Origin of the sequence: Moritella dasanensis ArB 0140 (assembly GCF_000276805.1) — a bacterium.
GTDB lineage: Bacteria > Pseudomonadota > Gammaproteobacteria > Enterobacterales > Moritellaceae > Moritella > Moritella dasanensis.
Genome location: NZ_AKXQ01000030.1, coordinates 1 through 57671, shown reverse-complemented (window position 1 = coordinate 57671; position 57671 = coordinate 1). Strand labels below are relative to the sequence as shown.

The window sequence follows — 57671 nt, the reverse complement described above, 5'->3', positions numbered from 1 at the left end:
GGAGGGGCGCGCTCTATCCAACTGAGCTACGGACGCATGAATAATATCTTACGTCCAACAACGGATCTCGTCTAGGCAAATCCGGTTATTCGGCCTGAAAATGTCGTATCACCACAAAGCCTGTATCTTTTATAACCAAGTAAAATGCAACAAACACTGTTACAACTATTTAACCTAAGGCTAGGTAAGGATATAATGGCTAACAGTACTAGGGATTTATTATAACAAAAGTCACCCACTGACTAACAATACCATTAATTAGGGAGCTAAAAAGAGCATGCATAAATTACGAAATATTCTAATCACTTTATCAGCATCACTGCTATTTGCATTCACTGTAAACGCAGGCCACAATTCTGCTGAATCAGTTGCAGAACGTATTGCTCCTGTTGGCCAAGTATACCTACCAGGTGAACTTGCTCCTGTTGTTGCAAAAAGCACAACACCTGCAGAACCGCGCACAGGCGAGCAAGTTTATACTGCTACTTGCAACATGTGTCACGGCAGTGGCCTTGCAGGCGCACCAATTAAAGGTAATGCAGATCAGTGGGCACCACGTATTGCCCAAGGTAAAGCAACATTATATCGCCACGCAATCGAAGGCTTAAATGGTGTAATGCCTCCACGTGGTACTTGTGCTAATTGTTCTGATGATGAACTACATGCCGCTGTTGATTACATGATCCAAGGTCTATAACACCACAGCAGAGTATGTGATAACAAAAAATTATGACGCTAAGCCGTTATAAGACACAGACTTTCGATAGAGCCACTAATTTATTTAGTGGCTTTTTTTGACCCACAGTTATCCACTGCTAGACTTTATCACTATAAGACTTCGTTTTTTTAGTGATTAAAGACCATTAGGATGCCAATTGTGAACAAGGACCGTCTTTCAATACAACCGCGACCACGTAATACCAAGCTCATGAATTTAGCTTTATCTCATTCGTTACGTACCCAGCGGGCATTATTTCTAACGCAACTAAAATCAGCTTTACAGCTATTGCAACAAACTCAACAACGCTTTGTGCTCTTACTGATCAAAGTGGATAACATCGCTGACGTTGAGCGCAACTTTGGCAGTGAGCTCAGTAATAAATTAATTTCGACCATCCGCGAGCATTTACTATCATTAACCTCGTGCAATGATTGTTTAGTCAATTTACAAGGTGATGAGTTTGCCTTGTTAAAAACAGACATCACCGATGCGGATAGCGCTTTAGATCTAGCCAAAGAAATTCAATCGCAGTTTCGGTTTAGTTTTCAGGTTAACCATTATAAAATTCTCTGCAGTAGCAGCATCGGCATTAGCTTGCAGCAAGCGCCACATTCCGTCAGTCAAGTATTGAAAGATGCCGACATCGCCCTCAAGAACGCACAACAACAAGGTTTAGGTCACTATCACCTGTCCACAGCATTACCATCACCCGTTAAAAACACCCAAGCTATACAGCAACAAGATAAGCTCACTCACGCCATTATTAACAACGATATATTGCCTTACTACCAACCCATTATTCAGCTAAACAGCAATCGACTGATTGGCTTTGAAGTGATCGCCCATTGGCATGAGGAAGAACAGAATAGTGATAAAGGAGATAATAATTTTATCTCCTTAGCCGAGAACACCGATATTATCATCGCCCTTGATCTGCATATTATTAATCAGGCTTGTTTACAGCTAAAAAAATGGCATAACTCGCACGTTGATAATCAACAAATCATATTAACCATGAACTTATCTGCCAAACACCTGATTCTTGATGGCGCTGTTGAACATTTAATTTTTATTATTCAGCAGCAACAGATACCACCGCAGCGCTTAGTCTTTGAGTTTAGAGAACATGAATTTATGGCACACAATAAATTTGCCATCCGCGCACTGGAAAAGTTACGTCAAATTGGGGTTCAAGTGGGGTTGGATGATTTTGGTAACGGTTTTAGTTCGCTAAACGCGTTCTTTCAGTACCCCATTGATTTTGTCAAAATAGACAGCCATTTTACCAACCGTATGTTGATGTCGAAAAAAGACTTGTCGTTAATTCGGGTAATTAGAGATATTAGTCATGATATGGGTTTTAAAGTCATCGTAGAAGGCATTAACAACCCACAACAGCACGCCAAGTTAATCGAGTTAGGTTGTGAGTTTGGTCAAGGCAATTATATCGCTCAGCCGATGGATTATAGGCAAGTGAATCGCTTATTAGAACTCTAACAAGCGATTTGAAATCTAGCTATCGTACTTTAATAAATTATTTAAGTTACTTATTAACCTTATTTATTAAACAATGCTCTCAGATTAGCGACGCCACGTTTACCTTTTGCTTGTTTTTCGACTGGCGAATCAGGTACTTTACGTAAATCCCATTCCAGATCATCTTGCGGTAACTCTAACAAGAAACGGCTTGGTTCTGGTTTTACCACTTCACCATATTGACGACGCTCTTTGCATAACATCATGAACAAGACTTTTTTCGCACGGGTGATCCCCACATACGCTAAACGACGTTCTTCTTCGACATTCGGATCATCATCAATCGAGCTTTGATGTGGTAAGATCCCCTCTTCCATCCCTACCATGAACACGTACGGATATTCCAGACCTTTAGAAGCATGGTAAGTCATTAGCTGCACTTGATCAGAATCGTCTTCGTCTTCATTACGCTCCAGCATGTCGCGTAACGTTAATCGAGTAACCACTTGTGCCAGCGTCATCTCTTCATCGAGATCATCACCTTTGAGCATTTCAGTCACCCAACGATACAGCTCAGACACATTCTTCATGCGCATTTCAGCGGCTTTTGCACTGGCACTGGTTTCGTATAACCAATCTTCGTAATGAATATCACGGACCATATCACGCACAGCATCAATACTGTCACTGCGTTGCTCTTGGTCGGCTAATTCCACTAACCAACGTGTAAAGCCGCGTACAGCGATTAAACCACGGCCAGTGAGCGTCTGCTCAAGTCCCATTTCAAAACTCGCTGCAAACAAACTGATGTTACGTATGTTGGCGTAATTACCGAGTTTCTCTAACGTTGTCGGGCCTATCTCACGACGCGGTACATTGACCACACGTAGAAACGCATTATCATCATCCGGATTCACTAATAATCGCAGATAAGCCATCATATCTTTGATCTCGGCACGCGAGAAAAATGACGTACCACCACTGATCTTATACGGAATACGGTTGGTCATTAACGCTTTTTCAAATAACCGTGACTGATGGTTGCCACGGTATAAGATCGCGTAGTCTTTATATTCGCTGCGCGCCATAAACTTGTGCGCTAACATTTCCGATACTACTTTTTCAGCTTCATGCTCTTCATTTTTAGTAGTGAACACTTTAATCGGTTCACCATAACCAAGTTCGCTGAATAAGCGTTTATTAAATTCATGCGGGTTATTATCAATTAAGATATTGGCCGCTTTTAAAATACGCTGAGTTGAACGGTAATTTTGCTCTAGCTTCACCACTTTCAAGCCAGGAAAATCACTCTGCAATAACGTCAGGTTTTCAGGTCGGGCACCACGCCACGAATAAATCGACTGGTCATCATCCCCTACAACGGTAAACTTAGCACTGTGGCCAACCAGCAATTTCACCAATTCATATTGGCTGGTATTAGTGTCTTGATATTCATCCACCAATAAATAACGGATCTTATTTTGCCAGCGTTCACGCACCTCTTCATTTAAGCGTAATAACAAGGTTGGCATCATGATCAGATCATCAAAATCCAAGGCGTTATAGGCTTTCATATGACGGAGGTAATCTTCATAACACTGGGCAAATAATTTGTCTTGTGGCATCTGTGCACGGGTCAGCGCTTGTGGTGGTAATACCAACTCACTTTTCCAATTGGAGATAGCACTGCGCAATTGGTCGATCAACTCTTTGTCTTCTTCTAAAGTATCTTGAGTCAGCTCTTTTAATAACGCTAATTGGTCTTGATCGTCAAACAAGGTAAAGGCTTGCTTGATGCCTAAGCTTTTATATTCTTTACGAATAATATTCAGCCCTAAGGTATGGAATGTAGAAACCATCAAGCCTTTTGCTTCTTTTTTACCTAATGTCTGAGCGATACGCTCCTTCATCTCTCGCGCTGCTTTATTGGTAAACGTTACCGCGGCAATATTCTTGGCCTGGTAGCTGCAGTTTTGCACTAGATGGGCAATTTTGGTGGTAATAACACGCGTTTTACCACTCCCGGCACCAGCAAGTACCAAACACGGTCCAGAAATATATTTAACAGCTTCATCCTGACGAGGATTCATTTTCATAGCGATAACACCAGACTAAAACATGAGGGAAAGAGGTAGAGATTAGATTGTAGCAAAATTTACATACAAAAATGCCAGTTATAAATAACTGGCATTTTTTATACATCAAAAACGCAATCAAGAATTACTTGATTTTGCCTTCTTTGTAGATAACGTGCTTACGAACAACTGGATCAAATTTTTTGATTTCCATTTTTTCAGGCATGTTTTTTTTGTTCTTATCTGTAGTATAGAAGTGACCTGTACCAGCAGATGAATTCAAACGAATTTTATCGCGCATAATCTAGTTCCTTAAACCTTAACACCACGGGCACGCATTTCAGTTAAAACTGAATCAATACCTTTCTTATCGATAACGCGCATACCTTTAGCAGTAAGACGTAATTTAACAAAGCGATTTTCGCTCTCAACCCAAAAACGGTGTGTATGTAGGTTTGGCAAGAAACGGCGACGTGTGCGGTTTTTTGCGTGAGAAACGTTGTTACCAACAGCTGGTTTTTTACCAGTGACTTGGCATACTTTTGACATAGTGTGCTCCAATAACTTCAAATATAAGTGTCTACATAGTCGCATTTGAAGCTACTAGGTATACTTTTAAAGCTCGGTTTATACAGCAAACCCAAACACAAATCAATAATAGTGCAAAATATCACCATCTTTAATCACGTCAAAATAGCGCTAAAAACAAGCTGAGGCGATGGCTTTATGAGCACAAAAGCAAAAAAACAGTTTAAAACACAAAGATAAGGCCAAAAACAAGCAATAAAAATTAAATCATAATAATTGCAAAAAGTATTTCAATTCGCCTAAATGGTCAAATGCGTAAGCCGTTATTTCAGGTTATAATCCCCACTCCTTGATAGTGAGTTTACACCATGCTTAGCGATATAGAATTAATTAACCTCAGACAACTCTTCCCCGTATTATCTCAACAAGTGAACGATCACCCGTTAATTTATTTGGACAATGCCGCCACCAGTCAAAAGCCATTATGTGTGCTTGAGGCAATTAATACCTATTATCGTGATATCAACGCCAATGTCCATCGCGCATCGCATGCATTAAGCGCGCAAGCCACCTCTGCTTATGAAAATGCCCGTGATATCTGTGCGCATTTTATTAATGCTAATAGCAGTAAAGAAATTATCTGGACCCGCGGCACTACCGAAGCCATTAACTTAGTCGCAAACTGCTTAACCAGCAGTATTCAAGCAGGCGACGAGATCATCATTTCGACCTTAGAGCATCACGCTAATATCGTGCCTTGGCAGATGCTCGCACAGCGCACAGGCGCGATTATCAAAGTTATCCCGTTATTACCGTCTACAGACCTCGATATGCAGGCCTATAAACAGCTCCTGAGCGCTAAAACCAAGTTAGTGGCAGTCAGCCATGTATCCAATGCAATCGGCACGGTGAACCCGATAGAGGAGATCATCGCATTAGCCAAACAAGTCGGCGCTAAGGTATTAATCGATGGTGCTCAAGCTATTTCGCATTGGCATGTTGACGTCCAAGCGCTGGGGTGTGATTTTTATGTGTTCTCTGGCCATAAAATGTATGGTCCAACCGGTATCGGCGTGCTTTGGGGTAAAGAACAAGTCCTTAATCAACTACCGCCGTGGCAAGGCGGTGGCGAAATGATTAAAACCGTGAGTTTTGAACAGACTACGTATAATGAATTACCGTTTAAGTTTGAAGCGGGTACCCCGAATATTGCCGGAGCGATTAGCCTAGCCCGCGCCATGACATTTTTAAACAGTTATGACCGTCAGGCATTAGCAAGCCACGAGGCTGCATTACTGGCTTACACCACTGCTGAACTGGAAAAAATGCCCCGCATTAAAATCATCGGCTCACCACATCACCGTGCTGGCGGCGTTAGTTTTATTATTGGTGACGCACATAATGGCGATGTTGGTATGTTGCTCGATTTACAAGGTATTGCCGTGCGCACTGGCCATCACTGCGCCCAACCCTTGATGCATAGCCTAAAATTATCCGGCACTATTCGTGTTTCGCTAGCCATTTATAATACCAAAGCAGAAATCGATTTTTTCATTAAAGCATTGAATGAGCTACTCGATTTACTCTAAGCATTAGCCATCTCCGCACATGTACTGAATATGAACGACGCACTCAGATTGTATTCAGTATCAATGTTGTTTAATAGCATCATCAACATTGTCTAGAACATTAGATTAAAAATTAATTAGAACGCTGCCGCTACAACGATAACGATAACGATAACGATAACGACAATAGCTGCAGCAATAACAACAAACGAAAGCCACCGGTTTTCAGGAGATTTAAGATGCTAAAGAAAACAATTATCGCACTCGCAGCAACGATCGTTATGTTACCAACATTGGCAATGGCAAAAGGTAATGGCCATGATGATCACAACAAACAATCAATTCATTACACTGGCCCAGCAATGAACGTCACGACAGTAGCTGAAAACATAGAAAACATAGGCAGTTTCAGCGAAGCTAACGTGGTATTAGAAGGTCAGTTAATCCACCAAATCAGCGCAGACAAATACATGTTCGCCGACGCGACAGGCCAAGTTATTGTTGAACTTGACGATGATATCAAGCTACCAGTAGCCATTGATAACAACACCAAACTACGCATATTTGGTGAATTTGAAGGTGGTTCAACACCTGAAGTCGAAGTAGAAAGCATTAAACTTTTATAATATCGATGCTTTATAATATCAGGCTTTTATAACACCAAACGTTTATAAACGGTTACGTAGCGGCAGTGCTAATTGCGCTGCTAAACCACCAAGTGATGCGCGCTGTAACACCAGTTTACCTTGATACATCCGCGCCATTTCAGCCGCTATATTAAGCCCTAGGCCATGACCTGGGGTTTGTTCATCTAAGCGTTGACCGCGATCTAATACCAACTGGCAATCTGCGTCACTCATACCAGGGCCATCGTCCGCAATCGTCATTTGCAGTAAGCCATCAACCACAACCGCAGAGATAACAATACGCGCTGCCGCCCATTTATATGCATTCTCAATCAAGTTACCGGCCATTTCATCAAAGTCACGGCCATCAACAGCAACTGTTAATGCCTCGTCAAAGGTAAGTTCAACGGCAATATTACGGCTGGCATACAAACGTGAAAAAGCTGACACGGCACTGCTGCATTGTTGGTGCGGACTACATTTAGCGCCTAACAACTGCTTCGCCGCGATTTGCGAGGATGATAAATGGTATTCAATGTGTTGGCGCATTTTCTGTAGCTGTTGCTGTAACAAAGGTCGTTGTGGCGGTTGCGACAGAGCCAATTCATTTTGCATAATACTTAGTGGTGTTTTTAATGCGTGCGCCATATTACCGGCATTGGTACGCGCCTTTTCTAGTAACTGCTGATGATGGTCCAACAAGCGGTTAATATCTTTTACCAGCGGATCGATTTCTTGCGGATAATGGTGCTGAAAATGGGCTTTGTCGCCGTTTTCAATCTCGGCCAACTCTTTACGCAATGTCGTCAGAGGTCGTAGACCCCAGGTTAATTGCAGAAAAATCAAAAGCATAACAGCCAACGCCAAGAGACCCAGACCAATGAGCAAACTACGATTAACACCCTGTAATGCCAGCGCTAAGCTGCTACTTTCTTGTGCCACAGAAACCCAAAAAAACATTTCACTATCAGGTAGTTTTACTTTTTGCTGCAGCACCATTAGTGCTTTGCCAGTGGGGCCATCAGTCACAAAGTCATCAAGACCAAATTCATTATTCAAATGACTAAAGGTAAGTTGTTTTTCCCATAATGAACGCGAGCGTTTTAACACCTGATTATCGGTTTGGATTTGCCAATAAAGTCCCGAATAAGGTTGGTTAAATCGCGGTTCGGACAAGGAGTTAATCGGCATAACATCAAAGGGGATATAGCGATTGGCAGAGTCTAGCGTGGGTGGTTGCACTTCAAGGCGACTTAATAATTCATCTAACGACAAAGTTAATTTGGTCACCAATTCGCTACGCAAATAGTCTTGCATGTAACGCTGCACAGTAAACCCAGTGATCAGGATCAGCACCACGCAACAACCACCGGCTGCAAACAATAATCTATTTTTTAATGAAAAACGTTTCAATCCTGCGCGATCCTATAACCTAATCCACGTACCGTTTCGATCATTTTACTACCGAGTTTTTTGCGTAATCGGCCGACAAATACTTCAATAGTATTGGAGTCACGATCAAAATCTTGCGCGTAAATATGTTCAATTAAGGTAGCCCGAGAGACCACTTGACCAAGGTGGAGCATTAAATAACTCAGCACTTTAAACTCATGTGCAGTCAGCGTCACACTCAAACCAGCATTAGTGACTGTTGATGCCGAGATATCTAAACGGATATCGCCAACGGTCACAATCGATGACGCTTTGCCTGCTGCGCGGCGTACTAAAGCCTGTAAACGTGCAACTAACTCGCCCATTTGAAAAGGCTTTGCCAGGTAATCGTCAGCCCCAGCGTTCAAGCCTTCAATTTTTTCGTGTAATAACGACCGCGCAGTAAGAATAATAACGGGCATAGTCAGGTTTTCAGCGCGCCATTTTTTCAATACCGTTAAACCATCAATTTTTGGCAAGCCTAAATCGAGCACCACGGCATCATAAGTTTCGGTCGAGCCCATAAAATGCGCTTCTTCACCATCATAAGCACAGTCAACAATAAAGCCCTGCGCAGTTAATTGCTGCTGCATTTGTTGAGCTAATTGCGGTTCATCTTCAACGATTAATACTTTCATGCTTACCTATTCTGATTAAAAAAACGTTCAAGTTTATGGCCTTTAATGGCTAACAAACGGAACGTTTTAGCGTCAAAGTCTGCTTTGACCACATTACGATCGGCATCGAGAATTTTGATTTCGTATATCCAAATATCATCTTCGCTGTAATCGTCGTCTTTTTCGAGTTCGACTTTAATTACTCGACCGTTAAAGTCACGCTCAATAATGGCGAGTAAATCAATAAACGGACTGATCTCCTTCGACTTCACTGCAGCCGTGACTTCGTCAAGATCTTCTTCGTATTCGATATGCGGCATCGCCACACTTTGCCATGACATAAAGATTAGCATGACAGTTAATAAGATTCGTGTTTTCATAGGTTCTAGAGTACCGTTGTTTAAATGAATAGAACATTAACAGGGTCAAATTTTGCTAAAATATTATTACTTAATACTGATTTTGCTAAGCCCAGTCACGCTTGCTAATCCAGCTCATAATCAGCCAGAAAAATCCATCGCGCAAGTGATTGAACTGCTTGTTGAACAAGGTTTTCATGATATTTCTAAAGTTGAATTTGATTATGACGATAATCGCTATGAAATTAAAGCGCGTAACGCTAACAACGACAAAGTTGAAATAGAACTGACTACCACAGGTCAATTTATCTCAGTCGAAGAAGATTAATTTTACCCTACCAGAGCACTTCTGGTCGCTAATACAAGAATAATCAGGAATATTCATGACCGATTTCTCGTCAAGCCCATTTGGCAACTCCATCACCAGTACGGATGTGCTGACGTTATTAACCGCACAAGCTGGCTGGCAAAATAAATACCGCCAATTGATCCAACTTGGTAATAAGATCCCAGCATTAAGTGATGATTATAAAATAGCAGAAAATCAAATTAAAGGCTGCGAAAGCCAAGCTTGGTTAGCCTTACATTGCGATAATGACGAGCGATTATGGTTTGGTTTAGATTCTGACGCCCGTATAGTTAAAGGCTTAATGGCAGCATTATTAGCCGCAGTTAACGGTAAAACACGTGCCGAGATCGCGACGTTTGATGTCGATGATTACTTTGCGCAATTAGGTTTTATGCAACAACTGAGTCCATCACGTGGCAATGGTTTAAAAGCCGTTATTGCAGCAATTAAAGCGGCTTAAAGTTAACGATACTAATCTAACATACCGCTAAATGAATTGATTCTGCAAACCGCTCAAGACATCCGCGTTGTCTTAAATAAAGGCGCTTAAACAAGGGCATCCATGCCCTTGTATGTTTGCGCCACCAATATCATTTAACTAATTAGTTTAGTGCGTTTATTTCTGCAAGTTTTTAACGATCAACGCCGTCCCCATACCACCGCCAATACACAACGATGCTAAACCGTAATCGACACCACGCTTTTGCATTTCGTGTAATAACGTCACCGTAATACGACCGCCAGATGCACCTAATGGATGACCGAGGGCGATAGCGCCACCGTTAACATTCGTTTTATCTGCAAACCAATCCATATCCACATTGTGTTCTTGAGTCAGGTTAGTCATTACCCCTAACGCCTGCGCAGCAAAGGCTTCATTAAGTTCTAACAACTCCATTTGTTCCAATGACATGTCAGCACGTTTCAACGCTTGCTCAATCGCAGGTACCGGACCTAAGCCCATTACTTGCGGATCAACACCACCTTGACCATAAGCTATCAGTTCTGCCATCGGTTCTAAACCATATTTTTCTACCGCAGCAGCAGAGGCCAAGATGATCGCCGACGCGCCATCATTAATACCAGATGCGTTTGCCGCTGTCACAGAACCATCCGTTTTAAATGCTGGGCGCAATTTAGCTAAACCTTCCACGCTGGTATTATCTTTTGGATATTCATCAGTCGCAAAGCTTTGTGTTTGACGGCGCACCTTGATTTCAACGGGTACAATCTCGTCAACGAAACGTTCAGCGGCAATAGCTGCAACCGCTTTATGTTGGCTACCCACTGCAAACGTATCTTGTTGTTCACGGGTTAAACCAAACTGATCAACGATATTTTCCGCTGTCATGCCCATGTGGTAATTATTAAATACGTCAGTCAGTCCATCGTTGATCATGGCATCGACCATCGTCATGTTGCCCATTTTAGAACCAAAACGAGTTTTCGCGGGCATCAAATAAGGAATGTTAGACATGCTTTCCATACCTGCAGCAACGACGATATCGGCATCTCCGGCTTTAATGTGTGCAGCACCGTCCATGATGGTTTTCATGCCGCTACCACAAATCATATTCAGCGTATAAGCAGGGACACTAGCAGGAATACCCGCTTGCATAGCGGCTTGACGACCCGGCCCCATACCTTGACCAGCACTAATCACATTACCAACAATCACTTCATCAACGTGCTCTGGATTAACCTTTGCGGCTGCCAATGCGCCTTTGATTGCCGTTGCACCTAACGTAGCCGCATCAACACCGGCTAAGCTGCCACCAAAACTACCAAGGGCCGTACGCTTTGCTGCAACAATAAATACTTTATTCATACCTTGTTTCCTTACTTGATGTGATTAGTTTCATTTTCAAACATATGTTTGAATTGTATCACAAGTTATTAACATAACCGAATTTAGCGCAGTCAAACCTAAGCAATCTTGAAAGCAACGAGTTGTATTAACGATGCCATAAGGTAAAGGTTTAAGGTAAGTACAGTAAGTTAACGGTGATGAATAAGGATTTTAGATAGGTCAAAATTGAGGATGGCTTTGAATACAATAAAACCAGTGAATACAAGGAGTACCCACTGGTTTCAATCACGCGTCAGCGCTTAACCGTATTAGTTAAACGGATATGTTAACTAGCTTCTTCAGGTCGATAACGTGCTTCTCGTTCGGCTAATTTTTTCAATACCCGTGAAGCGGCGATTAAACCAAAACTGGCCGTCACAGCGGTTGAAGAACCGAAGCCACTTGAACAATCCATGCCTGTAGCGCCGTCAAGAAAGTTCTTGGTCGAACATACTTCGCCATCGGTTCCCGGGTAAATTAATTGCTCGGTCGAGAAGACACATTCAATACCAAAGCGACTCGTTGGGTTTTTACTGAAGTTATGTAAACGACGCAGATCAGAACGCACTTTAGCCGCTAATGGATCTTGATTTGTTCTTGATAAATCCAGTACTTGGATTTGGGTTGGATCAATTTGACCACCCGCAGCGCCAATGGTAATGCATTTTATTTTTTGGCGATTACAGTGTGCTAATAGTGCCGTTTTTGAACGTACGCTATCAATCGCATCAATTACGTAGTCGAAATCTTTGCTTATGTGTAGGCCAACATCATCGACAGTGATAAAGTCATCGATTGGATTCACGATACATTCTGGATTAATGGCACGAATACGTTCAGCCATTACATCAATTTTCTGCTTACCGATAGTGTCTTTTAAGGCATGAATTTGACGGTTGGTATTAGTCACACAAATATCATCCATGTCGATCAGGGTTATCTTGCCGATACCTGAACGCGCTAAAGTTTCAGCAGCCCAAGAACCCACACCACCAATACCAATCACACATACATGCGCTTGACTAAAAAATTGCAGTGCCTTAACGCCATATAAACGCGCAATACCACTAAAACGATTGTCATATTCAGCTGACATACCTTACCCTAAATCAAGCAAAAAACGCATTATACTGATTCAGTTCGATAACACAAAGTTTGCAGTCAATAACACTTTCATCAGAAACGTATTATTGAGGGCCAGACTAGACAGCTTTTTCAAATTTGTGCATTTAAGATGAGGTTTTAATTTAACGGATTTACGCTATGTTTAATCTACTGACTTCTGCACTGGCTTCACAAACACGTTTATGGGCTGGCACCAAAGCAGCAAAAACCACGATTAATGAGCAAGATCCGTTAATCATGTATGATAATGAATCCGACCCACTATGTCGCTTAGTACGTGAAGCAATTTCAGAATTGAATTTGGATGTGCTTATTATTCCTTGTCCAAAAGGCGGAGAGCGTCATAAGCAACAGCTACGAGAAATGTATAGCACAGATAAAATTCCGTTCCTGATCGATAAAAATACCCAAACTATCCTCAACTCTGCGTCTGAGATCATCACTTATTTATACAAGCATTATGGCAATTGCAGCGCGCCGATCCGATTACGCGCTAATCTGTTTAACTATGCGAGTTCAACAACAGCATCGTTAATTCGTTTTAATGCAGGTAAGACAAAAACACCCGCAATCGAACCAACTGACCCGCTGGTTTTATATAGCTTTGAAAGTAGCCCTTATTCTCGTCCAGTTCGTGAAACCTTGTGTGAATTAGAACTACCGTATTTGTTGGTGAACTTAGGCAAGCAAAGCTTTGGTGAACTGGGTCCTGCAACAAGACGTTTAAGCCCTGGTGAATATACACCGTTACCAGAAACCAAGCGTAGTGCGTTTTTTGCGGAACATGGCACAGTACAAGTACCCTTCTTGAAAGATCCTAATACCGATGTGGATATGTTTGAGTCTAAAGCGATAGTGAAGTATTTAATGGCGACTTACGCGCTTTAATTTCCCCCCGCTTCTGTATGGCAAGAGTACATACTACTTGGATGCATTCTTGCTGCTGATAAAACACAGAGAAACACCCGAGTTTAACTTATTCAGCCCTTAAAATAGAAATCACCAGACACAAAAAAGCCCGCTAAACATCGTCATGTTTAGCGGGCTTGATTAACTACACCTTGATGGTTACATCAGGTATTAGCCAACGATTTTTTTCATGTCTGACATGTAGCCACGAAGTTTCTTACCGATAACTTCTACAGGGTGATTACGGATTTCTTCATTCACATCAATTAAACGAGCATTATCAACACTGTTAGATTCAGCAGTGAATGCAGAACCCATCAATTCAGTTGGTAGCGCATTTACGTAGTCACGTAGTTGTGGACCCGCTTCATGAGCAAATAGGTAACAACCGTATTCAGCTGTATCAGAGATAACAACGTTCATTTCATATAAACGCTTACGTGCAATCGTGTTCGCGATTAACGGCGTTTCATGTAGTGACTCGTAGTATGCAGACTCGTCAACGATACCAGAAGCAACCATGCTTTCGAATGCTAGTTCAACACCCGTTTTAATCATAGCTACGAATAATGTACCGTTGTCGAAGAATTCTTGTTCGTCAATAACGATGTCTGATTCTGGGTAGTTCTCGAATGCAGTTTCGCCAGTCTCTTTACGCCATTTAAGCAGGTTAACGTCATCGTTTGACCAGTCAGCCATCATCGTTGATGAGAAGTGACCCGTGATGATGTCGTCCATGTGCTTTTCAAATAATGGGCGAAGAGTCGTTTTCATTTCTTCAGCCATTTCGAAGGCTTTAATTTTAGCAGGGTTAGATAGACGATCCATCATGTTAGTGATGCCGCCATACTTAAGTGCTTCAGTGATTGTTTCCCAACCGAACTGAATCAATTTACCTGCGTATGCTGGTGACTTACCGTCAGCAACCATTTTATCAAATGCTAGGATTGCGCCTGTTTGTAACATACCGCACAGGATAGTTTGCTCACCCATAAGGTCAGATTTAACTTCAGCAACAAACGAAGACTCAAGAACACCAGCACGATCGCCACCTGTAGCAGATGCGTATGCTTTAGCAATCGCAAGACCGTCACCTTTTGGATCATTTTCAGGGTGAACAGCGATTAGTGTTGGAACACCGAAACCACGTTTGTATTCTTCACGTACTTCAGAACCAGGACACTTAGGTGCAACCATAACTACTGTAATGTCTTTACGAACTTGCATGCCTTCCTCAACGATGTTGAAACCGTGCGAGTAAGCTAGCGTTGAATCTTGTTTCATCAACGGCATGATAGTTTCAACAACATTTGAATGCTGTTTATCAGGAGTCAGGTTTAATACTAGATCCGCTTGTGGGATTAAGTTTTCGTATGTATCTACAACGAAACCATTTTCAGATGCATTTAGGAAAGATTGACGTTTTTCAGTAATTGCTGCGCCACGTAATGCATAAGAAATATTAAGACCAGAATCACGCATGTTTAGGCCTTGGTTAAGACCTTGCGCGCCACAACCGACTACTACTATGTTCCAATCTTTAATGAAGTTACAACCGTCAGTAAATTCACTGCGATCCATAAAACGACATTTGCCTAGTTGCTCTAACTGTTGGCGTAAGTTTAAAGTGTTAAAATAGTTAGCCATGCTGCTCTCCATGAGAATTTAATAATTTAAATGTGCCATCACTACTCCAGTGATGCGCTATGTATTCACTATATGCTAAGTTACTCATTGCTGGAAATGATATATTTACAATACAGTGTTGCATTTTATGCAACGTAACCATTTATCCAATGCGAAATAGGTTAATATCAGCTTTTAAAATAGTGAAACAGAGACTGGGCATACAAATACTTCACAGATCAAAGCATAAACAGTTTTTTACCCTATTTTAGCGCTAGTCGTTTTTTTGAAAAAAAATATTAGTCGCAATAATAAAGCTAATAATAACAATATATAAACATTATACGGTCAGGAAAAAGTCAATATGGACATTCGCTCACTACAACTTTTTTTACATTTAGCCAGCACATTGCACTTTGGTAAAACCGCAGAGGCGATGCATGTCAGCACGTCGACACTGACGCGCACTATGCAGCGATTAGAAGAATCCGTTGGCAGCCAAATCTTTACCCGTGATAATAGATCCGTCGCATTAACAGAAAGCGGAAAACGCCTGCGTAGTTTTGCCCAGCAAACCCTCGAAAACTGGACGCAACTGAAAGCCGACCTTAGCAGTCACAGTGGCGAACTCGATGGTGAACTTAAAATCTTTTGTTCAGTCACCGCTGCCTACAGTCATTTGCCGCCTATATTAGACAAATTCCGCTTACTGCACCCGAATGTAGAGCTAAAGCTAATCACCGGTGATGCCGCAATGGGCATGCAACTCGTTGATGAAGAAAGCATTGATATTGCCATTGCTGCGCATCCTGACCAAATATCTAATCGTTTAAAGTTTGTCGAGATAGCCAAAGTTCCGCTTTCTATCATTACCCCGGTGATTTCTTGCCAAGTGCAGCAACAAATCATGCAGGACAATATTGACTGGAATGCAGTGCCATTTATCCTGCCTGAACACGGCCCCGCGCGTAAGCGTATTGATAAATGGTTTAAGCAGATGAAGATTAAACCGAGTATTTATGCCACGGTTGCGGGTCATGAAGCGATTGTCAGCATGGTGGCGCTAGGATTAGGCGTCGGTATTGCGCCTGCCGTGGTAGTCGATAACAGCCCCGTTCGCGATCGGGTATTAACCTTTGAGAACAGCAATAAAATTGAGCCCTTTGATCTGGGGTTATGCTGTCAGCGTAAACGCTTTGACGAACCGGTGATCACTGAATTTTTTAACATGGTCAAGCCCTAAGGCATTATCAGCGCCGCAGTCAAAGTTGATGAAAGCAAAATAAAATATGATTAAGACCCGCGGACGAATTCCGCTATAATCGAGCACACATTATTTCCCTCATCATTGTTAATATGGAGTTTTCATGGGATTCAAAAAAATATGTTTGGCAGTACTAGCTACGTTAAGCTTAAGCCAGGCTGCGATTGCCAATGAACTACCAGCGCAATTTTCAACAGTCGGCCTTAACGCACCAGCAGGTCAAGACGTTGATGGTTTCCGCCTTGCCCTGTTTCATGGTCAAACAGAAACAGTACAAGGTTTTGATATGGCAGTATTGGGTTTATCCGAAGTTGATAAGCTTGAAGGTGTCAGTTTCAATTTATTACTGGGCGCGAGTAAAGTAAATAATGAGTTCTCTGGTGCAGCATTTAGCTTATTCAATTGGCATTTAGGCCATGACACTGGTTTCAACATGGCGTTAGTAAACAATACTACCCATGTAAAAGGCGTCAATTTCGCCATGGTTAATTTATCCAAAACAGTCGCAGGCGCCAATATCGGCCTGATAAACTACAGTGAGAAATTATCATTGGTGGATTTTGGTGTGATGAATTATGCCAAAACTGCAAAATTTCAAATTGGTATTTTTAATATGACCGAAAACTTACAAGGTTTGCAGATTGGTTTATTAAATTATGCAGAAAACGGTGTCGTCAAAATATTACCACTGATCAATTTTCAGCAGTCATTTTAGGTCGATTAATCGATAATTAAAATGCTAGACTAACAACAAGCAACATTAGCGTCTCATTAAGACTCGTTAAACTCACTCGTAATTAGGTGCCGTATGATCAAGCCACAAAAATTAGAAGAAATCGCGAAGCAAATACATGAATCATTACCAAGCAGCGTTAAATCGTTAGGATCTGAAGTCGAAAAGAAGATCCATCAAGTATTGCAATCACAACTGAACAAACTTGATCTGGTTAACCGCGAAGAATTTGAAGTGCAAACTAAAGTGCTATTACGCACCCGTGAAAAGTTAGCGGCATTAGAAGCACGTCTAACAGCACTAGAAAAATAGTTCATCTATCTGATACTGTTAGCACAGGCTGTGATTAACACAAAACATGGCTAACAGTATCAGGTATTCCCTTCCTACTTCTTTTTCTATTTTTCTATTTTTCTATTTTCAGCAATAACACATCAACCCAATTGATCTCTTGCTTACGGATCCGTTCATTGGCTATATAATGTAGTATTTGTCCAGCATACAACTGCGTATCCATATCAGGGTTTAATTTAAAACCGCCACCTTTTTCATCATCAGCAATCGCCATCAAGGTCATACCGTATTTTTCGCGCAGTGGCTGAAACACATCGCCGACGGTCATTTCCGGTATATTGTCTAATGTTAAGCAATATAACGTCGCTTCGTCTAACGTTGAAAACAGTTGTTCATGCAGAATGCTGGCACCGGGTGATTGCATGGTACGCACTAAAATTTCGGCATGGCGTGAGCTTGCACATTCAACATTAGGGCAATGCGCACGCAATAACTCGGCTTTACTTTCTTCATGGAAATAAGCACTAATATGCGCCTGTTTTGATGCGTTTGAAGACGCACTTAATGCCATTGATAGCGTCATTTCATCATTCTCGCCATCGACAATAATCGAACTCGCTTGTGCCATGGCAATACGCGTTAACTCATCTTTATGCGTAAACGACTCCAGCTTCGCAAATTCAACATCCAGCATTTGCGGGAACGGATGGCTCATATCACGCTCAACACATAAAATAATTTTGCGTTGATGACGTTTTTTATCTGCCAATATCAATTCTAAAATGCGTTTAGTGCGATGCGCACGCCAACCTAAAATTAAAATATGATCGCTGTAAGTACTAAAATCTTTTTTTCCGTTCATACCTTTCCTTGCAATAGCGACAATGGCTTGCGTTGTTTTACCAATCGCCGCACCAAAAATTAACAACCCAAACGGGATCTGAATAAGCGCAACGACCAATTGTCCACTTGCCGTGCTTGGCGAAAGATCACCAAAACCAACCGTACTAATCACCACCACAGTATAATAAAAAAAGGTCAGAGGGTCGGTTAATGCGGTTTCATTACTTAGCCACAACAATCCCCAGACTACGGCTAAGTAGCTGCAAAAAATCAAAAATAAATTAGCCCAACGCAACTCGGCAGTGAGCTTACGCAAGGCTAAACTAATCAGTCGAGATATATACATATGGACCTAATTTTCATGAATGGTTAACTGCTGGCGAATAACCTCAGCAGTTTGCACCGGTTGCTCTAATGGGAACAAATGTCCACCGTCCACTTCAACCAGTTTGATGTGTGGTTGTTTACGTAATAAGCGCGTGACAACTTCTGTCGATAAGGTATCAGAGTCACGACCTCTCATCACCACTGTCTCAGTCGTTAATTTGTTGATACTCGACCAAGCCCAAGGCACGGTCTGATAAATACTGGCTTCCCACTCACGACTATAACTCAGTTTGAAACCGTCGTCGGTTTGATACAAACCTTCGGCCATATAATCGGCCAATACACTGTCGGAAATACCTTTAAAGCCACGCACCTTACGATGAAAATCGAAGCCTTGTTGAATATTAGCAAAAGTATCGGGACGTCTTAATGTTTTTTCCACTAACGGCAGTTTTTTACGTAGAAAATCAGGCAGGTTTCGCATCACCCAAATCAGATGGGGCGCGAGAATAACCGGGTCGAGTAGAATCAGTTTTTTTACTTTTGTTGGTTCGCGTACCGCACAAATAATACTGATTAAGCCACCCATCGAATGACCAACTAAGGTAATAGGCTCAGGCTGCGCGGCAATAAAACGGCACGCGTCGTTGATCATCAATCGCCAATTATCAAAATCTTCGGGCACCGGTAATGGCCAGAGTGGACGCTGATAAACAGCGCTGACTTTATAAGTGTCAGTAAGGGGTTGTAACATTTGTTGATACATAGCTGGCGGGAAACCATTGGCATGAAAAAATACCAAATGCTCACCGTCACCACCAATGTGCTTAGCGGGTAATCCTGCAGCGACAGCGCCCTGTGCTGATAATTGTTCTGCGATCCATTGCTTCATAATTTACCTATTTGATGCGCCTATTTAATGCGCCTAGGTATAAATACCTAGGCCAGCGCGAGTTACACGAGCAAAACGATACTATTACTTGATACTGTAACTCGATACTATTAACTTGATACTTATTTTAGATTATTCAGGTACTAACCATTCTAGACGGAAGTGGGCGTTTTTATCTTGACCCAATTCTTCGGTTAACCAAGGTAATAATTCTTCCATTTGCGAGAACAGCTTCCACGGTGGATTAATCACGACCATACCAGTACCTGTCATACCGCGTTCTTCAGTATCACTTTTTACACAAAGTTCGATAACTAAGATCTTCTTAATACCGGTGCCAACAAAATCACGCTTAAGGCGGTCAATGGTGCGACGTTCAATAATTGGATACCAAAGTGCGTATGTGCCCGTAGCAAAACGACGGTAAGTTTGTGCGATTTCTTGCACTACTTGACGGTACTCGCTTTTGATTTCATAAGAAGGATCAAGCAATACTAAACCACGTTTAGCGCGGCCTGGTAACAAAGCTTTCAGCCCGTCGTAAGCATCTTGTTTGAAAACTCGCGCTTGACGATCACCGGCAAACTCTTGTTCTAACAATTTCACATCGGCAGGGTGTAACTCTGTCATTTGCATGCGATCTTGTTCACGTAGTAATAACCGAGCAACTAATGGCGAACCAGGGTAATGCTTTAGTTTCGACGTTTTATTTATCTGCTTAATCACATTTAAATAAGGAATTAATGGTGCAGGCACTTCACCTTGCTGCCAAATACGTGCGATACCATCAACGTACTCAGCTGTTTTTTCAGCGTTGGCACTCGATAAGCTATAACGACCTGCTGCAGAATGGGTATCGTGATAAACAAAAGGCGTATCCTTTTGTTTTAACGCTTCTAAGATCAGTACTTCAACGGTGTGTTTAAGTACATCTGCAAAGTTGCCAGCATGAAAACTGTGGCGGTAGCTCAGCATAATATTTTCCAATATAAAAAGAGTGGGATTAATGCGCTAAAGGGTAGCACTGTTTAGTTAAAACTAGGTTATTTATTCTATCTTTCAAGTCTGCAATAGTATGCTTTATTCATACTTTCGTTAATTTCTCAGTTGTTATAGTGATTAACCAAACTCAGGGCTAACCCTACTTTTGATTCATTGGAACAAACAAAGGAAATGACAATGCGGCGAATATTAATACTTTTATTACCCTTGCTAATATCGGCCTGCGGTTTGAACGACCACAGGTCATTCAGCGCACCGTCACCTAGCTATAATCAAAATCCACTATTAACCAGCAACACGCAATACCAACTAAATTGGGATCGCGCCTTAACAGCCTCGATATTACTCAATAAAGACTACCCTTTTAGCCACCACATGGATGCTTATACGGCGCTTTACCACCCCGAGATAATGGCACTTTATCAAGATGATGCCGCATTATTAGCCTTGAAGAAAATAAAATTGCGGCGCAACTGGAAAAACCAAAATGAACAACAACGCAATCAAGTGTTGCTGCTGCAGACCGAGGTTTATCTCGGTGCGTATGATCGCCAACGTCAGGCATTTCCAATACAGGCGTTAAAACTGGTCCATGAGCAGCAAACTTACCAGTATAAATTAACCAAAGACTTGCCCGTTGAAAGCAGTTTTCCTGAGGCGTTTTATATTTATATCAGCAATATAAACCAACTTAATCAATTAAAGTTAGCCCCCGATCTCGCCCGGTTATTAACCATTAATAATATTCAGCAAGACCATATGAATAGTTTGCCCGTGGATATTGAAGTTAGCATCAACCACGTTGCTGGCACACAGGGACAGGGATTAGGCGCAATCATGACGCGGGTGATTTTTTACAGTGATGAGGATCGCGAGGTGCCACTGAGAATTGATTCATTCTCAGTGGCAGATATTGTCAGTGTTAATTAGTGCGCAAGAAAGAATTTATACGCTGGGTTATTGGTTTCTTCTTTATACTGATAGCCCAATTTAACCAAGTAAGCTGAAAACGCTTTCATCTCACCATCAGGTAATTCAAAACCCGTTAATACTCGGCCATACGCAGCGCCATGATTACGGTAATGGAATAAGGTAATATTCCAATTCATACCAAGGGTTAATAAGAATTTCTGTAATGCGCCAGGATGTTCTGGAAATTCAAAACTAAACAGACGTTCTTGCAAGGCTTCCGCAGGGCGACCGCCAACCATGTAACGCACGTGTTGTTTGGCCATTTCATCTTCAGATAAATCAACCACTGGATATTCAGCGTCTTCAAGCTGTTTGATCACAGTGTCTAGCTCCGGCGTACCTTGTGGTGTACGTAAGCCAACAAAGATATTCGCCGCTGCACGATTAGAATAACGATAGTTAAACTCGGTCACAGCGCGATTACCGATTAATTCACAGAATTTTAAGAATGCGCCAGGACGTTCAGGAATGGTAACAGCAAGTACTGCTTCTTTTTTCTCACCATATTCACTGCGCTCTGATACGTAACGTAATGAATGGAAATTTACATTCGCGCCACTTAAGATAGCCGTCATATTTTTATCACGTAATTCATTTAGTTCAGTATATTTTTTTAGACCCGCTAAGGCTAATGCACCCGATGGTTCAGCAATTGCGCGAGTATCTTCAAAAATATCTTTTAACGATGCACAAATTTCATCACTGCTCACCGTGATCACGTCATCAATAAATTCATTACACAAACGGAAGGTTTCAACACCAATACGTTTTACCGCGACGCCATCAGCAAAGATACCGACACGATCTAATGTTACGGGTTCACCGGCATCGAGCGCGGCACGTAAACAGGCTGAATCACGTGGTTCAACACCAATCACTTTAATTGATGGTTTAAGTTGTTTGATATAAACAGCAATACCCGCAGCCAGACCACCGCCACCAACAGGCACAAAGATATAATCTAAGTGCGCATTTTGCTCGAGCAGTTCACGCGCGATAGTGCCTTGTCCCGCGATCACATCCGGATCATCAAATGGCGGGATCAGGGTATAACCTTCTTCAGCAGACAATTTTTTAGCATAGTTAGAAGCTTCATCAAAACTATCACCGTGCAAACATACTTCAGCGCCAAAGCCGCGCACTGCACTGACTTTAATTTCTGGGGTAATAACTGGCATCACAATGATGGCTTTAATACCAAGCTTCTTCGCAGACATCGCCACACCTTGGGCATGATTACCCGCCGAGGCTGCTACGACACCACGTAATTTTTGTGCTTCAGACAGCTGCACTAATTTATTAAAAGCGCCACGCAGTTTAAATGAATGCACGGGTTGGCGGTCTTCACGCTTAAGCAGAATATTATTACCTAAGCGTTGAGAAAGCTTAGTTAATGGCTGTAACGGTGTAACCACGGCTGCTTCATAAACAGGTGATAGTAAGATCTTACACAAATAATCATTTGCAGTAAGTAGCGGTTGGGGGTGTTGGGTTTCGTTATCTGTCACTCGATCATCCATTGAATTTTAGCTGACAAGTTAACGCTTTGGCATGCCATCGTTAACGCTATTATCTAGTTTTAATACCTAGTACATGACTTAATACTATTACCTAGTTATAACAACAATCGAAACAGATAAAAAGAATTAACGCAGGATAACTTTTAGCAGGAAATAAAAAAGGGAGCATTAAGCTCCCTTTCTTGTATTACTTTGTTCGATTAAGCTGTTTTAGCTTCACCTTGAGGTTCTTCAGCGTTAGCAATTGAAATGTCTAACTCGCCTTCAGATTTAGCAACGATAGTATTAACCGCTGTATCACCGATAACGTTAGCAGAAGTACAGAACATATCGTTGATACGGTCAACCGCAGCGATGATTGCTAGTGCTTCAACAGGTAGACCCATTTGCGTTAGTAACACACCGATCATCACGATACCGCCACCAGGTACACCACCTGCGCCTACTGATAATAGTAAAATAGTAAGACCCATAGTGAATAAGTCAGTCACTTGGATTGGCGTGCCGTATGCGTTTGCAGCAAATACTGTTGCAATTGAGATGTAGATAGATACACCAGACATGTTCATTGTTGCGCCTAGTGGCACACCAAAACCAGCAACTGTTTTCGATACACCGATTTTCTCAGTTAGTGTACGCATTGTTACAGGGATAGTTGCATTTGAACTCGCTGTAGATAGTGAGAATAGGAACTGCTCACGGATCTGACGACGGAACGTAGCTGGACGGATACCGGTAGTAGCCCATACTGCGAGTGGGTAAACAACAAGAATCCAAACAACAAGTAACGCTACAACTAGACCAACATAACTTGCTACTGAAGCCAGTGTTGCACCGTCAAGTGTCGCACCTAATTGAATCATTAACGCGAATACACCAAACGGGGCAAAGCTCATGATTAGGCTAACAAGTTTCATCATGATGTCATTAGCGATTTGGAATGCATTGATCGCTGGACCACCTTTAGTGTCTAGTGCTTGAATAGCTAGACCAGTGATGATTGCCATGAAGATGATTTGTAACATGTCACCAGAAGCAAATGCTTCAACAGGGTTACTTGGTACGATGTTGATAATTAGTTGACCGATATCTGGCGTTTCAGTAGTTGCTAGTACTACCGCAGTACCACCTAGTTCAGCAAGGTTAGCGCCAACACCTGGTTGTACAATCATTGCCACAATAAGTGCTACTGTGATTGCGATTGCTGTATTCGCTAGATAAAGGAAGAAAGTTTTGCCACCTAGGCGACCGAAACTTTTGATGTCTTTCAGTTCACATACACCACATACAATAGAGATGAAAACTAATGGTACAACCATCAATTTGATTAGTGATACAAACATAGTACCGACTGCAGTTGCTGCGCCGACAAAGTATGTGTCAAGGAACGATCCTGCTCCAAAGCCATACTGAACGATTGTACCCAGTAGTAAGCCCACAAACAGGGATATAAATATTTTCGAACTTAGTGATTTATCCATAACAAACTCAGCCTTTAAATTATCATAGTAGTGTGTGTTTTTTTGCTTATATATTATTTTTATATTTTTACAATTCTTTGCACTGCAAGATTTGATGGGTGGAGAGTATTACAACTACATTGGTGATGGGAAGCAGTTCAATCAACTAGTGCCAGGAAAATTGAGGTCGGTCACATATCCAAGCATTTTTTACACTTTTACGACTATGTAACATCTATATAATCATCAATAAAACCCCCTTAAAATTAAGAAACAGCAATTTAACGGGGTTAAAACCGCCAAAAACCCTCATATACTCAAAAGTAGGCAGTATATCAACAATGGGGTAATTTCAAAAAACAGGCTGATTTTAACAAACATAGTGATTTATAGCGTAAATTTAACCTAAGTTACCCTTACGGACTAACAGCGTTTAAAATGGCAGGGAATTAACGAATATTAAAATCTAAAAAAGGCACTCAGAAAGGCTCTGAGCACCTAAAAAGTAAACTAGGTAATTATTCTGCTACAACGGATTTTATTGGTTCTTCTGCCGCTACAGTGTCATTTTTTACATTATCTTCAGTCTTATTAGACTCAACAATTTTTGAATCACTATTTTTCGCTTCAACAAAAGTTGAGTCAATATTTTTCACTTCAGCAATAGCGCTATCGTCAGTCAAGGTAATGACCTCAGGTAATTCAATCGCTTCTTCTTCGACAATTTCAGTGACCACAGGTTGTGGGGCCGCACACAAAGCATAATCAGTGCTCGCATTGTCACGCCAAAATTGACGGTTATGACGGATCATCGCGCGAATCTCATTAATATAAGCTTGTTTTCTTTCTGAATAGTTAATTAATCCCGCCGCAAGCGCGCAGGCATTAATACGTTCATCATTGATACGCAGCTCACTACGAATATCACGTAGCGGTAAATAACTTTGATTACGGTTAATATTGCGGAAATACGATCGCACAGACGCTGCTATCGAATCAAAGCTGGCAACTTCGTGCGCAGCGCCTTGATCGCGTTGGTTTGGTACAATGCCGCAACCTTTACTAAAACACCATTGGCCAAAGAAGTTATGGCCTTGTTTAGCAAAACGCGACGTACCCCAACCCGTTTCATTAGCGGATTGACTAAACACCAGCTCTTCTGGAATGACATCAACTTGAGCTAATAACATAGCAATCACTTGTTGATCTGTATCAGCCGTGACTTTATACATGTCAGCCATCGCTTGCAGTTGGGTTTGTTCATCTGTGGTTAACGCCACTTTAGTTTGCCAAGTGGTCAGTAATGCACGTTCAGCCAATACTTCGGCAGTGACAACATCAAACGCAGGCTGTAGATAGTTAAAGAAGGCTGTTTTTTTGGCATTAACATCGCTGATAGCAGCAAAGTCAGGTACATCTGATTTTTCAACATCAACCGTATCATCAGATTGAAGGAGGGTATAAAGGCCAAATAGACCGAGTCCGGCGATAAGGATTAACACCGTTATTTTCTTTTGCATACAAAAAAGCACCATTAATAAATAATGGTGCTAATTTAACACGTTATTGCAATAAGCTAGATTATAAAATCATGCTCTTTGGTGCAACGAACGGTAGGTTATGTGCTTCAGCAACGTCTTGAACAGTAACGTGACCAGCAATAACGTTTAGACCGTTAAGCAGGTGCGCATCTTGTGTTAACGCTTCTTTCCAACCTAGGTTAGCAAGTTTGATGATGTACGGTAGTGTTGCATTGTTTAATGCGAATGTAGATGTTTTCGCAACAGCACCAGGCATGTTAGCAACACAGTAATGTACAACGTCATCGATGATGTAAGTTGGGTCTTGGTGTGTTGTAGCGTGTGAAGTTTCAAAACAACCACCTTGGTCGATTGCAACGTCAACAACAGCAGCACCAGGCTTCATGCGTGAAATTAGGTCTTTAGTTACTAGTTTTGGAGCAGCTGCGCCAGGAACTAATACCGCACCAATTACTAGGTCAGCTTCTAATACATATTTTTCAATTGCATCATGAGTAGAATAAACTACTTTCAAACGACCATCGAACTGGTTGTCTAGGTTAGCTAGTACAGTCAGGTTACGGTCTAACATAGTTACGCTAGCGCCCATACCAACAGCCATTTTAGCTGCATTCATACCAACAACACCGCCGCCGATAACGACAACGTTTGCAGGAGCAACACCTGGTACGCCGCCCATAAGAAGACCACAACCACCTTGTGATTTTTCTAATGCTTGTGCGCCAGCTTGAATTGACATACGACCAGCAACAGCAGACATAGGAGCAAGTAGTGGTAAACCACCGTTTGCATCAGTTACAGTTTCGTAAGCGATACATACTGCATTACTCTTGATTAGGTCTTCTGTTTGCGCTAAATCAGGTGCAAGGTGTAAGTAAGTGAATAGCACTTGGCCATCACGTAGCATTGCACGCTCAACAGCTTGAGGCTCTTTTACTTTTACAATCATATCTGCAGTTGCGAAAACGTCTGCAGCAGTTGCTAAGATTTTTGCACCAACAACTTCATAATCACTGTCGCTAAAACCAATACCAGCACCAGCAAATGTTTCAACATTAACCGTATGGCCATGTGCAATAAGTTCTCTTGCACTTGCAGGAGTCATACCTACGCGATATTCATGGTTTTTAATTTCTTTAGGTACGCCGATAATCATATGCTGTTTACTCCGATATTTGGTTTATTTAACTGGATTAGAAAATCTTCTCGATATATAGGTGCAGTATAGACGTAGAACTGCAGAATTAATCACTAAAGATCATTCTAATTTTAAAGAAAATTTATATAAGATTTGTTAAATCGATGTTGAACAGAAGATAATTTTTTCTGTGAGCAAGATCTCGCCCAAAAAAAAGGGCTCTGCCGTAATCATAGTCGATTACTGCAGAGCCCTTGATATAGATCATTGCTAATTGTTAGATAATACTAACGAGGTAGTTTATATAAGGAGTTAGATCAGATTTCTATCGCGTACCGCGCCTTTATCTGCACTCGTCGCAAAGTAACCATAAATACGTAATGCTTGAGTGACTTTACGTTCGCGTTTCTCAACCGGTTTCCAGGCTAATTCACCGCGATTTTCCATCTCAACACGACGCGCAGCCAATACGTCGTCAGCAACGATAAGATTCATCGAACGTTCTGGAATGTTAATATCAATGATATCGCCATCTTCAACCAGACCGATCAAACCACCGCTTGCCGCTTCTGGTGAAGCATGACCAATAGAAAGACCTGAAGTACCACCCGAGAAACGGCCATCAGTAATTAATGCACACGCTTTACCGAGTCCCATTGATTTCAGGTAACTGGTTGGATAGAGCATTTCTTGCATGCCCGGACCACCTTTAGGACCTTCATAACGGATCACAACCACATCACCGGCTTTAATTTCGCTGGCTAAAATTGCGCTTACCGCTGAATCTTGGCTTTCAAAGACACGTGCAGTACCACGGAACAATAGATTGTCATCAGCAACACCAGCTGTTTTAACAACTGCGCCATCAACAGCAATGTTACCTGTTAATACGGCAAGACCACCTTCTTGGCTGTACGCATTTTCGATTGAACGAATACAACCGTTCTCGCGATCATCATCAAGTGAATCCCAACGACAATCTTGACTGAATGCTTTAGTAGTACGAATACCAGCCGGGCCTGCTGAGTACATTTTCTTCACAGCTTCAGATTCAGTAGTAACAATATCAAACTTAGCTAATTGCTCAGCCATGGTCATGCCCATTACGGTCATGTTGTCTGTATGCAATAAACCAGCACGATTCAGTTCGCCCAAAATACCCATCACACCACCGGCGCGATGCACATCTTCCATATGATAAAGCGGCGTTGACGGTGCTACTTTACATAACTGCGGCACTTTACGTGATAACGCATCCATATCCGCTAAGCTGTAATCAACTTCGCCTTCAATCGCAGCAGCGATTAAATGTAATACTGTATTAGTTGAACCACCCATGGCAATATCAAGCGTCATCGCATTTTCAAACGCTTCACGGTTAGCAATGTTACGCGGTAATACTGATTCATCATCGTTCTGATAATAACGCTTACACAGATCAACAATACGACGACCCGCGTTTAAGAATAATTCTTCACGATCAGCATGTGTTGCTACTAATGAACCATTACCCGGTTGTGATAAACCCAATGCTTCTGTTAAACAGTTCATTGAGTTTGCTGTGAACATGCCTGAACATGAACCACAAGTAGGACACGCGCTACGCTCTACTTTATCAAGATCTTCATCAGACACATTTTTATCTGCGCCCATCACCATGGCATCAACCAGATCAAGTTTAATCAGTTGGTCTGAAAGCTTGGTTTTACCCGCTTCCATTGGACCACCGGAAATAAAGATAACTGGAATATTAAGACGAAGTGCCGCCATCAACATACCAGGAGTGATCTTGTCACAGTTAGAAATACATACTAATGCATCCGCGCAATGCGCATTCACCATGTATTCAACTGAGTCAGCAATTAAATCACGTGAAGGTAAGCTATACAGCATGCCGTCGTGACCCATCGCGATACCGTCATCGATAGCAATAGTATTGAATTCTTTGGCGATACCGCCCGCTTTCAAAATTTCATCGGCAACTAATTGGCCCATGTCTTTTAGATGAACGTGACCCGGTACAAATTGGGTAAATGAATTGGCAATGGCAATAATCGGCTTACCGAAATCTTCTTCGCGGGTACCAGTTGCACGCCACAAAGCACGAGCACCAGCCATGTTACGGCCTTGGGTAGATGTTGCAGAACGTAATTTAGGCATTGTTCTCTCCATGAAACAAAAATAAAATGGTAACAACGAGGCCTATCTGAGCCTCATTTTAATAATCAAATATAAGCAATAATCTAGTCGACAGTTGTCGTTAGCTCGGATCAGCGACGTAATCCAACCAACCCCATTTGTCTTCACTCTGACCTTTAATCAAAGCAAAATAAGCTGTTTGTAATCTTTCTGTAATTGGACCACGTTTACCCGTACCGATGTCGATACGATCCACAGAGCGTACTGGCACGACTTCAGCAGCAGTACCACACATGAACATTTCATCGGCAAGATACATCGCTTCACGGGCAATAGGCTCTTCACGTACTTCATAACCAAAGTCACGCGCCAATACCATTAAGGTATTACGGGTTAAACCTGGTAAAATACACGCTGTTGTTGGCGGCGTATGGATGACACCATTTTTAACGAAGAATAAGTTCTCACCCGCACCTTCAGAAATAGTGCCGTTTACATCCAGCGCAATACCTTCAGCATAACCATGACGTTTCGCTTCTGACGAAATTAACTGTGATGATAAGTAATTACCACCGGCTTTAGCGCCAGTCGGAATAGTATTTGGAGCAAGGCGATTCCAAGACGTAACACAAACATCAACGCCCTCTTCTAAGCTTTCATCGCCAAGATAAGCGCCCCAATTCATTGCGGCTACGAGTGCTTCACATACGGTTGATTTTGGTGTTAAGCCTAATCCAACATTACCAATATAAGCCAGTGGACGTAAATAAGCATTGGTCAGGCCATTAGCTAATACTGCATCTTTACAGGCTTGTTCAATTTCTTGTTTTGAATAAGGGATAGTCCAGCCATAGATTTTAGCTGAATCAAATAAACGTTGGATGTGTTCTTGTAGACGGAAAATAGCGGGTCCTTTCGGCGTATCATAAGCACGAATACCTTCAAATACCGATGATCCATAATGCAATGCATGCGTAAATATGCTTACTTTAGCCTGAGATTCAGGAACCATCTTTCCATTAAACCAAACTTGTTGTTCAGTATTCGCCATAATCGCTTCTTCCCTTATGCTGTCATTTTGTATTATTTTAAATAACGCCAGTACTAATCGAGTGCATACTCGCGTTTTCAATAAAGTGTTATATTACAGTACGGCTATATTGTAGTAATATGCTGAACGCTGACTTTACTCACATCAAACAATTTATCTAACTGTTTATAGAGTAGATCTATGCCGCGCTCACCAGATACTGTAACCGTAATCTTTATGTTATTGCAATCATTCATTTGTTCAGAATTCATGTGGCTAATACGAAAGCCTCGATGACGAATAACACGTAATACACGCTCTAAAATTTCCAGTGTATTAGTGGCTTCAATCACCACGTCATGTACTTGTTTAGCACTCATCATATCGCTCCAACATCTCGCCGTTATTAACACCTGGTGGCACTAATGGCCACACATTTTCTTGTTCTGAAATTTGTACATGTAAGAAGTACGCACCCTTGCTCGCCAGCATACGGTCCATCGCCGGTTGCACTTGTTCTTTCACAACAACCGTTTCACCAGGAATACCACATGCTGCCGCTAATGCCACAAAGTCCGGGTTATCGTCAAGAATTGTCTGCGATAAACGGCCATCAAAAAACAGTGTTTGCCATTGGCGTACCATACCAAGACGTTGATTATCGATGAGCACAATTTTCACCGGTAATTTAGCGCGGTTAATCGTCGCGAGTTCTTGGATGTTCATCATGATTGAACCATCACCCGTAACTACAACCGGCATCGCATCGGGACGCGCTAATGCAGCACCAACCGCAGCTGGTAAACCAAAGCCCATCGTACCGAAACCAGCACTGGATAATAAGTTTTCAGGCTGAGTAAAAGTCATGTGCTGCGCAGTCCACATTTGGTGCTGACCAACATCACAAGCAACCAGATGATCTTCCGGTAAACTCGCTGATAATTGCTTAAGTAATAAAGGAGCATAAATCGCAATGCCAGGATGGTCATAACGGAAAGCGGTTTCGACTTTCATTTCTAAGCTATGTAATCGCCAAGGGGCAATATCCAGTGTCATTTTTAATGCTGGCAGAATAAGTTTTAGATCAGTAGTGATAGCGACATTCGCAACACGTAATTTATTGTGTTCACAGGCATCAATATCGAGGTGGATCACTTTGGCATGCGGGGCAAACTCATCCAGTTTACCGGTCACGCGATCATCAAAACGCGCACCGACGGCAATCAACAGATCACTTTCTTGCACTGCTAAGTTAGCCGCTTTCAGGCCATGCATACCCAGCATACCCAAATAATAAGGGTGTTCAGGGTCGGCACTACCAATACCTTTCAAGGTACTAACCATGGGTATATCTAATGCTGCCGCTAATTCACGAAGTTCAGGTACGGCATTCGCCATGCCAACACCGCCGCCAACATACAATACTGGTTTTTTCGCCGCGTGTAATAATGCCCGAGCCGCAGCAACCTGCTCATCAACCAAGCCATCGAGTGGCGGTAGTTCAGCTAATTCTGATACCGTTTCATTCGCCATTACAGCCAGTTGAATATCTTTAGGGATATCGATTAACACTGGACCAGGACGGCCAGAGGTCGCAATCGTAAATGCTTCGGCAATGATACGATCTAAATCATTTTGATCTTCAACCAAGAAGCTGTGCTTAGTACACGATAACGTCATGCCAAGAATATCCACTTCTTGGAACGTATCGACACCGATTAAGGCACTCGGCACTTGGCCAGTAAACGCCACAACAGGAATTGAATCCGCCATTGCTTCCGCTAAACCTGTCACTAGGTTGGTGGCACCCGGACCTGAAGTGGCGATACAGACGCCGACTCTGGCGCCCGCTCGTGCATAACCCAGTGCAGCCATGATCGCACCTTGCTCGTGACGCGCTAATAAATGCGCGACACCACCATCATATAACGCGTCATACAATGGCATGATCGCGCCACCAGGATAACCGAAGACTTGGGTTACACCCTGCTTACGTAAAGCATTTACAATAAACTCTGTGGCTTTCATTAATCTACATCCCTTTAAACATCATTCTTGTAAACTATTAAACGTCAAACAAAAAAAACCCCGGTTATTGACCGGGGTTTTCTTATTGCTGGATTAAGCTTATTTTCGCTTAGCAGTAAGTCCCCGGTGAGGTAATTTAATAATTACCACCAGAATGCTGACTACAATAATAAGACGCGAAGTAAACCTAAACATATGACTAATCCAACAACTCTATAAATTTTTTATAATTCATTATTAGCATGGTGAATTTATTTAAGCAAGCCTTAAACGGTGCTAAAAATAACTCAAACAACCAAATAAACAGCCGGTGATAATTCAATATAGCGAATAATCAACCACATCCAGTTTTAAACTTCACATATGACAAGCATCACAAAATTGCATATGGCAAATGGACCTTGCTTAAGGTTTTTAAATAATCCACCTAATTCAGCAGAGCTTAATAAGAATTACACTAAGGTTCAAACTCGAGCATGAACTTAGTCAGGATAACCAATGAATTTAGCCGTGATTTACAGCCGCGCCATTTTAGGCATTAATTCCCCATTAATCACCATAGAGGTACACATTAGTGAAGGTTTACCCGGTTTTACCATTGTTGGGCTGCCTGAAACCTCTGTCAAAGAAGCGAAAGATCGGGTACGCAGTGCGTTAATGAATTCAAATTTTGTTATGCCAGCAAAGCGCATCACGGTCAATTTGGGCCCTGCCGACTTACCCAAAGAAGGCAGCCGTTATGACTTACCCATTGCGATCGCTATTTTAATCGCCTCACAACAAATCAATACCAGTCGACATCAACAATTAGAATTTATTGGTGAGTTATCTTTGTCCGGTAATCTGCGCGCCTGCCGAGGTACCATCCCCAGTATTATTGCCGGTAAAAAGGCTGGTCGCAGCAGTATCATTCCCACCGAGAATGGCCATGAAGCCGCACTTATTGATAACGCCAATTGTTTTACGGCGGTAGATTTACAGCAAGTGTGTCAGCATATAAATGATGAACAGACCCTACCCATCGCGAAACGCGTATTATCCCTCGCTGCGCCAACAGAAACACAGCAAGACATGCAAGATATTATCGGCCAACAAAGTGCCAAACGAGCGCTAGAGATCTGTGCGGCAGGCAGTCATAATTTACTTTTATTTGGTCCACCGGGCACAGGAAAAACCATGCTGGCGAGTCGCCTAACCAGTATTCAACCCGATATGACCGAGCAAGAAGCCTTAGAATGTGCGGCCATTAAATCCATCAGTGGTAATGAGTTTGTCGCCCAAGACTGGTGCCGCCGGCCTTTTCGTACCCCTCACCACACCTGCTCAGCGGTTGCATTGGTCGGAGGCGGTCGTAATCCCCGCCCTGGCGAAATAACACTCGCGCATAACGGGGTACTTTTTTTGGATGAATTACCGGAATACCAACGTAAAGCCCTGGATTCGTTAAGAGAGCCCTTAGAAGCAGGACAGATCAGCATTTCCCGCGCCAACCAACAAGTCGACTTCCCTGCTCGATTTCAGTTAATTGGTGCACTCAATCCTTCGCCTTCAGGTTATTACGACAATAATAAGTTTGGTGGTAATAGCAGCCAAGTGGCCAAATATTTAAGTAAGTTATCGGGGCCATTTTTGGATCGTTTCGATCTCACCATTGAAGTTCCGGCATTACCAAAAGGCAGCTTAACCGAGCAAGGTCAACGTGGTGAAAGCAGCGACATAATTAAGCAAAGAGTCAGTGCCGCACAAACCATACAGCGCCTACGTGGTAACAAATTAAATGATGCGCTCAGCAGCAAAGAGATAGAGTTATATTGTCCGCTACAGCATCAAGATGCAGTATTCTTAGAGCGGGCGATAGATAAAATGGGCTTATCAACTCGTGCATTTCATAAAATTATTAAAGTCGCACGTACCATCGCAGATTTGAACAATTGTATAGATATCAATAAATCCCATTTACTGGAAGCGCTTTCATATCGCGCAATGGATAGGCTTTTACAACAAATAAATGTGTAATAATTATAGTTTTAGTTTTAGTTTTAGTTTTAGTTTGGCATAAGGTGATGATAGTTTTATCCTTTCAGCTCTTTATCACACCAAGGCCATATTATGCTTTCGATATTCACGCAAAAGGTGGCGGGCGCCATTGCATTCCTCTGTTATCTTTTCAATACCATATTTTGGTTAATTCCGATCCTGATACTGTCTTTTTTGAAAACACTGTTACCTTTTACTGCGGCTACAAAAGTATTAAGCCAGTTACTTGATGGCTGCGCTTCGAACTGGATCTCGGTCAATGGTATAACCCAAAAAGTAATTGGAAACCCAACGATTCAAGTAAATGGCACAGAAGGTTTATCGTTGAATAAATGGTACATGGTGATTTCAAATCACCAATCTTGGGTGGATATTTTAGTCTTACAACGGGTATTAAACGGTAAGATCCCTTTTCTAAAATTCTTCTTAAAAAAAGAACTTATCTTTGTGCCTTTTATGGGGTTAGCTTGGTGGGCGCTCGACTTTCCCTTCATGAAACGCTACAGCAAAAAGTTTTTAGCGAACAATCCACACATGCGTGGTAAAGATATTGAAACAACAAAGAAAGCCTGTGCTAAGTTCAAACATAAACCAGTGAGCGTGATGAATTTTGTTGAAGGCACCCGTTTTACGCAACATAAACATAGCCAGCAAGCATCAACCTTTAATCATTTATTAAAGCCTAAAGCAGGTGGTATCGCATTTGCGCTTGATGCGATGAATGGTCAACTTGATACCTTAGTGGATGTCACTATTTACTACCCACAAGGCATCCCCACTTTTTGGCAATTTATTAGCGGTCAAGTGCAGCAAGTCCAAGTACAAGTCAGTACACAAAACATTAGCAGCCATTATATTGGCGATTATCTCAATGATAAGGCTTTCCAGGCTGACTTTCAGCACTGGATAAATGCACTATGGGTAAATAAAGACCAAGCATTAACAAAACTAAAGCAGGCACCATTAAATGATTAATTTTCTACCCACGTTCATATTAATGATTATCAGTACTGCTTTAGTCGTGATTAATATAATGTGCTCATTAACGTTAATTACCCTAACTGGTTTAATTAAATTAATTTTACCCTTTACTACAGTGCAAAAAGCGACGCGTAAGTGTGCTGATGTGCTACTTCATATGTGGGCAGACATCAATGCTTGGATGATCAAACTGATTAATAAAGTCGAATGGGATATTGAAATAAAGGGGGAATTAGGTAAAGACAATTGGTACTTGTTGATTGCCAACCATCACAGTTGGACTGATATTGTTATTCTCTTTACCGTATTTGCCAACAAGATCCCACTACCAAAATTTTTCGTCAAACAAGCGATCTTATTCGTGCCGTTTGTTGGCACTGCTTGCTGGGCATTAGATATGCCATTCATGAAGCGTTACAGTAAACAAACACTAGCCAAAAAACCGCATTTGAAAGGTAAAGATTTGCAGAGTGCCCGTCAAGCGTGTGCTAAAGCGAAATTATCACCGACAACCATCGTGAATTTTGCCGAAGGCACGCGATTTACACAAGAGAAGCAGCAACAAACGAATTCGCCTTACCGTTATTTACTACCGCCAAAATCAGCTGGCATTGCGCTAGCATTAGCGTCCATGGGTAATACCTTTGATCAGATATTGAATGTCACTATTATTTACCCTGATAACCCCGACTCCCCTTTCAAGGATTTACTGCAAGGTAAATTAAAGCGTATCGTCATCCGCGTTGAAACTATCGCCATCACAGCCGATTTACAAGGTGACTACCAAAATGATGCTATTTTTAAGCAACACTTCCAACAATGGGTAACCAATACCTGGCAACGTAAAGAACAATTAATTGCAACCTATTACCAACAAAAGCAACCATAACACCGACAATATTAGAATCGTAGATTTGTGGGCCAGTTCATTTTATTTTTTTAAAAACCTCATAAAATAACGCTTTAGGGGTAATAAAAGATGGAATAACTGGCATAAATAGAGTTTTAATTCTAAAACGACATGAAGATCTCACTTTTACTTTAATCTTAAACGAAACAAGGTGTAACATGCTATAACTGTTAACGCATTGTTGCATTACTCTTTTTTCGGGATCACATATGAGCACATTAGCACCAAATTTAAACACTCCTCTCGATGCCTTATTGCACTGGGAAAAGCATCGTGCCAATGAGGTATATTTACGCCAGCCAATTAATGGTACGTTTCACGAGTTTACTTGGTCACAAGTAGCAGACCAAACAAAGCGTATTGCTCAAGCACTGCAATCACTGGGATTAGCTCCGGGTGATAAAATAGCAATCCTAGCAAAAAATAGTGCCGAATGGTTTATTAACGATTTAGCCATTATGTATGCGGGTTATATCAGTGTGCCAATTTATTCTACTGCAAACGCGAAAACCATTAACTATGTACTAGAGCACAGTGAAGCAAAAGTATTGTTTATTGGTAAATTAGATAATTATCAAAGTTTAGAAGGCAAACTACCTGCTGACGTTATTACTATCAGCTACCCATATGAAACGCTAAATAGCCAATACAAATGGAATGATTTGCTGGAACAGCATCAACCATTAGCAGCACCTGCGCACATCAATTTAGACGATTTGATGTCAATTATTTATACTTCAGGCAGTACTGGTAATCCAAAAGGCGTCATGATTACCTTTGCGGCATTCAAATCCGCATCGCATAATATTATTAATAGTTTAGGTATTATTCCAGGTGACCGATTATTATCTTATTTACCACTCGCGCACATAACCGAACGTATTTATATTGAAGGTAGTAGTATTTATGCTGGTAAAGGGGTGGTTTCCTTTGTCGAATCACTTGATACCTTTGTCAGTAATATTCAGTCTGTAGAACCGACATTATTTGTTTCAGTACCACGTCTATGGACACGCTTCCAAATGGGCGTATTACAAAAAATGCCGGCGCACAAACTTAACTTTTTACTTAAAATCCCATTCGTTAATGGTTTAGTAAGAGCTAAAATTAAACGTGGTTTGGGTCTACAGCATGCGCGTATTCTGGGTTGTGGTTCAGCAGCCGTATCACCAGCATTGTTGCAATGGTATCAGCGTCTTGGTTTAAACATTACCGAAGCATGGGGCATGACTGAAAACCTAGCCTACGGCACATTAAACTATCCATTTAATCCGCAAAAAATCGGTACGATTGGTAAACCAGGCGCGGGGGTTGATCTTAAGATTTCAGAAATAGGAGAGATCTTAGTGAAAGGTGATGGCCTGATGACTGGTTATTACAAAGATGAAGCCCAAACCAAACTATCATTCGATGAAGAAGGTTATTTCAAAACCGGTGATAAAGGCGAGATCGACAGTAACGGTTATGTGAAGATCACTGGTCGCGTAAAAGACATCTTCAAAACATCAAAAGGTAAGTACGTTACACCTGTACCGATTGAATGTAAGTTTGGTGAAAACCCTAATATTGAGCAAATCTGTATTACTGGTGCAGCCTTAACACAGCCTGTTGCATTGGTCGTGTTATCACCAGAAGCACGAGAACAAGATAAAGAAGCGATGACAAACAACCTTGAAGAAACACGTCAGCATATTAATAAGTCGTTAGAATCACATGCACGCATTGGTCATATCATTGTATTAAAAGATGAGTGGACGGTAGATAATGGTTTGTTAACACCAACGTTGAAGTTTAAACGTCATGAACTAGAAAGTCGTTACAAACCTTTCTACGAAGAAAGTCATCAAGATAAGATTGTTTGGGAACAATAAGTTTTCAATTAATTTAGTTAAACAAAAGGACGCAATCGCGTCCTTTTTTAATACCTATAAACTGTCTACATTAACGAGACAAATATAAGTAAATTAGTTGGTTTTTGCCGCTAGATATTTAATCAGAGCAGCTAGCTTAACGTTAAATTCTTCACCACGGGCCTTAATGCTGCCCATGTTAATCTGATATTTATCGTTAACGATTAATGCCGGTACACCACGGATATTATTTGAAGCGGTATTTTTATCCATACGCGCTACTTTACCGTTAACAGCAAAACTATTTACTGCAGCATCAAATTTCTTACCATCGATACCAGCATCTGTAAATACAGTACGGATATCATCACGACCAGTGAATCGACGTTTTTGATCATGGATCGCTGAGAAAATTGCCGATGACATTTCATGCTCAACATTTAATAGTTCTGCAGTCGCAAATGCTTTTTGCATTTCGATACCCATTTCACGGCCAATAAACGCGACGTGATTTTTTTCTACTTTAATATCAGTACCTTCAAGACGTTTAGTCACGTCAGTCATAATCGGTTCGAATTTATTACAGTGTGGGCAAAAATACGAAAAGTACTCAGTAACTTGTGGCTTTGATGTTGCCTGCTCAGAGATAACATCATAGTGCACGCCTTCTTTAAACTGTGCCGCATTGGCAAACGGTAAAAATAGCATTGCGGTAATCAATATAAATAATTTCTTCATCATTTTCCTTCCTGAAAATTTAAATTAAACAACATTAACTGTACAAAAAATTAGTAATTAGGAATGAGAGATAACGGCGGTTTTTGCATATTATCAATCTGTTCTTGTAAGAATCCGATCTGTTGTTGCCAAAATTGCTCATCAGTGAACCACGAAAAATGACGACTAAAAGCAGGATCCTGCCAACGCTTAGCAATCCAGCCCAAATAATTCATCATGCGCATTCCGCGTAATGGTTCAATTAATCGTAATTGCTTAGCATCAAAGGAACAAAACTCCTCATAGCCTTCTAGCATCACTTCTAATTGCAATAATTGTTCATGACGTTCGCCATGTAGCATCATCCATAAGTCTTGTACTGCAGGCCCTTGACGGCAATCGTCAAAATCTAATAATGTCACCTTATCATCACGCCATAAAATATTACCAGCATGTAAATCACCATGTAAGCGAATAAGCTGCTTATCATTCGGCTTATATTGCAACGAAATTTCTTTAGCGAGCGCATCATAAACATTAAAAAACGCGGTTTCTAAATGCCCTGGTACAAAGTTATTTTGTTGTAATATCAACTTCGGTGCTTGTACAAATTCTGCAATCGATAATGTTGGTCGATGCACAAATGATTGCTGGCTAGCTAACTGATGAATTCGACCTAAATTGCGCCCTACAGATTCCAACGCATCGAGATTGTCCACTTCAATAGGACGACCACCGACACTCGGAAAAATGGCTAAGCGATAACCTTGGTAAATAAATAAACTACGACCATCAAATTGTAACGGCGCAACTACATCAATTTCCGCAGACTTTAACTGCTGAGAAAAATCATGTTCCTCTTGGATCTGTTCATCACTCCAACGTGCAGGGCGATAGAACTTAACCACAAAGCGTTGACGATCTTCATCTAGAAATTGAAACACACGATTTTCATAGCTGTTTAATTCCAATAACCCTGAATCGACACGGATACCGATAGACTCTATCGCATCCAACATAAAGTCAGGGGAAAGCAAACTGTAATCAACAGGCAAGTTTGTCATTGTCATGTCCTAAAATACTACTCTTTATACAAATCTCTATATCCAAATAACCGTTATAGACCTACAACCGTTCTTAGACTGGATACAATAATAGCAAGCCCAGTATCCCTAGGCTTGCTATTTACTTTAACTTACATTGATTATAAAGCTATTTATAGTTGCTTGCTGACACTATAACTGGCTGATAAAACGACTTTGCTGGGTAAAGACATAATGTTCATTACCTTGTTCAGTGATCACAAAGTTAATTTTAATCACCGGTTGCTTCAGATCATATGGGTCGATAGCTAAACTTACCGGCTGCACTAACAACTCTCCGGGTAATACTTCAATTTCACGAGGCCCAAACCATTCATGATCAGGCACGTCGGTAACCGACAAACTGTACTTCTGAGTAAATGATGTTTTGTTAATAATTTTCAATGTATAAGTATTTTCAATATTACCGTCAGAGTTTTCACGATAGAGCGCGTTACGATCTCGGATAATATCCATTTGTACAGGTGAAATACTTACAACACTCACGGCAAACATCACCGTCATCAACGTCATAATCACGCCATAAGCTATAAACTTGAAACGGCTCTTTTCATGCGGTTTATTGTTTAGTTCATTTTCAGAAGTATAACGTATCAAGCCTTTTGGATAATTCATGCGTTCCATCGTTTGATCGCACGCATCAATACAAGCACCGCAGTTAATACATTCATATTGCAGGCCATCACGAATATCAATACCAGCAGGGCATACCTGAACACATAAGTTACAGTCGATACAATCGCCTAAGCCTTTAGCTTTATAATCTGTTTTACGTGTACGTGGACCTCGTGATTCACCACGATTAAAATCGTAACCAACGATTAAAGTATCAGTATCAAACATGGCAGACTGGAAACGCGCATACGGGCACATGTGGGTACACATGATGCTACGCATCCAGCCTGCATTGCCGTAAGTACAAAATGCAAAAAACAGTACCCAGAAATACACTAGGCCACTAGCTTGCAGAGTAAAAAAATCGCTGTAAAGATCAAAAATAGGCACGAAATAAGCCATAAATGCTAGACCAGTAAACACCGAAAAACTTAACCATGCTGTATGTTTAAGTGCTTTCTTTTTTACTTTATCAGCAGTGACAGGGCCTTGGTTTAACTTCAAACGTTTATTGGCTGAACCTTCAATTTTTTCTTCAAACCAAATAAAGATAAAGGTCCAGATAGTTTGTGGGCACATAAAGCCACACCAAACTCGCCCTAAATAAGCGGTGATGAAAAATAACGCGAAGGCTCCTACGATCAGCAATAAGGCGAGTAACATCAGATCTTGAGGGAAAATAGTTAAAGCAAAGATATGAATACGCTGTTCAGCAATATTTAATAAGATCGCTTGGTGGCCATCCCACTGGAACAAAGGTAATGCTAAAAATAGCACCATAAAAAACCAACCCATGTATTTTCTTAATCGCTGAAATACACCCGTCATGTTACGGACATAGATATGATTATCAGCGCCGACATTGGTATATTTAGGTTTAACTTTAGGGGTTACATCTTTTATATTTATGCGTTCTTCAGACATTATATGCTCCTTATTTTTATATCTTCAATTATATCAAAGAAGCATTAGATAAGTCTTTACTATCATCTGACTTATCTAATGCTTATTAATTTAATCAAACACTTATCACAATCGCAAAACTTGCAGACAGAGTTACCAGCAAGTTGACATAGCGCTAATCCAATCATCTCTTAATGGATATAATTATTTAATGTATTAGCGGGGCTATTGAAACATAAATCAGGCGTATTAGCATAGTACAGATCAGTACTAAACTGCCCTATAACAGATGCTTTAGTTATAACAGTAACTAGAACAGTTTGACTAGATAACTAATTATCCGACACATTCTGCTAACGTAATAAGCGCTTGGCGTATTTTATCCGTGAGTAAGTAGGAACAATTAATCCGCATGCAGTTTTTATACTTATTATCGCTGGCAAACAAGGTGCCAGGGGCGATACTGATATTATGCTTATCCAGTAAAGTATGCAGCAACTCTGCTGTATTTATATGTGTAGGGAACACTAACCATAAGAAATAACCGCCACTCGGCCTGGTGATCTTGGTTTCAGCTGGGAAGTATTGCTCAATGGCATGTTGCATTTGTTGCTGCCTTGATTTGAGCTGACGCCTTAACTGCCGTAAGTGAATATCATAACGACCATGTAATACAAATTCAGCGATGGCCAGTTGATTAGGCACTGCAGCAGAAAGCGTTGTCATCAATTGCAATTGTTCAATTTGTTTGGCATAACGCCCAGCAACGACCCAACCCACTCTAAAGCCAGGTGCTAAACATTTTGAAAATGATGAACAATGGAGTACTAAACCTTGTTCATCATAGGCTTTGATCGGTTTAGGTTTGTGTTCTGAGAAATACAGCTCACTGTAGACATCATCCTCAAGTAATGGGATTTGCGCTTTAGTTAGCACCTCAAGCAAAGCTAGCTTATTTTTTTCAGGCATAGATGAGCCCAGCGGATTTTGGTATTTGCTCATTAACCAACAGGCTTTAATATCATGCTCTCGAACGGCATGTTGCAACGCCTTAACCGACATGCCGAATTGTGGGTCTGTGGTAATTTCAATGGCTTTAAGCTGCAAGCGTTCGACCGTTTGCAATACCCCATAAAAAGCCGGTGATTCAATCGCCACGGTATCACCTGGTTTTGTCACCGCCATCAGACTCAAACCTAATGACTCCATCGCACCTGACGTGATGACGATATCATCAATGGACACATCAATACCGTCACGAATATAACGTTGAGCTATCGCCCGTCTTAAGGCCACACTACCCGGCGGTAATTCCGTGATAGCACTTAACGCAGGCATAGTTTTGATGGTTTTAGCTAACGCTTGACCTAATTGTTTTAACGGAAATAATTCAGGATCAGGAAAAGCAGAGCCAAGTGGCACAATATCCACACGCTTGCAGGCAGTCAGTACTTCAAAAACATGCTCATTGATTTTAATGGCGCGATTAGTTAGTTGTGGGATGGTTTGTTGAGGAATAGCGAGACGATTAAGATGGGCGGCAACAAAATAACCAGAACGTGGTTTCGCATAAATCCAGCCTTCAGCCTCTAACAACTCATAGGCTTTTAATACCGTCATCGGGCTGATGTTTTGTATTTTACTCATTTTACGAATAGAAGGAATACGCTCGCCAGGTAGCCATATTCGCTGTTCGATCTGTAACTGAATTTCAGCCGCTACGCCATGGTAGCGACTTTTTTGTAACAACATCAATATCTACCTGAGCTTATCGGAATAAAAGTATCGGAATAAGAAGTACCGAAATGAAAATAGTATACTGAAAATAAAGCGAACAAGAGAGCGCACAATAAAAGTAAATTAAGTGCGACCGATTATATACGATATTTTCAAGACGATTCTATTTTCTCACTATACCGACAGATATACTGACATCCAAACATTAGGCTTTGCGCATATAACGATGAAACTTTGCTACCCAAGCTAATAGCTTCTCGGGGCTGTTATTACGCTTCCAATTGCCCGCCACATACTTATTAGCTTCACTCATGGTTGGATACGGATGAATAGTGCCTAATACTTTATTTAAGCCTAGTTTATATTTCATCGCTAAGGTGTATTCTGCCAATAACTCACCCGCATGACTGGCAACAATCGTCACACCTAAAATTTTATCGCTATTGCCCGCGGTGATCACTTTAATAAAGCCTTTAGTCTCACTATCAGTGATAGCCCTATCTAAATCATCAATGGCATATTTAGTCACCTGATAATCGAGCTGTGCTTGCTGCGCTTCGTTTTCGCTCAGTCCAACGCGGGCAAGTTCAGGGTAAGTGTAAGTTACCGCAGGGATCACACGATAATCGGTGGCAAATTTTTTCACCGAGCCAAATAAAGCATTTACCGCCGCAAACCAAGCTTGATGCGCAGCGACATGGGTAAGTTGATAAGGGCCAGAAACATCACCCACGGCATATATATTAGGAATGGAGGTTTGTTGGTATTCATTAATCTCAATAAGACCACGATCCGTGATAGTAATATCAAGCTCTTCTAAACCAAAACCACGAGTATTAGCCTGACGCCCCAACGCTAAGAATACCTGGTCAAAAACAACAGAATCACCATTCGACAATACCGCGCTATATTGACCATCTTCGCTGACAAAACTAGCGACTTTATTACCAAGTAAAATATTAACACCATCTGCCAACAATTCGGCTTGTACTACGGCAACAGCGTCTTCATCTTCGCGTCCCAACAGTTGATCCGCCATCTCAACTTGCGTCACTGCGGAACCTAAACGGGCAAAGCTTTGTGCTATTTCACAACCAATCGGTCCACCGCCTAACACTAATAACCTTGACGGTTGTTCTGTTAACTGCCACAGCGTATCCGATGTTAAATAAGGTACATCAGTTAATCCGGTAATCGGCGGTACAATAGGACGCGCCCCGGTAGCCACTACAATATTTTTAGTCGTTAATACCTGTTCGCCAATTTGCACGCGCCAAGGATCAATAATTTTAGCTTCTGCAGTTAAGCACTCAACACCCATTGCTGAATAACGTGCAATCGAATCATGCGGTTCAATCGCTTTAATGACATTTTGAATTCGTCCCATTACTTTTTCAAAATTAATCTGCTTAATTTCAGCATCAATACCAAATTCATTTGCACGACCGATTTCAGCAACTGCATGTGCGCTACGGATCAATGCTTTTGATGGTACGCAACCGGTATTTAAACAATCACCACCCATACGGTGTTTTTCAACCAGGGTTACTTTTGATTTAACTGCTGCAGCGATATAAGCACTGACCAAACCGCCAGCACCAGCACCAATCACGATCATATTACGATCAAATGATGTTGGTTTAGTCCAACGAGCATAACGTTTACGCTGACTAAATAGTGCTAGACCTCTTTTAGCGACCCAAGGGAAAATACCTAGCAATGCCAATGCACCGAGCAATGAAGGAGAAGCGATACCCGATAAGCTATTAATTTCACTTAACTGAGTCCCCGCCCACACATAGACAGCGGTTCCAGCCAACATACCGATCTGACTGACAAGGTAAAAGCTACGGGTACTGATCTTGGTCAGGCCCATTAAAATATTAATTAAAAAGAACGGGAAAACAGGGATTAAACGCAGTGAAAACAAATAAAAGTCACCTTCTTTTTCCACGCCTTTATTGATCGCATCAAGCCGTGAACCAAATTTATTTTGTACATAATCTCTTAATAGATAACGGCTCACCAAAAAGGCCAACGTAGCACCAATAGAGCTAGCGAAAGAAATCAGCAGTAAGCCATAACCAAAGCCAAATAAACCACCGCCAAGCAAAGTGAGTAATACCGCGCCCGGTAATGAGAAACCAGTGATCGCGACATAACTAACGAAGAAAATGAGCATCGCCAACGAGCGGTTAGCAGCAATGTAGTCACCAGACGTTTGTTGTAATGTTTTAATTTGTTCCAGCGAAGCGTATTGGTTTAGGTCAAATCCATACCACAATAAAAATACGGTAATAATCACCGCGATAATAATTTTTTTACTCTTCGATTGTTGTTCTTTATCATTAATAGCCATCTGGCACCTATCCTTGCACTCATCAATAACGCGTCTAATTGTAAGCCTAACCTTCAATCATCACGAAAGTCTCACGACAATCTATTATTTCTATCTTAATGTTAAATTTCACACAGTTAAATCACACTAATAGATATTCGAGCGTTAATCTACTTGATATGGTACTTTTTGCGGGCAAGTGCTTGTTAATATTAAATGAGAGGAATTTTGGCGTTGAGCGTAATAACATTTAAATACGCTATTTCAATAATGCAGTTAAATAAAAACAGCGATATAGAATGAGTCTATAACGCTGCTAAAAAATACTTATATTGTTGGTCTAATTAAATTACAAACTGTGGTCCCAATCCAAAGCTCCACATCACGACAGTAAAGCCCATAGATGCAACAAACAATACTAGACCAACCGTCAGTAATGACGAGGCGTAAATAAATCCCCGTTCTTCAGTAATATGCATAATGACTGGTACCCCGGTGTAAAGCGCACGCACCGAAAATGCGACGCCAACTAATAAAGCTAGCATAATTACCCAAGCAACAGGAATCAGCGCGGCAATACCCGTAATAAAGATAGGTGCTGCTGTATATGTGGTTAACTCTAATGCTTGGGGAAAACTAGACGATGAACCAAAATTACCCGCCATCCACTGCACAAAAATAGCAAATGTCGTCACGAGCGTGATACTGACGATGATCATAGCCACAGCCATAATCGTCGCACTTGAAGAAGATAAATAAGTCGTTTCTCCGACACCAAGTTTCCAACCTGTCACCGTTGCTGTATACCAGGCTGATGTAGCCGGTATTAAAGCAAAAAATAGCAGGCTCACAACCACGGATAATAAAGACTCATGGTGGGTATCAATATCAATCCATTCGTCCTTGGGCTGTACGTATAAACCCCATAAGTGTTTTACTAACATAAGTCGTCCCTTAATATAAGATGATGACTTAAGTATTATCGAATATATTGAGATTGCCAGTGACGCAACTAACAATTAGTCATTAGTGTGACTCAGTAATCAAGTAGTGTTCAATTTGCTCTGCAATCCAATCTGTCACCGCGCCACGACAAAAGTCTACTCCGGTAATTTCGCCATAAATTTCCCAGCTCATCGATTTTTTATAACGAAGTACTTTAAGTGTCTCATTTCTAAGTTGTTCAGTTATAAGAGGTGCTGGCACTTTGGCCCAACCTACGCCATTACATACGGCGTCACGTAAGTATTCATAAAATGTTAAGCCGATATAACGATTACTGATTGAGGCTTCAACAGTCAACAAGCCGTCCATATAAGCCAAGACAATTTCGGTATACAGCGCTAAATCATTACTGGTTAAACGATTGCCAATGGTATGTAACGGATGCGTTGCTGCAGCAACCGCCATCATCCGTATTTGGCCAAGTTCATATCGAACATGCCGTTGATAATCATGGGTATCGGTTATCATCCCATAGGCAATATCAACTTTATTATTTTCAACATAATCGACCAATTCTGGGGTCGGTGCTGCATACATTGATAGTGATGTCTGTGGAAATCTTTTCTCTATTTCGCCAATCAGTTGATTCCAGAATTTTTCCGGTAAGGCATCGTCACGAGCTATGCGTAATGCCGACTCGGCACCCGCCAAATGGTGTGCACATTTAGCATGCACCCCCTGAGACAGATGAAGTATGCGCTGGCAATCAGCAACGATATTTTCACCGATGTGGCTTAATTCTATTTTATTACCGCTGCGTAATAATAAGTTCACGCCTAACTCATCTTCAAGCGCAAGCAGTGCTGCACTAACTGTAGAGCGGCTTTTATCAAGTTGTATTGCCGCTTCTGAAATAGACCCGGTTTTAACCGCTAATAGAAACATCTCGATTTGTATTAATCTCATAACAACCCTTAGTGATGAAATAAACGACGCTGAGCGATTACACCTTTTTAATAACTGGCGATACACTGAACACCATAGTAATTAAATAACACATTAATTACAGCATTATTAATACAAATAGGGACTTTTTATGTATCACAGCATGATGCTGTTTTTTGCCATTATTGCTGAAGTCGCAGGCACTATTTCCATGCGTTTTTCAGCTGAAAACAACCCGGTAACGGGTACAGTAGCGATGATCATATTAATAGGGATATCCTACTTTTTATTATCTAAAGCAATACAAAAAATTCCATTAGGAGTGGCTTACGCAATTTGGGAAGGGGTTGGGATCTTACTCATCACAATAATAAGTAATTATCTTTTTGATGAAATGATCACTCCAGCTAAAATTTTCGGTGTTGGTTTGATCGTCGCTGGACTTATCTTTATTAACACAGATGAAGGACACGATGATGAATAACGCAGAACTCATACACATCCTATTTTTGTGCTTTTCCATATTGTTAGATATCACGGCGAATTATTTTTTAAAACTATCGGATGGTTTTAAAAATAAATTACCAGGCGTAGTAGCAATCTTGCTGGTTGCCGCGGCATTTATCAGTCTAGGCCAAGCAGTACAGTCAATCCAATTATCGATTGCCTATGCGACTTGGGGCGCTGGCGGTATTGTTGGCACTCTGTTGGTCGATAAATATATGTTTGGCGCAACGATTGGACGTCGTAGCCAAATAGGTGTACCACTGTTAATTTCAGGCATTGTAGTCCTGCAATTTTCACACTAAACGTAATCATTTACTCAACAATAAATCATATGAATTAATATATTAAAGATAAGAGGCTATATATGTCGGAAACCATCCAAAATCCAGAAATCGATTTTCAAAGTGAAGTAGCACAACGTCACCACAAGTTAGCCGAGCTGCAAAAGCAAGGTAACGCCTTCCCAAACACATTCCGTCGAGATTCAATTTCTAACGACTTATTGAACACTTATGGTGACAAATCGACTGATGAATTAGCTGCGCTAAAGGTAACTGTTAAAGTTGCTGGCCGTATCATGACTCGTCGTATTATGGGTAAAGCGAGCTTTGTGACACTCCAGGATATGGGTGGTAAAATCCAACTATATGTAAGCCGCGATAACTTGCCAGAAAACTTCTACAATGAACAATTTAAAAAATGGGACATTGGCGATATTGTTGGTGCTGAAGGTTACTTATTTAAAACTCAAACTGGCGAACTTAGCTTAAAAATTAACAACCTCGAGTTATTAACCAAAGCATTACGTCCGCTACCAAATAAATTTCACGGTCTAGCAGAGCAAGAAACTCGTTACCGTCAACGCTACCTGGATCTAATTGCCAACGAGGACGCGCGTAAAACATTTATGATCCGCTCGCAAGTCATTGCCGGTATTCGAAACTACTTGCTCAAAGATGGCTTCATGGAAGTAGAAACGCCGATGATGCAGGTGATCCCTGGTGGCGCTTCTGCGCGTCCATTTATCACCAAACATAACGCATTGGATATGGATATGTATCTACGTGTATCGCCAGAGTTGTACTTGAAACGTTTAGTTGTAGGTGGCTTTGAGCGTGTGTTCGAAATTAACCGTAACTTCCGTAACGAAGGTATTTCAACACGTCATAATCCTGAATTCACGATGCTTGAGTTCTATATGGCCTATGCCGACTACAAAGATCAAATGGCGCTAACAGAAGGCATGCTACGCACCTTATCACTCGATATCTTAGGTTCAACACTAGTACCTTACGGTGATGATGTTTACGATTTCGGTAAAGAGTTCGATAAAATTTCAATGATCGATTCAGTCTTGAAATACAACCTGAATATCAGCGCAGAGCAATTAGCAACCATGGAAGGTGCGACAGCAGTAGCACAAGGGTTGGGCATTAAACTACAGGCTAATTGGGGTCGTGGTCGTGTGATCACTGAAATATTCGAAGAAACAGTAGAAGAAAAATTGATCCAGCCAACCTTCATTACTGAATATCCAGCGGAAGTGTCACCGTTAGCACGCAGTAATGATAACGACAACTTCATTACTGACCGTTTTGAATTCTTTATCGGTGGCCGTGAAATTGCAAATGGTTACTCAGAGTTAAATGACTCTGCAGACCAAGATCAACGTTTCCGCGACCAAGTTACCGCCATGGACGCCGGAGATGATGAAGCAATGTTCCACGATGCTGACTTTATCACAGCCTTGGAACACGGTTTACCACCAACGGCAGGTCAAGGTATCGGTATCGATCGTTTGGTCATGCTATTTACTAATAGCCATACGATTCGTGACGTGATCCTGTTCCCAACATTACGCCCACAAAACTAATTTTATTAGCTTAAGTAATCGTCAATAAAAAAGGGTAACCATTAAATGGCTACCCTTTTATTTAACTTATTTTTTGAAAAATGTCACTTTAACTGTTTAGCGTACAGCTCCACTTGCGGCTCTGCAATTTGTTGTTGCGCTGAAATTAACTGCAGCTCATAACAACCTTGTTCGAAAGTCTGTTTGAGTACAGCATCAACTGCCGCATTCGTTAACTCAAAAGCATGCACAGGGCTATGACCCGCCAACAAGTTTGCTAACATCACGCCACTAATTAAATCACCGACACCGACTGGTTGACGAATAAAATCATACAAAGGACGAGTAATGTGGAAGTAACCATCCGCCGTTGCCAACAACATTTCAAACTGACTTGCTGTTATACCCGCTTTACTCAAATGCTTAACGAGCACAATCTTTACGCCTTGCTCTAACAACATAGAACAGGCTTGTTTAACCTGCTCTATGTTATCGATTCTCATATCAGCTAGTGTTTCTAACTCAAGTAGATTAGGTGCAATGACATCTGCTTTTGGCAATGCATGATATTTAAAAAAATCCATCACTTCAGGTACCACAATGCAGCCCTTTTCAGGATGTCCCATTACCGGATCACAAAAATATAAGGCATCCGCATTATGCTGTTTTACTTGCTCTACTGCATAAAGTACTTCCTTGCCTTGTGTGGCAGAACCTAGGTAGCCACTTAATACAGCATCACAGCTTGATAAACTGTCAATATTGACTAAACCATCAACTAAACTCTTAATCTGATCAACGGGCATCACCATCCCTTGCCAACCTTGCTGATATTGGGTGTGGTTAGAAAATTGCACAGTGTTAATCGGCCACACTTCAACCCCCATTCTACGCATAGGAAAAACCACCGCGCTATTACCAGCACAGCCAAATACAACATGAGATTGAATAGACAAGATAGACTTCATAAATAATACCCCAACAAGAAATAAAAAAGAGGGCATTAAGCCCCCTCTTTGGTTGAATCATAAATAAGATTAATTTATAGATTAAATGGCTAAATGCAACCTAATCTTGTTTTAAAACTTTAACCGTATAACTACCATCTTCTTGAGGATATAAACCGTGAATGTCAGTTTCAAAGCCAGGGAAACCAGTACCGATTTCACATAGCATTTCCAAGAACTCTAATACTGGGCGTGATTTCTCAGTAATCATTTCACCTGGTAGCACTAGTGGTACACCTGGAGGATAAGGTAGGATCATGTTGGCATTAACACGATTAACCATCTCGCTTAGTTTGACTTCTTCGGTGTGGCCACGTAGCTCTTGTTGCCATGCAGCATTCGGCGTAATTTTCAGTTCCGGTAATACATCAAACGCTTTAAACATCAGTTCTGGCAGTTTGAATTTCTTCATCATGTCATGAATACCTAGAGCTAGCTCTTGGATATGCATGCCTTCATAAAATTTTGGATCTTCAGCATATAACGTAGGAATGAAGTTTTTCACTGTTAAGTTCAGATCAAATCCACGTTTAAATTCAGTTAGCGCGCGTAGTAATGCTAATGATTTAGCTTTATCGATACCAATTGAAAATAGGAATAATAGGTTATATGGACCCGTTTTCTCAACTACCACACCGCGTTCATCAAGGAACTTAGCTACTAATGACGCAGGGATGCCTGTTTCAGCTAAGTCATCACCTTCCATTCCTGGCGTTAACAAAGTAACTTTAATTGGATCTAAGTACATGTGGTCCGCATCGATATCTTTGAAACCATGCCATGTATCTTTTGGATCTAGATTCCAACATTCAGTTGTTTCGATATCTTCTGGTTGCCATACATCAAAGAACCAACCGTCTGTTTCTTTTTCTAGGCGTTTAACTTCTTTACGGAAACGAACTGCACGATCGATAGAATCTTGCATCAGTTTCTTACCAGTATTACCACGCATCATCGCCGCAGCGGTTTCTGTTGATGCAACAATAGAATACTGTGGAGAAGTTGATGTATGCATCATATAGGCTTCATTGAATGTTTCTTTATCAATCTCGCCTTTAATGTGGATCATCGAAGATTGTGAGAATGCAGCCAATAGTTTATGAGTAGATTGTGTTTCATAGAATACTTTGCCCGGCATTGCTTCACCACTCATACCACACTTGCCTTCATAGATGTTGTTGAAGTTAGTGTAAGGAACCCAAGCACTATCGAAGTGGATGAATTTAGTATCAAGTGTTTCTTTAATAAATTGCGTGTTATATAACAGACCATCGTAAGTAGAGTTAGTTACTACCGCATAGTTTGGCATTACAGCGTTTGGTGTTGCAGCAACTTTAGCTTCAATCACTTCACGACTAAATTCACTTTGTGGGATACCGCCTAACATACCGTACGCGTTACGAGTTGGGCAGAAGTAGATTGGCGTAATGTCACTCATCATTAATAGGTGAGTCAGCGATTTATGACAGTTACGGTCGATGAGTACCGTGCTACCAGATGGTGCTGAGAACATACCTACGATCTTGTTCGCCGTTGATGTACCGTTAGTCACAATATAAGAATGATCAGCGTTAAATGTTTTCGCAATATACTCTTCAGCTTCCTGATGTGGACCAGAGTGATCAAGCAATGAACCTAGTTCCGGCATAGACACTGATACGTCAGCTTTAAATGCATTTGGACCATAGAAATCATAGAAGATACTACCTGCTGGGCTACGTTGGAACGCAGTACCGCCCATGTGACCAGGAGTACAGAAAGTATATTTACCTTCTTCAACATAATTAAACAATGCTTTCGTGAACGGAGGCATTAATTCGTCTTTGTACTTGTCAATCGCTTGGTTAATTTTCAATGCGATATCATCGCTCATACCAAGCGCATATTCGAAGAACGAAACATTTAAGCGTAGCTCCGTTAGCGATACATCAAGTGCAGATTGTTCATTAGCAAATGCGAATACTGGTAGTTTTTCGTTTAACGCATTAATTTGTTCACAAAGGGTTAGCGGGTATTTATCCCAATCAAAAATAGCGCCACAGATACGTGGATTCATTTCGATCATTTTGATCAGGTCTTTGTCATTTACAGGGTAAACAACTTGGTAACCGGCTTTTTCTAAAGAAGCATGTAATTGACGAATAGGTTCTTCTTTAAAGAACACGCCCATGTGATTTAAGATAGCAATAATGTTCATTTCAAGATCTCCAAGACGAATAAGGGCACTCGCTATCATTTGATAGAGATTAACGAGCACCAGACATTAATTAAAAAGGAATGATTTAAATTGATTGTTCAGATTAAGCACTTGTAGCGATTGCAGTTGGTTCGGTTTGAGAAAGACCTTTCTTCTTGCCGTAGAAAACAAGGATGATTAGCGAGACAAGGAAGGTTCCTGTTAATGCAGAGCTTTCTGCACCGGCAAGGGCGATTAAACAAAACACACAAGCAATACCCGAGAACAACATCACGAAGATATTTCGTGTAGTCATACTCTCTAAACGGATTAAGTTAACGCTTGAATAGAAGTAAGGCAGCATAGTAAGCAGTACAGCGATTGTAGTAAGCTGATTGAATAAGTCGCCAGTATTTGATGAACCACTAAACATCGTGATGAAGGCCATCAAGAACGTCATCTTGATTGACGCCAGAACCAAACCTTTCTTAGCCACACCTGATTTGTCAGTTTCACCATAAATAGCAGGGAAGTTACCATCGGCAGCAGCACGTTTACCGGCTTCACCAACCAGCATCATCCATGAACCTAACGATGTAAAACAAGCAAGAGCAGTAAATGCCGCAACAAATGGCGCTGACCAACTACCAAAAATAGACGTTGTTGCAAGTGCAAAAGGAGCACTTGATGCAGCTACTTCAGCGGCAGGGAACATACCAGAAATCACTTGAGTAGATAAGATGTAGATAATACCCGCTAACGCAGTGCCTAGCATGGTTGCTAACGGTACTGTGCGTTTAGGGTTTTTTACCATGCCCGAAGAAACAGCGGCAGATTCAACACCAACGAATGACCATAAACAGATAAGCACAGCGCTAATGATTGCACTTGAATCACTACCAGATGAAACATTCCAGTTTTGACTGTAAATAGTGGAATCAAAATGTTCCCAGCCGACTGTTGCCGTACCGATAACAGGAATGAGAATAAGTACAAGACCTAATGTACATAGACGGCTAACCCAAGTACCACCCAGCAAGTTAATAAAAGTGAATATCCATACCGATACAATTGTCGCGATAGCTGCTGGAATAGGGTGGGCTAAAACAGGAAAGAATACCGAAAGATAAGAAACACCTGTAATAGCAATGGCTAAGTTACCAATCCAGTTCGCATGGTAATACAACACACCCGTTTGGAAACCAAGTACAGGTGCAACATCACCCGCGTAACCAATTGGGCCACCTTCTTGTGGATCCTTCGTCGATAGACGTGCAAACACAAATGCTAAACTCAGCGCACCAACTAAACAAAGTATCCAGCTAAATATAGATACCGAACCGACAGCCGCTAAAGAAGACGGTAACAATGCAATACCACTGCCCATCATGTTGCCGGCAACAACACCAGTACAGGCAATCAAGCCAATTTTTTTCGTATTAGATGACATCTCATCTCCCAAATTTTATCAAATAGAGCAATATGCTCAGTAAGCAAACCAGTGATTAAGTGGTGATATTGCCGAGATAAAAAATGAGTCTCAGCAGGCCACCTGAATTTCTAATTGCAGGTTACGCCGAATGAGAGAGAAAAAAATAAAGGTAAAATGAACAATAAAATCATTAGGAAATTAAACAAAGTTTATATATTCTTTATAATTGAATTCGTTTTTAACATTTAAAAACATGTACTTAAAAATAAGCAGATAAGGTAAGTTTATATTTATTAATAAAGTATATTTATAAAGATTGAATACAACGCTTATTAACCTAACACCTATCTATAGCTGACCTCAGAGAAGCTGAAATTTAGATTATTACTATCCATATGAAGAATTAAAAAATACAAAAGATCTATTAACAGTCAGGAAAATCAATTGGAGTGATGGCTATTGGGATTGGGATTGGGATTGGGATTGCCAAGTCTTATTGATAACTTTAGCTAGGTACTAAAACATGCATTTAAATATCGTCAAATATAAATGACGATAAGCTATGAGGCATAACGACACTCTTATACTAGTATCGTAGATACAAAAAAGCCCCTGACAAGCAGAGGCTAAAAGGTTACAGGTTAAAAGCCTAAGTTATACCAGCTTGATAGCTCTAGAATTCATTGCTCGGTACATAAAAATGGCTATTCTCTCAAGATTACTATGAAATGCCAGATTAGAACTTAGTTGGTAAGTTTCGACAGACGTATCAATGTAAAACGCCTGGGTATAAGCATCACCAGCACTATCAAGGTTGCCACTTAATTCCGCTAATTTACCAACGATAATATAATATATCGAAGAACGGCGACTTTTTCCCGCCAAGGTAATCAAGTTATTTGCTTTAAGCTCATGACCTTGTAATAAGGCTTGTAATGCCAAAGCTTCATATTCTCTTGCGGCCAATACGTTATTACCTTCATAACTATTATTCTCTAATAAATCGGCACTCGAGCGTTTAATTTCATTTACAAACTCATCAGATAACGATAATGATGACAAGACATTATAAGCAATATAACGCTCAGCAAGTACTAGTCCATTAGTTGGATCCACAGATAAGATATCTTCAAATAAATCAATTCCCTGCATAAACAATTTAGGGTCTACTTGATTAGTATAATGATTAGCCATGATTAATTTGGTTAACAAATCTTGATCTTCAGGTAAGTCCTGCATGACATAATCAAGTTGTGTCGGCGTTGGATTAATTCTTAATGCAGCCGTAAGATCAGATGATGCTTTCTCTAAACTGTCATACATCTCATCGCCTGATATTAAGTACTGCTTACTGAATATAATGCGATTAGATGCATTATTACGATAATTAATATCTAAATATGACAAGCCCTGTTGCTTATCGATCCTGACACTCACTAATTTCCCCGGTAAAATACCCGTTGTAAAATCAGTTTTCTTTAACTGCACACGATAATTACTGAGAGTTAATACATCATTCATTAATTTTTGGCTAATACCATCAGCAAGATATTCACTCGTCTTATCGGATTTCTGACTTGCACAATAGCTAAACTCAATAACTTGCGTATCTAACGAACGCGTTATTTCGGGCTTAGTTTGTACGTAGGTACAAAGCACAATAATACAAATTAATACTGACAATAGAAAACTGTCAAATAGCTGTAATTTATAGCGCTGTAAGAAAGTAAGTTTAGTGTCTGACTTTGCTTCTTCTGCTGCTGCATGTTTAGATATATGGGTGACGGCGCGAGTTAATGGCCCTGCGGGAAATACAGTAATGGCTTGTTCGTAATCTAGATCAGTATCGATATCTGTCGTTTTTTCATCATCAACAATTTCGTCTGCATTTTTGCTTTCAGTAATTAATTTACGGGCATCATCACAGGTTAGTTTTATTGTATCTGCAACTAATCGATATCCACGTTTAGGCACTGTAACAATAAATCGTTCGCAATCAACACGTCCATCTTTTAATATTTTCCGTAGCTCAAAAATAGACTGTGTTACCACTTGGTCACTAACAATAGCACCATCCCAAATGTGCTCAATCAACTCTTCACGTCCAAAGACTTCACTCGGTGATTGTGCTAAAAAGGATAATAAATTAACCAAACGGGGTTCAACTGTTACTTCTCTTCCTTGTCGGTACAGTTTATTTTCTTCAACAATCAATATCCAATTACTGATTTGAAAACATAAACCATTCATAAAATATTCCAACATTTAATATTATTAACGCAAGGTATCACAATTCTATTCTTCAACCAACATCGTGAAAGTGAGTACTAACAAGCGATAAACTCAGCGTTTAATGCATGATTTATTCTCATAATACCAGCAGTAAAACGGCCACTAACACTCCTTTTTCATCAGCTTAACGCATTGTCGAATAGTGTGACACAGATCGCTAAAAAGCCTATATTAGGGCATTGTATCTAACATTATATATTCTGATTAATCACCATTTTTAGCACTTAGATCAATAATAATATTAAAATAGTAACCCAAAAAATAGAGGTTTATAACCTCTAAAGCTCCTCTCTTAATTGTGACAGTCTTTTTAACCTTTGAATTTCAGATATAAAAAAAGCCTGAATCGTAAGATTCAGGCTTTTTATTCTTGGTGTATAGATGGGATTTGAACCTGTGCCGCCTTCAGCAGTGTGACGTAACGTTTTTGATGAATAACCTACAACTGTATACTATCCATAAAAGCCAACTCTCACACAATCAGTGTTTCTGAATGCCTGAATTTCAGGCATAAAAAAACCTGAATCATTGATTCAAGTTTCTTTATTAGTTGGCAAAGGGAAAGTTGACGACTTCTTACAACTGCAACTCGCGTCCCCGCCGTGAGAGGCCGCTTGTCTTTTTATAGAGAGTCTGGCCAACTGAACGACCACTCTGCACAATATTTTTTGTTTATACCCCTGAATTTCAGGTACAAAAAAGCCTGAATCGAAAGATTCAGGCTTTTTTGTTTGTTGGCGGAGTAGACGACTTTTTGTAAACCACAACTCGCGGCCCACGGCGTGATAGGCCGCTTATCTTTTTATAAGGAGTCTAACCAACTGAACTACCACGCCGCACAATCTGTTTTCTTGTGTCTCGAATTTCAGGCATAAAAAAACC

At 41.0% G+C, this 57671-nt stretch carries 49 protein-coding genes and 2 tRNA genes (1 of these 51 running past the window's edge); 18 read left to right on the top strand and 33 right to left on the bottom strand.

Features of this window, described 5'->3' with window-relative positions; genetic code table 11:
* A tRNA-Arg gene (locus tag A923_RS0119340) sits at positions 1–36 on the bottom strand; it reaches 41 nt to the left of the window's first position.
* Positions 37–277: 241 nt separating this feature from the next.
* Between A923_RS0119340 and A923_RS0119335 the strand changes: the two genes are divergently transcribed.
* The gene (locus tag A923_RS0119335) at positions 278–697 is read left to right on the top strand and encodes a c-type cytochrome (protein ID WP_017223348.1); all 420 of its coding nucleotides are present in this window, start codon (positions 278–280) and stop codon (positions 695–697) included.
* A 171-nt stretch (positions 698–868) separates the two neighbouring features.
* The gene (locus tag A923_RS0119330; RefSeq protein WP_017223347.1) at positions 869–2218 is read left to right on the top strand and encodes a bifunctional diguanylate cyclase/phosphodiesterase; all 1350 of its coding nucleotides are present in this window, start codon (positions 869–871) and stop codon (positions 2216–2218) included.
* A 59-nt stretch (positions 2219–2277) separates the two neighbouring features.
* Here A923_RS0119330 and rep read toward each other — a convergent pair whose 3' ends face one another.
* From rep to rpmB, 3 genes are all read right to left on the bottom strand, one after another.
* Positions 2278–4293, bottom strand: a complete 2016-nt coding sequence (gene rep / locus A923_RS0119325) for a DNA helicase Rep (RefSeq protein WP_017223346.1) — start codon at positions 4291–4293, stop codon at positions 2278–2280.
* 124 nt (positions 4294–4417) lie between these two features.
* Entirely contained in the window at positions 4418–4573 is a 156-nt protein-coding gene (gene rpmG / locus A923_RS0119320) for a 50S ribosomal protein L33 (RefSeq protein ID WP_017222427.1), read from the bottom strand.
* Positions 4574–4584: 11 nt separating this feature from the next.
* The gene (rpmB, locus tag A923_RS0119315) at positions 4585–4821 is read right to left on the bottom strand and encodes a 50S ribosomal protein L28 (RefSeq protein WP_017223345.1); all 237 of its coding nucleotides are present in this window, start codon (positions 4819–4821) and stop codon (positions 4585–4587) included.
* Between the two features lie 347 nt (positions 4822–5168).
* Here rpmB and A923_RS0119310 point away from each other — a divergent pair, with 347 nt between their 5' ends.
* Both A923_RS0119310 and A923_RS0119305 read left to right on the top strand, forming a co-directional pair.
* On the top strand, positions 5169–6389 hold the full coding sequence (locus tag A923_RS0119310) for a cysteine desulfurase (RefSeq protein WP_017223344.1): 1221 nt from the start codon (positions 5169–5171) through the stop codon (positions 6387–6389).
* 218 nt (positions 6390–6607) lie between these two features.
* The gene (locus tag A923_RS0119305; protein ID WP_017223343.1) at positions 6608–6994 is read left to right on the top strand and encodes a YgiW/YdeI family stress tolerance OB fold protein; all 387 of its coding nucleotides are present in this window, start codon (positions 6608–6610) and stop codon (positions 6992–6994) included.
* Between the two features lie 42 nt (positions 6995–7036).
* On the opposite strand, the gene A923_RS0119300 is transcribed toward A923_RS0119305, so the two are convergent.
* From A923_RS0119300 to A923_RS0119290, 3 genes are read right to left on the bottom strand one after another with little or no spacing between them, the layout of a single operon-like run.
* Complete coding sequence (locus A923_RS0119300; RefSeq protein WP_017223342.1) at positions 7037–8407, bottom strand: ATP-binding protein; 1371 nt, start codon at positions 8405–8407, stop codon at positions 7037–7039.
* Positions 8404–9063, bottom strand: coding sequence for a response regulator (locus A923_RS0119295; protein WP_017223341.1), 660 nt, complete (start codon positions 9061–9063; stop codon positions 8404–8406). Before A923_RS0119295 ends, A923_RS0119300 begins: the two co-directional genes overlap by 4 nt.
* A gap of 2 nt (positions 9064–9065) precedes the next feature.
* On the bottom strand, positions 9066–9422 hold the full coding sequence (locus tag A923_RS0119290) for a PepSY domain-containing protein (protein WP_017223340.1): 357 nt from the start codon (positions 9420–9422) through the stop codon (positions 9066–9068).
* Positions 9423–9474: 52 nt separating this feature from the next.
* Between A923_RS0119290 and A923_RS0119285 the strand changes: the two genes are divergently transcribed.
* Both A923_RS0119285 and A923_RS0119280 read left to right on the top strand, forming a co-directional pair.
* A complete protein-coding gene (locus tag A923_RS0119285; RefSeq protein ID WP_017223339.1) occupies positions 9475–9729 on the top strand; it encodes a PepSY domain-containing protein in 255 nt (84 codons plus the stop codon).
* A 55-nt stretch (positions 9730–9784) separates the two neighbouring features.
* Positions 9785–10210: a SufE family protein gene (locus tag A923_RS0119280; protein ID WP_017223338.1), complete on the top strand. Its 426-nt coding sequence runs from the start codon at positions 9785–9787 to the stop codon at positions 10208–10210.
* 156 nt (positions 10211–10366) lie between these two features.
* On the opposite strand, the gene A923_RS0119275 is transcribed toward A923_RS0119280, so the two are convergent.
* Together A923_RS0119275 and tcdA are read right to left on the bottom strand one after the other, a co-directional pair.
* A complete protein-coding gene (locus A923_RS0119275; protein ID WP_017223337.1) occupies positions 10367–11578 on the bottom strand; it encodes an acetyl-CoA C-acetyltransferase in 1212 nt (403 codons plus the stop codon).
* A gap of 307 nt (positions 11579–11885) precedes the next feature.
* The gene (tcdA, locus tag A923_RS0119270; RefSeq protein ID WP_017223336.1) at positions 11886–12695 is read right to left on the bottom strand and encodes a tRNA cyclic N6-threonylcarbamoyladenosine(37) synthase TcdA; all 810 of its coding nucleotides are present in this window, start codon (positions 12693–12695) and stop codon (positions 11886–11888) included.
* 167 nt (positions 12696–12862) lie between these two features.
* Here tcdA and A923_RS0119265 point away from each other — a divergent pair, with 167 nt between their 5' ends.
* Complete coding sequence (locus A923_RS0119265) at positions 12863–13612, top strand: glutathione S-transferase N-terminal domain-containing protein (RefSeq protein WP_017223335.1); 750 nt, start codon at positions 12863–12865, stop codon at positions 13610–13612.
* Positions 13613–13804: 192 nt separating this feature from the next.
* Here A923_RS0119265 and ilvC read toward each other — a convergent pair whose 3' ends face one another.
* A complete protein-coding gene (gene ilvC / locus A923_RS0119260; RefSeq protein WP_017223334.1) occupies positions 13805–15280 on the bottom strand; it encodes a ketol-acid reductoisomerase in 1476 nt (491 codons plus the stop codon).
* A 343-nt stretch (positions 15281–15623) separates the two neighbouring features.
* Between ilvC and ilvY the strand changes: the two genes are divergently transcribed.
* The 3 genes from ilvY to ubiK all read left to right on the top strand — a co-directional run bounded on the left by ilvY (position 15624) and on the right by ubiK (position 17568).
* Positions 15624–16502 (top strand): HTH-type transcriptional activator IlvY, encoded by an 879-nt coding sequence (gene ilvY, locus A923_RS0119255; protein WP_017223333.1) that lies wholly within the window; start codon positions 15624–15626, stop codon positions 16500–16502.
* A gap of 124 nt (positions 16503–16626) precedes the next feature.
* A complete protein-coding gene (locus tag A923_RS0119250; protein ID WP_017223332.1) occupies positions 16627–17238 on the top strand; it encodes an LA_2272 family surface repeat-containing protein in 612 nt (203 codons plus the stop codon).
* A gap of 93 nt (positions 17239–17331) precedes the next feature.
* Positions 17332–17568 carry a ubiquinone biosynthesis accessory factor UbiK gene (gene ubiK, locus A923_RS0119245; protein ID WP_017223331.1) on the top strand — a complete coding sequence of 79 codons (237 nt, stop codon included), beginning with the start codon at positions 17332–17334 and terminating at the stop codon, positions 17566–17568.
* Positions 17569–17662: 94 nt separating this feature from the next.
* Here the strand turns inward: ubiK and A923_RS0119240 are convergent, their stop codons facing one another.
* The 3 genes from A923_RS0119240 to A923_RS0119230 form a co-directional block, all read right to left on the bottom strand.
* Entirely contained in the window at positions 17663–18739 is a 1077-nt protein-coding gene (locus A923_RS0119240) for a potassium channel family protein (protein ID WP_017223330.1), read from the bottom strand.
* A 6-nt stretch (positions 18740–18745) separates the two neighbouring features.
* Positions 18746–19612 (bottom strand): alpha/beta fold hydrolase, encoded by an 867-nt coding sequence (locus A923_RS0119235; protein ID WP_017223329.1) that lies wholly within the window; start codon positions 19610–19612, stop codon positions 18746–18748.
* Between the two features lie 132 nt (positions 19613–19744).
* A complete protein-coding gene (locus A923_RS0119230; RefSeq protein ID WP_017223328.1) occupies positions 19745–20587 on the bottom strand; it encodes a 23S rRNA (adenine(2030)-N(6))-methyltransferase RlmJ in 843 nt (280 codons plus the stop codon).
* A gap of 204 nt (positions 20588–20791) precedes the next feature.
* On the opposite strand from A923_RS0119230, the gene A923_RS0119225 reads away from it, so the two are divergent.
* Entirely contained in the window at positions 20792–21544 is a 753-nt protein-coding gene (locus A923_RS0119225) for a DUF4852 domain-containing protein (RefSeq protein ID WP_017223327.1), read from the top strand.
* On the opposite strand, the gene ilvA is transcribed toward A923_RS0119225, so the two are convergent.
* The 8 genes from ilvA to ilvG all read right to left on the bottom strand — a co-directional run bounded on the left by ilvA (position 21541) and on the right by ilvG (position 32442).
* Positions 21541–23106 carry a threonine ammonia-lyase, biosynthetic gene (gene ilvA, locus A923_RS0119220; protein WP_017223326.1) on the bottom strand — a complete coding sequence of 522 codons (1566 nt, stop codon included), beginning with the start codon at positions 23104–23106 and terminating at the stop codon, positions 21541–21543. The two genes, A923_RS0119225 and ilvA, sit on opposite strands and share 4 nt — an antisense overlap.
* A gap of 200 nt (positions 23107–23306) precedes the next feature.
* The gene (locus A923_RS0119215) at positions 23307–24587 is read right to left on the bottom strand and encodes a dicarboxylate/amino acid:cation symporter (protein ID WP_017223325.1); all 1281 of its coding nucleotides are present in this window, start codon (positions 24585–24587) and stop codon (positions 23307–23309) included.
* A 497-nt stretch (positions 24588–25084) separates the two neighbouring features.
* On the bottom strand, positions 25085–26086 hold the full coding sequence (locus A923_RS0119210; RefSeq protein WP_017223324.1) for a glucosaminidase domain-containing protein: 1002 nt from the start codon (positions 26084–26086) through the stop codon (positions 25085–25087).
* Positions 26087–26147: 61 nt separating this feature from the next.
* Positions 26148–27263: an alanine dehydrogenase gene (gene ald / locus A923_RS0119205; RefSeq protein ID WP_017223323.1), complete on the bottom strand. Its 1116-nt coding sequence runs from the start codon at positions 27261–27263 to the stop codon at positions 26148–26150.
* Between the two features lie 294 nt (positions 27264–27557).
* Positions 27558–29405 carry a dihydroxy-acid dehydratase gene (ilvD, locus tag A923_RS0119200; protein WP_017223322.1) on the bottom strand — a complete coding sequence of 616 codons (1848 nt, stop codon included), beginning with the start codon at positions 29403–29405 and terminating at the stop codon, positions 27558–27560.
* Between the two features lie 100 nt (positions 29406–29505).
* Positions 29506–30435, bottom strand: a complete 930-nt coding sequence (locus tag A923_RS0119195) for a branched-chain amino acid transaminase (RefSeq protein WP_017223321.1) — start codon at positions 30433–30435, stop codon at positions 29506–29508.
* A gap of 104 nt (positions 30436–30539) precedes the next feature.
* Positions 30540–30797 (bottom strand): acetolactate synthase 2 small subunit, encoded by a 258-nt coding sequence (gene ilvM / locus A923_RS0119190; RefSeq protein ID WP_420192182.1) that lies wholly within the window; start codon positions 30795–30797, stop codon positions 30540–30542.
* On the bottom strand, positions 30784–32442 hold the full coding sequence (ilvG, locus tag A923_RS0119185; RefSeq protein ID WP_017223319.1) for an acetolactate synthase 2 catalytic subunit: 1659 nt from the start codon (positions 32440–32442) through the stop codon (positions 30784–30786). Before ilvG ends, ilvM begins: the two co-directional genes overlap by 14 nt.
* Before the next feature lie 498 nt (positions 32443–32940).
* On the opposite strand from ilvG, the gene A923_RS0119180 reads away from it, so the two are divergent.
* The 4 genes from A923_RS0119180 to A923_RS0119165 all read left to right on the top strand — a co-directional run bounded on the left by A923_RS0119180 (position 32941) and on the right by A923_RS0119165 (position 38241).
* Positions 32941–34458 carry a YifB family Mg chelatase-like AAA ATPase gene (locus A923_RS0119180; protein ID WP_017223318.1) on the top strand — a complete coding sequence of 506 codons (1518 nt, stop codon included), beginning with the start codon at positions 32941–32943 and terminating at the stop codon, positions 34456–34458.
* A 93-nt stretch (positions 34459–34551) separates the two neighbouring features.
* The gene (locus tag A923_RS0119175) at positions 34552–35454 is read left to right on the top strand and encodes an acyltransferase (protein WP_017223317.1); all 903 of its coding nucleotides are present in this window, start codon (positions 34552–34554) and stop codon (positions 35452–35454) included.
* Positions 35447–36349, top strand: a complete 903-nt coding sequence (locus A923_RS0119170) for an acyltransferase (RefSeq protein ID WP_017223316.1) — start codon at positions 35447–35449, stop codon at positions 36347–36349. Before A923_RS0119175 ends, A923_RS0119170 begins: the two co-directional genes overlap by 8 nt.
* A gap of 230 nt (positions 36350–36579) precedes the next feature.
* A complete protein-coding gene (locus tag A923_RS0119165; protein ID WP_017223315.1) occupies positions 36580–38241 on the top strand; it encodes an AMP-binding protein in 1662 nt (553 codons plus the stop codon).
* 93 nt (positions 38242–38334) lie between these two features.
* Here the strand turns inward: A923_RS0119165 and A923_RS0119160 are convergent, their stop codons facing one another.
* From A923_RS0119160 to A923_RS0119130, 7 genes are all read right to left on the bottom strand, one after another.
* Positions 38335–38961 (bottom strand): thiol:disulfide interchange protein DsbA/DsbL, encoded by a 627-nt coding sequence (locus A923_RS0119160; RefSeq protein WP_085984828.1) that lies wholly within the window; start codon positions 38959–38961, stop codon positions 38335–38337.
* Positions 38962–39008: 47 nt separating this feature from the next.
* Entirely contained in the window at positions 39009–40001 is a 993-nt protein-coding gene (locus A923_RS0119155; RefSeq protein WP_017223313.1) for a serine/threonine protein kinase, read from the bottom strand.
* Positions 40002–40172: 171 nt separating this feature from the next.
* Positions 40173–41579, bottom strand: coding sequence for a cytochrome c oxidase accessory protein CcoG (gene ccoG / locus A923_RS0119150; RefSeq protein WP_017223312.1), 1407 nt, complete (start codon positions 41577–41579; stop codon positions 40173–40175).
* Positions 41580–41894: 315 nt separating this feature from the next.
* On the bottom strand, positions 41895–43310 hold the full coding sequence (locus A923_RS0119145) for an aminotransferase-like domain-containing protein (RefSeq protein WP_017223311.1): 1416 nt from the start codon (positions 43308–43310) through the stop codon (positions 41895–41897).
* A 190-nt stretch (positions 43311–43500) separates the two neighbouring features.
* Entirely contained in the window at positions 43501–45654 is a 2154-nt protein-coding gene (locus A923_RS0119140) for an FAD-dependent oxidoreductase (protein WP_017223310.1), read from the bottom strand.
* A 323-nt stretch (positions 45655–45977) separates the two neighbouring features.
* Positions 45978–46577, bottom strand: a complete 600-nt coding sequence (locus A923_RS0119135; protein WP_017223309.1) for a Yip1 family protein — start codon at positions 46575–46577, stop codon at positions 45978–45980.
* An 82-nt stretch (positions 46578–46659) separates the two neighbouring features.
* Positions 46660–47544, bottom strand: coding sequence for a LysR family transcriptional regulator (locus A923_RS0119130; protein ID WP_017223308.1), 885 nt, complete (start codon positions 47542–47544; stop codon positions 46660–46662).
* Positions 47545–47674: 130 nt separating this feature from the next.
* On the opposite strand from A923_RS0119130, the gene A923_RS0119125 reads away from it, so the two are divergent.
* The 3 genes from A923_RS0119125 (at position 47675) to lysS (ending at position 49903) form a co-directional block, all read left to right on the top strand.
* The gene (locus A923_RS0119125; RefSeq protein WP_017223307.1) at positions 47675–48007 is read left to right on the top strand and encodes a DMT family transporter; all 333 of its coding nucleotides are present in this window, start codon (positions 47675–47677) and stop codon (positions 48005–48007) included.
* The gene (locus A923_RS0119120) at positions 47997–48332 is read left to right on the top strand and encodes an SMR family transporter (protein ID WP_237716246.1); all 336 of its coding nucleotides are present in this window, start codon (positions 47997–47999) and stop codon (positions 48330–48332) included. The genes A923_RS0119125 and A923_RS0119120 overlap by 11 nt, the downstream gene beginning before the upstream one ends.
* 62 nt (positions 48333–48394) lie before the next feature.
* Positions 48395–49903, top strand: a complete 1509-nt coding sequence (gene lysS / locus A923_RS0119115; RefSeq protein ID WP_017223305.1) for a lysine--tRNA ligase — start codon at positions 48395–48397, stop codon at positions 49901–49903.
* Between the two features lie 83 nt (positions 49904–49986).
* Here lysS and pdxY read toward each other — a convergent pair whose 3' ends face one another.
* The 5 genes from pdxY to A923_RS23030 form a co-directional block, all read right to left on the bottom strand.
* Positions 49987–50886: a pyridoxal kinase PdxY gene (gene pdxY / locus A923_RS0119110; protein WP_017223304.1), complete on the bottom strand. Its 900-nt coding sequence runs from the start codon at positions 50884–50886 to the stop codon at positions 49987–49989.
* A 64-nt stretch (positions 50887–50950) separates the two neighbouring features.
* Complete coding sequence (cadA, locus tag A923_RS0119105) at positions 50951–53086, bottom strand: lysine decarboxylase (protein WP_017223303.1); 2136 nt, start codon at positions 53084–53086, stop codon at positions 50951–50953.
* A gap of 103 nt (positions 53087–53189) precedes the next feature.
* Positions 53190–54515, bottom strand: coding sequence for a cadaverine/lysine antiporter (gene cadB / locus A923_RS0119100; RefSeq protein WP_017223302.1), 1326 nt, complete (start codon positions 54513–54515; stop codon positions 53190–53192).
* Positions 54516–55151: 636 nt separating this feature from the next.
* Positions 55152–56747 carry a lysine decarboxylation/transport transcriptional activator CadC gene (gene cadC / locus A923_RS0119095; protein WP_017223301.1) on the bottom strand — a complete coding sequence of 532 codons (1596 nt, stop codon included), beginning with the start codon at positions 56745–56747 and terminating at the stop codon, positions 55152–55154.
* A gap of 777 nt (positions 56748–57524) precedes the next feature.
* Positions 57525–57622 (bottom strand) — tRNA-OTHER (locus tag A923_RS23030).
* Positions 57623–57671 lie beyond the last annotated feature (49 nt).

Coding starts and splice junctions, on each gene's coding strand:
- rpmB (WP_017223345.1), bottom strand. CDS start 4,821: ATGTCAAAAGTATGCCAAGTCACTGGTAAAAAACCAGCTGTTGGTAAC.
- A923_RS0119310 (WP_017223344.1), top strand. CDS start 5,169: ATGCTTAGCGATATAGAATTAATTAACCTCAGACAACTCTTCCCCGTA.
- ubiK (WP_017223331.1), top strand. CDS start 17,332: ATGATCAAGCCACAAAAATTAGAAGAAATCGCGAAGCAAATACATGAA.
- ilvD (WP_017223322.1), bottom strand. CDS start 29,405: ATGCCTAAATTACGTTCTGCAACATCTACCCAAGGCCGTAACATGGCT.
- rpmG (WP_017222427.1), bottom strand. CDS start 4,573: ATGCGCGATAAAATTCGTTTGAATTCATCTGCTGGTACAGGTCACTTC.
- A923_RS0119235 (WP_017223329.1), bottom strand. CDS start 19,612: ATGAAGCAATGGATCGCAGAACAATTATCAGCACAGGGCGCTGTCGCT.
- ilvG (WP_017223319.1), bottom strand. CDS start 32,442: ATGAAAGCCACAGAGTTTATTGTAAATGCTTTACGTAAGCAGGGTGTA.
- ald (WP_017223323.1), bottom strand. CDS start 27,263: ATGATTATCGGCGTACCTAAAGAAATTAAAAACCATGAATATCGCGTA.
- A923_RS0119170 (WP_017223316.1), top strand. CDS start 35,447: ATGATTAATTTTCTACCCACGTTCATATTAATGATTATCAGTACTGCT.
- A923_RS0119280 (WP_017223338.1), top strand. CDS start 9,785: ATGACCGATTTCTCGTCAAGCCCATTTGGCAACTCCATCACCAGTACG.
- A923_RS0119250 (WP_017223332.1), top strand. CDS start 16,627: ATGGGATTCAAAAAAATATGTTTGGCAGTACTAGCTACGTTAAGCTTA.
- A923_RS0119275 (WP_017223337.1), bottom strand. CDS start 11,578: ATGAATAAAGTATTTATTGTTGCAGCAAAGCGTACGGCCCTTGGTAGT.
- ilvY (WP_017223333.1), top strand. CDS start 15,624: ATGGACATTCGCTCACTACAACTTTTTTTACATTTAGCCAGCACATTG.
- cadB (WP_017223302.1), bottom strand. CDS start 54,515: ATGTCATCTAATACGAAAAAAATTGGCTTGATTGCCTGTACTGGTGTT.
- pdxY (WP_017223304.1), bottom strand. CDS start 50,886: ATGCCCTCTTTTTTATTTCTTGTTGGGGTATTATTTATGAAGTCTATC.
- tcdA (WP_017223336.1), bottom strand. CDS start 12,695: ATGTCAGCTGAATATGACAATCGTTTTAGTGGTATTGCGCGTTTATAT.
- ccoG (WP_017223312.1), bottom strand. CDS start 41,579: ATGTCTGAAGAACGCATAAATATAAAAGATGTAACCCCTAAAGTTAAA.
- lysS (WP_017223305.1), top strand. CDS start 48,395: ATGTCGGAAACCATCCAAAATCCAGAAATCGATTTTCAAAGTGAAGTA.
- A923_RS0119210 (WP_017223324.1), bottom strand. CDS start 26,086: ATGCAAAAGAAAATAACGGTGTTAATCCTTATCGCCGGACTCGGTCTA.
- A923_RS0119305 (WP_017223343.1), top strand. CDS start 6,608: ATGCTAAAGAAAACAATTATCGCACTCGCAGCAACGATCGTTATGTTA.
- A923_RS0119215 (WP_017223325.1), bottom strand. CDS start 24,587: ATGGATAAATCACTAAGTTCGAAAATATTTATATCCCTGTTTGTGGGC.
- A923_RS0119295 (WP_017223341.1), bottom strand. CDS start 9,063: ATGAAAGTATTAATCGTTGAAGATGAACCGCAATTAGCTCAACAAATG.
- A923_RS0119125 (WP_017223307.1), top strand. CDS start 47,675: ATGTATCACAGCATGATGCTGTTTTTTGCCATTATTGCTGAAGTCGCA.
- A923_RS0119160 (WP_085984828.1), bottom strand. CDS start 38,961: ATGATGAAGAAATTATTTATATTGATTACCGCAATGCTATTTTTACCG.
- ilvA (WP_017223326.1), bottom strand. CDS start 23,106: ATGGATGATCGAGTGACAGATAACGAAACCCAACACCCCCAACCGCTA.
- A923_RS0119240 (WP_017223330.1), bottom strand. CDS start 18,739: ATGTATATATCTCGACTGATTAGTTTAGCCTTGCGTAAGCTCACTGCC.
- A923_RS0119175 (WP_017223317.1), top strand. CDS start 34,552: ATGCTTTCGATATTCACGCAAAAGGTGGCGGGCGCCATTGCATTCCTC.
- A923_RS0119155 (WP_017223313.1), bottom strand. CDS start 40,001: ATGACAAACTTGCCTGTTGATTACAGTTTGCTTTCCCCTGACTTTATG.
- A923_RS0119135 (WP_017223309.1), bottom strand. CDS start 46,577: ATGTTAGTAAAACACTTATGGGGTTTATACGTACAGCCCAAGGACGAA.
- A923_RS0119230 (WP_017223328.1), bottom strand. CDS start 20,587: ATGCTGAGCTACCGCCACAGTTTTCATGCTGGCAACTTTGCAGATGTA.
- cadC (WP_017223301.1), bottom strand. CDS start 56,747: ATGAATGGTTTATGTTTTCAAATCAGTAATTGGATATTGATTGTTGAA.
- cadA (WP_017223303.1), bottom strand. CDS start 53,086: ATGAACATTATTGCTATCTTAAATCACATGGGCGTGTTCTTTAAAGAA.
- A923_RS0119140 (WP_017223310.1), bottom strand. CDS start 45,654: ATGGCTATTAATGATAAAGAACAACAATCGAAGAGTAAAAAAATTATT.
- A923_RS0119335 (WP_017223348.1), top strand. CDS start 278: ATGCATAAATTACGAAATATTCTAATCACTTTATCAGCATCACTGCTA.
- rep (WP_017223346.1), bottom strand. CDS start 4,293: ATGAAAATGAATCCTCGTCAGGATGAAGCTGTTAAATATATTTCTGGA.
- A923_RS0119145 (WP_017223311.1), bottom strand. CDS start 43,310: ATGTTGTTACAAAAAAGTCGCTACCATGGCGTAGCGGCTGAAATTCAG.
- A923_RS0119265 (WP_017223335.1), top strand. CDS start 12,863: ATGTTTAATCTACTGACTTCTGCACTGGCTTCACAAACACGTTTATGG.
- A923_RS0119330 (WP_017223347.1), top strand. CDS start 869: ATGCCAATTGTGAACAAGGACCGTCTTTCAATACAACCGCGACCACGT.
- ilvC (WP_017223334.1), bottom strand. CDS start 15,280: ATGGCTAACTATTTTAACACTTTAAACTTACGCCAACAGTTAGAGCAA.
- A923_RS0119130 (WP_017223308.1), bottom strand. CDS start 47,544: ATGAGATTAATACAAATCGAGATGTTTCTATTAGCGGTTAAAACCGGG.
- ilvM (WP_420192182.1), bottom strand. CDS start 30,797: ATGATGAGTGCTAAACAAGTACATGACGTGGTGATTGAAGCCACTAAT.
- A923_RS0119225 (WP_017223327.1), top strand. CDS start 20,792: ATGCGGCGAATATTAATACTTTTATTACCCTTGCTAATATCGGCCTGC.
- A923_RS0119120 (WP_237716246.1), top strand. CDS start 47,997: ATGATGAATAACGCAGAACTCATACACATCCTATTTTTGTGCTTTTCC.
- A923_RS0119290 (WP_017223340.1), bottom strand. CDS start 9,422: ATGAAAACACGAATCTTATTAACTGTCATGCTAATCTTTATGTCATGG.
- A923_RS0119180 (WP_017223318.1), top strand. CDS start 32,941: ATGAATTTAGCCGTGATTTACAGCCGCGCCATTTTAGGCATTAATTCC.
- A923_RS0119195 (WP_017223321.1), bottom strand. CDS start 30,435: ATGGCGAATACTGAACAACAAGTTTGGTTTAATGGAAAGATGGTTCCT.
- A923_RS0119165 (WP_017223315.1), top strand. CDS start 36,580: ATGAGCACATTAGCACCAAATTTAAACACTCCTCTCGATGCCTTATTG.